The 57,671-nt window shown below is 37.8% G+C and carries 55 protein-coding genes and 2 other annotated features (1 of these 57 running past the window's edge); of the genes, 51 read left to right on the plus strand and 4 right to left on the minus strand.

Annotation, left to right across the window (positions count from 1 at the left end):
• Nucleotides 1–555: 555 nt before the first annotated feature.
• A complete protein-coding gene (locus ACFPYN_RS09755) occupies nucleotides 556–777 on the minus strand; it encodes a hypothetical protein (protein WP_377733846.1) in 222 nt (73 codons plus the stop codon).
• Between the two features lie 486 nt (nucleotides 778–1,263).
• On the opposite strand from ACFPYN_RS09755, the gene ACFPYN_RS09760 reads away from it, so the two are divergent.
• The 14 genes from ACFPYN_RS09760 (at nucleotide 1,264) to ACFPYN_RS09825 (ending at nucleotide 18,839) form a co-directional block, all read left to right on the plus strand.
• The gene (locus tag ACFPYN_RS09760) at nucleotides 1,264–1,680 is read left to right on the plus strand and encodes a phage holin family protein (RefSeq protein ID WP_377733847.1); all 417 of its coding nucleotides are present in this window, start codon (nucleotides 1,264–1,266) and stop codon (nucleotides 1,678–1,680) included.
• A gap of 718 nt (nucleotides 1,681–2,398) precedes the next feature.
• On the plus strand, nucleotides 2,399–3,634 hold the full coding sequence (locus tag ACFPYN_RS09765) for an ATP-binding protein (protein ID WP_377733849.1): 1,236 nt from the start codon (nucleotides 2,399–2,401) through the stop codon (nucleotides 3,632–3,634).
• Nucleotides 3,635–3,717: 83 nt separating this feature from the next.
• The gene (locus ACFPYN_RS09770) at nucleotides 3,718–4,719 is read left to right on the plus strand and encodes a hypothetical protein (RefSeq protein WP_377733850.1); all 1,002 of its coding nucleotides are present in this window, start codon (nucleotides 3,718–3,720) and stop codon (nucleotides 4,717–4,719) included.
• Nucleotides 4,720–4,820: 101 nt separating this feature from the next.
• The gene (gene tig, locus ACFPYN_RS09775; protein ID WP_377733851.1) at nucleotides 4,821–6,107 is read left to right on the plus strand and encodes a trigger factor; all 1,287 of its coding nucleotides are present in this window, start codon (nucleotides 4,821–4,823) and stop codon (nucleotides 6,105–6,107) included.
• 199 nt (nucleotides 6,108–6,306) lie between these two features.
• Nucleotides 6,307–7,575, plus strand: a complete 1,269-nt coding sequence (gene clpX / locus ACFPYN_RS09780) for an ATP-dependent protease ATP-binding subunit ClpX (RefSeq protein ID WP_377733853.1) — start codon at nucleotides 6,307–6,309, stop codon at nucleotides 7,573–7,575.
• Between the two features lie 128 nt (nucleotides 7,576–7,703).
• Nucleotides 7,704–10,034, plus strand: a complete 2,331-nt coding sequence (gene lon / locus ACFPYN_RS09785; RefSeq protein ID WP_377733855.1) for an endopeptidase La — start codon at nucleotides 7,704–7,706, stop codon at nucleotides 10,032–10,034.
• Nucleotides 10,031–10,621, plus strand: coding sequence for a ribosome biogenesis GTP-binding protein YihA/YsxC (gene yihA, locus ACFPYN_RS09790; protein ID WP_377733856.1), 591 nt, complete (start codon nucleotides 10,031–10,033; stop codon nucleotides 10,619–10,621). Before lon ends, yihA begins: the two co-directional genes overlap by 4 nt.
• A gap of 734 nt (nucleotides 10,622–11,355) precedes the next feature.
• Nucleotides 11,356–12,720: a glutamyl-tRNA reductase gene (gene hemA, locus ACFPYN_RS09795; RefSeq protein WP_377733857.1), complete on the plus strand. Its 1,365-nt coding sequence runs from the start codon at nucleotides 11,356–11,358 to the stop codon at nucleotides 12,718–12,720.
• A gap of 88 nt (nucleotides 12,721–12,808) precedes the next feature.
• Complete coding sequence (locus ACFPYN_RS09800) at nucleotides 12,809–13,639, plus strand: cytochrome C assembly family protein (RefSeq protein WP_377733858.1); 831 nt, start codon at nucleotides 12,809–12,811, stop codon at nucleotides 13,637–13,639.
• 36 nt (nucleotides 13,640–13,675) lie between these two features.
• On the plus strand, nucleotides 13,676–14,605 hold the full coding sequence (gene hemC, locus ACFPYN_RS09805; protein WP_377733861.1) for a hydroxymethylbilane synthase: 930 nt from the start codon (nucleotides 13,676–13,678) through the stop codon (nucleotides 14,603–14,605).
• Nucleotides 14,598–15,362 carry a uroporphyrinogen-III synthase gene (locus ACFPYN_RS09810; protein WP_377733862.1) on the plus strand — a complete coding sequence of 255 codons (765 nt, stop codon included), beginning with the start codon at nucleotides 14,598–14,600 and terminating at the stop codon, nucleotides 15,360–15,362. The genes hemC and ACFPYN_RS09810 overlap by 8 nt, the downstream gene beginning before the upstream one ends.
• The gene (gene hemB / locus ACFPYN_RS09815; protein ID WP_377733863.1) at nucleotides 15,359–16,339 is read left to right on the plus strand and encodes a porphobilinogen synthase; all 981 of its coding nucleotides are present in this window, start codon (nucleotides 15,359–15,361) and stop codon (nucleotides 16,337–16,339) included. Before ACFPYN_RS09810 ends, hemB begins: the two co-directional genes overlap by 4 nt.
• Nucleotides 16,339–17,628, plus strand: coding sequence for a glutamate-1-semialdehyde 2,1-aminomutase (hemL, locus tag ACFPYN_RS09820; RefSeq protein ID WP_377733864.1), 1,290 nt, complete (start codon nucleotides 16,339–16,341; stop codon nucleotides 17,626–17,628). Before hemB ends, hemL begins: the two co-directional genes overlap by 1 nt.
• A 170-nt stretch (nucleotides 17,629–17,798) precedes the next feature.
• Nucleotides 17,799–18,839, plus strand: a complete 1,041-nt coding sequence (locus ACFPYN_RS09825; RefSeq protein WP_377733865.1) for an AbrB family transcriptional regulator — start codon at nucleotides 17,799–17,801, stop codon at nucleotides 18,837–18,839.
• A 486-nt stretch (nucleotides 18,840–19,325) separates the two neighbouring features.
• On the opposite strand, the gene ACFPYN_RS09830 is transcribed toward ACFPYN_RS09825, so the two are convergent.
• Nucleotides 19,326–19,529, minus strand: a complete 204-nt coding sequence (locus tag ACFPYN_RS09830) for a hypothetical protein (RefSeq protein ID WP_377733866.1) — start codon at nucleotides 19,527–19,529, stop codon at nucleotides 19,326–19,328.
• A 606-nt stretch (nucleotides 19,530–20,135) separates the two neighbouring features.
• On the opposite strand from ACFPYN_RS09830, the gene ACFPYN_RS09835 reads away from it, so the two are divergent.
• The gene (locus ACFPYN_RS09835; protein WP_377733867.1) at nucleotides 20,136–20,699 is read left to right on the plus strand and encodes a hypothetical protein; all 564 of its coding nucleotides are present in this window, start codon (nucleotides 20,136–20,138) and stop codon (nucleotides 20,697–20,699) included.
• Here ACFPYN_RS09835 and ACFPYN_RS09840 read toward each other — a convergent pair.
• The gene (locus ACFPYN_RS09840) at nucleotides 20,692–20,883 is read right to left on the minus strand and encodes a hypothetical protein (protein ID WP_377733868.1); all 192 of its coding nucleotides are present in this window, start codon (nucleotides 20,881–20,883) and stop codon (nucleotides 20,692–20,694) included. The genes ACFPYN_RS09835 and ACFPYN_RS09840 overlap by 8 nt on opposite strands.
• Nucleotides 20,884–20,973: 90 nt before the next feature.
• Nucleotides 20,974–21,201, plus strand: a binding site (T-box leader).
• Between the two features lie 47 nt (nucleotides 21,202–21,248).
• Here ACFPYN_RS09840 and ACFPYN_RS09845 point away from each other — a divergent pair.
• From ACFPYN_RS09845 to ACFPYN_RS09980, 28 genes are all read left to right on the plus strand, one after another.
• Nucleotides 21,249–23,897, plus strand: coding sequence for a valine--tRNA ligase (locus tag ACFPYN_RS09845; RefSeq protein WP_377733869.1), 2,649 nt, complete (start codon nucleotides 21,249–21,251; stop codon nucleotides 23,895–23,897).
• A gap of 810 nt (nucleotides 23,898–24,707) precedes the next feature.
• Nucleotides 24,708–26,012 carry a bifunctional folylpolyglutamate synthase/dihydrofolate synthase gene (locus tag ACFPYN_RS09850; RefSeq protein WP_377733870.1) on the plus strand — a complete coding sequence of 435 codons (1,305 nt, stop codon included), beginning with the start codon at nucleotides 24,708–24,710 and terminating at the stop codon, nucleotides 26,010–26,012.
• 64 nt (nucleotides 26,013–26,076) lie between these two features.
• Nucleotides 26,077–27,333: a bifunctional folylpolyglutamate synthase/dihydrofolate synthase gene (locus ACFPYN_RS09855; protein ID WP_377733871.1), complete on the plus strand. Its 1,257-nt coding sequence runs from the start codon at nucleotides 26,077–26,079 to the stop codon at nucleotides 27,331–27,333.
• A 76-nt stretch (nucleotides 27,334–27,409) separates the two neighbouring features.
• Nucleotides 27,410–29,119, plus strand: a complete 1,710-nt coding sequence (locus tag ACFPYN_RS09860) for a diguanylate cyclase (protein ID WP_377733872.1) — start codon at nucleotides 27,410–27,412, stop codon at nucleotides 29,117–29,119.
• Nucleotides 29,120–29,269: 150 nt separating this feature from the next.
• A complete protein-coding gene (locus tag ACFPYN_RS09865; RefSeq protein WP_377733874.1) occupies nucleotides 29,270–30,544 on the plus strand; it encodes an O-antigen ligase family protein in 1,275 nt (424 codons plus the stop codon).
• A gap of 136 nt (nucleotides 30,545–30,680) precedes the next feature.
• The gene (locus tag ACFPYN_RS09870; protein ID WP_377733875.1) at nucleotides 30,681–31,181 is read left to right on the plus strand and encodes a type IV pilus modification PilV family protein; all 501 of its coding nucleotides are present in this window, start codon (nucleotides 30,681–30,683) and stop codon (nucleotides 31,179–31,181) included.
• A 13-nt stretch (nucleotides 31,182–31,194) separates the two neighbouring features.
• Nucleotides 31,195–31,767: a PilW family protein gene (locus ACFPYN_RS09875; RefSeq protein ID WP_377733877.1), complete on the plus strand. Its 573-nt coding sequence runs from the start codon at nucleotides 31,195–31,197 to the stop codon at nucleotides 31,765–31,767.
• Between the two features lie 55 nt (nucleotides 31,768–31,822).
• The gene (locus ACFPYN_RS09880) at nucleotides 31,823–33,292 is read left to right on the plus strand and encodes a hypothetical protein (protein ID WP_377733879.1); all 1,470 of its coding nucleotides are present in this window, start codon (nucleotides 31,823–31,825) and stop codon (nucleotides 33,290–33,292) included.
• 171 nt (nucleotides 33,293–33,463) lie between these two features.
• Nucleotides 33,464–34,876, plus strand: a complete 1,413-nt coding sequence (locus tag ACFPYN_RS09885; protein ID WP_377733880.1) for a hypothetical protein — start codon at nucleotides 33,464–33,466, stop codon at nucleotides 34,874–34,876.
• Between the two features lie 14 nt (nucleotides 34,877–34,890).
• Entirely contained in the window at nucleotides 34,891–35,316 is a 426-nt protein-coding gene (locus ACFPYN_RS09890; protein WP_377733881.1) for a hypothetical protein, read from the plus strand.
• Entirely contained in the window at nucleotides 35,317–36,795 is a 1,479-nt protein-coding gene (locus tag ACFPYN_RS09895; protein WP_377733883.1) for a hypothetical protein, read from the plus strand.
• Nucleotides 36,796–36,812: 17 nt separating this feature from the next.
• On the plus strand, nucleotides 36,813–38,462 hold the full coding sequence (locus tag ACFPYN_RS09900; protein WP_377733884.1) for a GspE/PulE family protein: 1,650 nt from the start codon (nucleotides 36,813–36,815) through the stop codon (nucleotides 38,460–38,462).
• 8 nt (nucleotides 38,463–38,470) lie between these two features.
• Nucleotides 38,471–39,511 (plus strand): type IV pilus twitching motility protein PilT, encoded by a 1,041-nt coding sequence (locus tag ACFPYN_RS09905; protein ID WP_377733885.1) that lies wholly within the window; start codon nucleotides 38,471–38,473, stop codon nucleotides 39,509–39,511.
• Entirely contained in the window at nucleotides 39,511–40,722 is a 1,212-nt protein-coding gene (locus ACFPYN_RS09910) for a type II secretion system F family protein (RefSeq protein ID WP_377733887.1), read from the plus strand. Before ACFPYN_RS09905 ends, ACFPYN_RS09910 begins: the two co-directional genes overlap by 1 nt.
• Before the next feature lie 325 nt (nucleotides 40,723–41,047).
• Nucleotides 41,048–41,506: a prepilin-type N-terminal cleavage/methylation domain-containing protein gene (locus tag ACFPYN_RS09915; RefSeq protein WP_377733888.1), complete on the plus strand. Its 459-nt coding sequence runs from the start codon at nucleotides 41,048–41,050 to the stop codon at nucleotides 41,504–41,506.
• Between the two features lie 21 nt (nucleotides 41,507–41,527).
• Nucleotides 41,528–42,481, plus strand: a complete 954-nt coding sequence (gene pilM / locus ACFPYN_RS09920; RefSeq protein WP_377733889.1) for a type IV pilus biogenesis protein PilM — start codon at nucleotides 41,528–41,530, stop codon at nucleotides 42,479–42,481.
• A 2-nt stretch (nucleotides 42,482–42,483) separates the two neighbouring features.
• Nucleotides 42,484–43,266: a hypothetical protein gene (locus ACFPYN_RS09925; RefSeq protein WP_377733890.1), complete on the plus strand. Its 783-nt coding sequence runs from the start codon at nucleotides 42,484–42,486 to the stop codon at nucleotides 43,264–43,266.
• Nucleotides 43,259–44,269 (plus strand): LysM peptidoglycan-binding domain-containing protein, encoded by a 1,011-nt coding sequence (locus ACFPYN_RS09930; protein ID WP_377733892.1) that lies wholly within the window; start codon nucleotides 43,259–43,261, stop codon nucleotides 44,267–44,269. The genes ACFPYN_RS09925 and ACFPYN_RS09930 overlap by 8 nt, the downstream gene beginning before the upstream one ends.
• A gap of 795 nt (nucleotides 44,270–45,064) precedes the next feature.
• On the plus strand, nucleotides 45,065–45,820 hold the full coding sequence (locus ACFPYN_RS09935; protein ID WP_377733895.1) for a prepilin peptidase: 756 nt from the start codon (nucleotides 45,065–45,067) through the stop codon (nucleotides 45,818–45,820).
• An 88-nt stretch (nucleotides 45,821–45,908) separates the two neighbouring features.
• Complete coding sequence (locus tag ACFPYN_RS09940) at nucleotides 45,909–46,544, plus strand: hypothetical protein (RefSeq protein WP_377733896.1); 636 nt, start codon at nucleotides 45,909–45,911, stop codon at nucleotides 46,542–46,544.
• 95 nt (nucleotides 46,545–46,639) lie between these two features.
• The gene (locus ACFPYN_RS09945) at nucleotides 46,640–47,251 is read left to right on the plus strand and encodes a Maf family protein (protein ID WP_377733897.1); all 612 of its coding nucleotides are present in this window, start codon (nucleotides 46,640–46,642) and stop codon (nucleotides 47,249–47,251) included.
• Nucleotides 47,241–47,939: a RadC family protein gene (gene radC, locus ACFPYN_RS09950; RefSeq protein WP_377733898.1), complete on the plus strand. Its 699-nt coding sequence runs from the start codon at nucleotides 47,241–47,243 to the stop codon at nucleotides 47,937–47,939. The genes ACFPYN_RS09945 and radC overlap by 11 nt, the downstream gene beginning before the upstream one ends.
• A 94-nt stretch (nucleotides 47,940–48,033) precedes the next feature.
• Complete coding sequence (locus ACFPYN_RS09955; RefSeq protein ID WP_377733899.1) at nucleotides 48,034–49,050, plus strand: rod shape-determining protein; 1,017 nt, start codon at nucleotides 48,034–48,036, stop codon at nucleotides 49,048–49,050.
• A 14-nt stretch (nucleotides 49,051–49,064) separates the two neighbouring features.
• Nucleotides 49,065–49,952 carry a rod shape-determining protein MreC gene (mreC, locus tag ACFPYN_RS09960; protein WP_377733900.1) on the plus strand — a complete coding sequence of 296 codons (888 nt, stop codon included), beginning with the start codon at nucleotides 49,065–49,067 and terminating at the stop codon, nucleotides 49,950–49,952.
• Nucleotides 49,949–50,473, plus strand: coding sequence for a rod shape-determining protein MreD (gene mreD / locus ACFPYN_RS09965; protein WP_377733901.1), 525 nt, complete (start codon nucleotides 49,949–49,951; stop codon nucleotides 50,471–50,473). The genes mreC and mreD overlap by 4 nt, the downstream gene beginning before the upstream one ends.
• 22 nt (nucleotides 50,474–50,495) lie before the next feature.
• Complete coding sequence (minC, locus tag ACFPYN_RS09970) at nucleotides 50,496–51,170, plus strand: septum site-determining protein MinC (RefSeq protein ID WP_377733903.1); 675 nt, start codon at nucleotides 50,496–50,498, stop codon at nucleotides 51,168–51,170.
• Between the two features lies 1 nt (nucleotide 51,171).
• Entirely contained in the window at nucleotides 51,172–51,969 is a 798-nt protein-coding gene (gene minD / locus ACFPYN_RS09975; protein ID WP_377733904.1) for a septum site-determining protein MinD, read from the plus strand.
• Between the two features lie 66 nt (nucleotides 51,970–52,035).
• Nucleotides 52,036–53,001, plus strand: a complete 966-nt coding sequence (locus tag ACFPYN_RS09980) for a nuclease-related domain-containing protein (RefSeq protein ID WP_377733906.1) — start codon at nucleotides 52,036–52,038, stop codon at nucleotides 52,999–53,001.
• A 54-nt stretch (nucleotides 53,002–53,055) separates the two neighbouring features.
• Here the strand turns inward: ACFPYN_RS09980 and ACFPYN_RS09985 are convergent, their stop codons facing one another.
• Nucleotides 53,056–53,277 carry a hypothetical protein gene (locus ACFPYN_RS09985; RefSeq protein ID WP_377733907.1) on the minus strand — a complete coding sequence of 74 codons (222 nt, stop codon included), beginning with the start codon at nucleotides 53,275–53,277 and terminating at the stop codon, nucleotides 53,056–53,058.
• Nucleotides 53,278–53,361: 84 nt separating this feature from the next.
• On the opposite strand from ACFPYN_RS09985, the gene ACFPYN_RS09990 reads away from it, so the two are divergent.
• From ACFPYN_RS09990 to ACFPYN_RS10025, 8 genes are all read left to right on the plus strand, one after another.
• The gene (locus ACFPYN_RS09990) at nucleotides 53,362–53,922 is read left to right on the plus strand and encodes a hypothetical protein (RefSeq protein ID WP_377733908.1); all 561 of its coding nucleotides are present in this window, start codon (nucleotides 53,362–53,364) and stop codon (nucleotides 53,920–53,922) included.
• Nucleotides 53,909–54,508 carry a metalloprotease gene (locus ACFPYN_RS09995; RefSeq protein WP_377733909.1) on the plus strand — a complete coding sequence of 200 codons (600 nt, stop codon included), beginning with the start codon at nucleotides 53,909–53,911 and terminating at the stop codon, nucleotides 54,506–54,508. Before ACFPYN_RS09990 ends, ACFPYN_RS09995 begins: the two co-directional genes overlap by 14 nt.
• A 39-nt stretch (nucleotides 54,509–54,547) precedes the next feature.
• Nucleotides 54,548–54,623 (plus strand) — a sequence feature (ribosomal protein L21 leader region).
• A 14-nt stretch (nucleotides 54,624–54,637) separates the two neighbouring features.
• Nucleotides 54,638–54,946, plus strand: coding sequence for a 50S ribosomal protein L21 (gene rplU / locus ACFPYN_RS10000; RefSeq protein WP_377733910.1), 309 nt, complete (start codon nucleotides 54,638–54,640; stop codon nucleotides 54,944–54,946).
• A 13-nt stretch (nucleotides 54,947–54,959) separates the two neighbouring features.
• A complete protein-coding gene (locus ACFPYN_RS10005; RefSeq protein ID WP_024534382.1) occupies nucleotides 54,960–55,295 on the plus strand; it encodes a ribosomal-processing cysteine protease Prp in 336 nt (111 codons plus the stop codon).
• 15 nt (nucleotides 55,296–55,310) lie between these two features.
• Entirely contained in the window at nucleotides 55,311–55,601 is a 291-nt protein-coding gene (gene rpmA, locus ACFPYN_RS10010) for a 50S ribosomal protein L27 (protein WP_024534383.1), read from the plus strand.
• 189 nt (nucleotides 55,602–55,790) lie between these two features.
• Nucleotides 55,791–56,321, plus strand: coding sequence for a Spo0B domain-containing protein (locus ACFPYN_RS10015; RefSeq protein WP_377733911.1), 531 nt, complete (start codon nucleotides 55,791–55,793; stop codon nucleotides 56,319–56,321).
• A gap of 3 nt (nucleotides 56,322–56,324) precedes the next feature.
• The gene (gene obgE, locus ACFPYN_RS10020; RefSeq protein WP_377733912.1) at nucleotides 56,325–57,614 is read left to right on the plus strand and encodes a GTPase ObgE; all 1,290 of its coding nucleotides are present in this window, start codon (nucleotides 56,325–56,327) and stop codon (nucleotides 57,612–57,614) included.
• Nucleotides 57,615–57,631: 17 nt separating this feature from the next.
• Nucleotides 57,632–57,671, plus strand: partial view of an ACT domain-containing protein gene (locus ACFPYN_RS10025; RefSeq protein WP_377733914.1) — the 5' portion only. 416 nt of this gene lie beyond the right edge of the window; only the first 40 of its 456 coding nucleotides appear in the window; its start codon is at nucleotides 57,632–57,634; its stop codon lies off the right edge, out of view.

A 57,671-nucleotide genomic window follows, 5' to 3' on the forward strand; every position in this document is an offset into this window, starting at 1 on the left:
ATCTTTTCTAACCAAACTTGTTCTTTTTCTTTTCTTTTCAAATAAAATCCCCCCAGAAAATCAAATCTGGGAGGAGTATCTCATGAATCTTCTTCTATTAGAATGTGTGCACTATTTGACGCTCACATTGAAACGAATAAGAGACCGTGGATTCTATACAAGAATTAGTAAAGTTTTCTCGTCTGAGCAAAGAGAATCTGATTAAGAAGTTTTTTTGATAACTAATATTTCAGTTAATTGAAACATTCGGTCGTGCATATTGGTAATATGCATTGTCATTTAAAGAAAATCCATCAGTAGTATGCGCTGATGGATTTTTTTCTTTTTAAATCGTTCTTACTCCTTTTATTCCGTGAGCTGTCATAGTTCTTAATGGAGTCGCATTCGACGGTATGATCGAGTCATAGCCTCCTTTGCGGACAGTCAGGTTATTCTCGACATATGGAACACAGCTTAGAACTCAATAAATATTGGAACTCAAAAAACCCTCCTAATCTAAATGATTAGGAGGGTTTTATTTGACGTAAAGAATTGAAGTATACGATTATATTGGCACTACTTTTTCGAAGTTCTTGGAGCTCTAGGTTCTTCACAACTTGAACATTTTTTCTGATTGCTAGCTTTAAATTTAGTTAAAGTTTTTTCGAAATTATTTCCACATGAACATTTAAACAGTAGTTTTTGTGAGAATCCTTGATACTCTGTTGAAAGTAATTTAGAATCTGAATTCTTCTTAACGTATTCACTAATATTTTCGATCGTCCATTTTTTATTCATATTAACACCTCCGATAATGATCCCGAATTTAATCCCAGAAGAAGTTTCGGATACCTTCCTTTCAATTAAGCTCAAGACGTCCTAATCTAACTGATTAGCCTATTATACCATCACTTTAGCTAGCCTGTTTTAATCTGAAAAAAGCATCATCTCTGTTGATGTGATGCTTTTTTAATATTCATTTTTTCAGAATCTCCTTCTATGATGAACTTCGAAAGCCATGGTGGTAACAAGGTAGGCGTCAGTCGAGCATTCGACTCCTTCTTTGACCGTAAAATGTTCCTTGGATCAGTACCAAACAATAGAGTCAATTATAGTATCCGAATCATATACTAACTTGAAGGACAATTTAGGGGGAAAGTGTGTAACCAACAGGGTTAGTTTATGTTTGAACTATCATTACACCTGTTAGTACTCTCTAGATGATTTTTTTAGGTTAAATACATTCTCCTAGTCCTTCAAAGAAGGGCTTTTTATTTTAAGGGGGTGTTTATCATAGAAAAAATCATTTTTGCTTTTTCAGTCTTAGGAACATGGTTCGTATTTTTAATTGGAGGATGGCAACTGTTACTAACTATTCTTGTGGTTTTTATGGTTATTGATATTGCTACTGGTATTATCAAGGCTCTTATTCAAAGAAAACTTAATTCGAAAATTGGTTATACAGGATTCTTGAAAAAAGCTGCCATCATGTTAGTTATTATTCTAGCCAATTGGTTAGATATGTTAACAATTTCAGATGTCCCTGTCTTTAAAACCATCGCCATTTATTTTTATATCGGTATGGAAGGATTATCAATCTTGGAAAACCTTAATCAAATAGGAGTTCCTATTCCAAAAGCGATCATTAAATATATTGACCAACTGGCGAAGGAAGAAAAACCAACTAAGAAAAAAGAGTGATTGCTAAGTTGTGCATAATCACTTGATGTGTTTAACATTTGCAAATGTTCATGACGGCTAAGTAGCTATTCTAAAGAACGTGAATTTGAGTATTCTGCTCAGTGAAGTTGCAGATTCAAGTTTTGGACCCGGTACAGAAAATGCTGATCGTTTTGCAAAAGGTCTGAAAAGTAAAGCGTATCCTGCAAATATAATTGAATGATGCTTATCAAGCCTCGCTTAAATTGAGTGGGGTTTTTGCATTCTAAAATAGTCATATTGATTCCAGAATTGAGTCGATTTCATAAATGCCTTTTGATAGATGATACACGAATATTTGAAGTGTGTTCCTTTAAAATTGTAAAGAATTTAGGTTATTTGATTGTAGTGGAGGTGGCGACTCCGGCGGGAATAGCATGAGCTGAAGACCCCGCAGACGAGCTTGCTCGTCGAGGAGGCTGATGCCATGCCCGCGGAAAGCGTCCACCCGTAACGGAAATCTACAGGATCTCTGTTTCTAGAATATTCGTGTTTACATCCGGTTTTATGAATTGTTAAATCGATTAGACAGCCCTTCAAATCTTGTGGAATGTGTATCTAATCGTCTTGTCACGTGACTCAATCATGAATTCACAATAATTTCAAAAGTCGCTTTACATAAAATATGACAAGAATCGACAAAAAGAAGTATAATTCAACATATTGCATGAAGCGTCGTAGGAGAGAGGGTGATATCCCGGTGTTGGAAGCATTGTTATTGAATATTTTATTTTTAATTTTTCCAGTTATTTTATTTGTTATATTTTTTGATAATCGTAGAAACTCGTATAACAACGGTTTTATCATTTTCTTCTCATCGATTTCGATGATTCTGTGTATGGTGTACCCCATTCATCTTGAAATAGGTTTTATATTTGATTTGCGATATATTCCTTTTATTATTGTGGCGTTATATGGCGGCTATAAAAACTTGCTACCGTTGTTCATCATATTAAATGTCTATCGATTTATTATTGGTGGAGATGGCGTCATACAATCCATGCTTTTTTCAACCACTATATTTTTGATACTTCCACTTCTGAATGCAAAGTTCCTTAAGTTTAATACGCAGAAACGACTTATTATTGGTGTCGCAGCTGCTATATTTACGATGGGCTTATATTTATTGACACTCAGCACGTTTTTTGATGAACTTACAAGTGAATTTTGGCAACTTGCTTTTTATTCAATTACAACTCATGTTTTTGTGATTATATTAAATATGTTAATGATCGAAAAAGTGATTGCGAATATTAAAAGCCGAGAAAGTTTTCTTCATATAGAACGAATGCATGTAATGAGTGAACTGTCTGCAAGTGTCTCTCATGAAATTAGAAATCCATTGACGGTTACGAATGGATTTTTGCAACTGTTAAAAGATTCTAAAACGATTTCTCCAGACGAGAAAATCTATATTGACTACTCATTGAAAGAACTAGAGCGTGCTGAAAAAATAGTCAGTGATTTTCTAGCGTACGGTAAACCTCAATCAGAAAATATGGTCTACTCCAACTTAAAAGAAGAGGTTGTCTATGTGAAAAACATATTGACTTCTTACGCAAAAATGAATCAAGTGGAGATAGATTGCCATTTCACCAATACGCTGAAAACTAAATATGACAAAAATCAGATGCAACAATGTTTGATTAACTTATTTAAAAATGCGATTGAAGCAATGAAAGATAGGGGCGGTACACTGTATATAGATGTCTCAGAACAAGAGGATAATATCGTTTTCTTAGTTCGAGATGAAGGCATTGGCATGACGAATGATGAAATTCTACAATTAGGAAAACCCTATTACTCCACGAAAAAAGAAGGAACCGGACTAGGTTTGCTTATGGTGTACGGAACAATAAGTAAATTAAAAGGGTCCATTGATGTAGATAGTAATAAGGGACAAGGAACGACTTTTACAATTACGATTCCTGTTTGAAAGCCTTAGAAAGGATGTGCTATCACGCGCATCCTTTTTCCATTTTGTGCTACTATATACTCAAGAGAAAGGCGGAATCCACATTGCGAAAAAAGTACGGAAAACTTCAAACTAAAGAAAACATCATTGTATTTCCGGGAATGGTGGACAGGCTGATATCTGAAGGACTTAAACATGCTGAAGATTTTCAATATGATTTAGCAGTGGATTCCATTAGACAAGCAATGACCTATAGAGAAGCTGATGAACAAACACTTGGAGTCTATGCGTATTCATTGTATGAGGTTCGTGAATTTAAAGAAGCTCGAATCATCTGTGAGGAATTGTTAAAGTTAGGTCCTACCTATTACTTCGAAACCATGGAATTGTATGTTACCATTTTGATGGAGCTGCGTCAGTTTGCTGAAGTCACAAAGATTGTTAACTCATTGCTCGAAGAGGGAAGCATTCCTCCCGAGAAAGAGGATAAGTTTCACCAATTGTTAAAATTAAACGAACGGGTCGCGAAACAAAAAGGTGAAGTGTTGGTAGAAGATGTACCGCACAATAATCAAATTGATGCTACTTTATTTCAATACGAAACGTTCTCACATTTTCCTGAAGATAAGCAGCAACAACTTTTAGTGGAATTAGAGGGCGAAGATTTAACGCTTATTGAAAACGAACTAGCTGCAATTATTGAAAACGGTTTAACTTCACCGATTACGAAATCATTTGCCTTATTATTAATGGTGCATCAAGGAATCGAACGAACTTTGACGGTAGAAAAGTTTGGCTACAAAGCTGACATTTCACCAAAAGATCTTCCTGATCCTGCAAAAACGTCAAAAGTAGAATCTGTATTAGGGTTAACTGAAGAGGAATTAATACAGAATCCGACCAAACTAGAAATGGTTCATGACTTAATCATCCGTCATTCGTTTGCGACCTATCCATTCGAATGGTTTACGTACGATGAACAAGAAGTTTCCACAACATACATAGATTATGTAGGATCAATGTTAGGGGAAGATGTCTCTTGCGAAGGGGATTTGTACAACTTAATCGTTATGATTGATAGGCAGTTCGAATTGAGAAACATGTAAATGAGTTGAAAGTATGGCTAGTTGTGCTATACTAGAATGGTTGTCAAAATCATAGATAAGAATGATTATAACAAGTGAATTTAATGATGGAGGTTGAATATATGTCAGTGAAATGGGAAAAACAAGAAGGTAACACAGGCGTTTTAACAGTGGAAGTGGAAGAAGTTAAAGTAAAAGACGGTTTAGACAAAGCTTTCAAAAAGGTTGTTAAAGAAATTAACGTACCAGGTTTCCGTAAAGGGAAAATGCCACGTAAAATGTTCGAACAACGTTTTGGTACTGAATCTTTATACCAAGATGCTTTAGACTTTATCTTACCTGATGCATACGCTGCAGCAGTTGAAGAAGCGGGAATTGATCCTGTTGATCGTCCTGAAATCGACATCGTAAAAATGGAGCAAGGTGAAAACTTGATTTTCACAGCTACAGTTACAGTTCGTCCTGAAGTAACTCTTGGAGACTACAAAGGTCTTGAAATTTCTAAACAAGATACAGACGTAACAGATGAAGAAATCGAAGCACAACTTAAAGAACAACAAACTCGTTTAGCTGAGTTAGTTGTAAAAGAAGAAGATGCAATCGTTGATGGCGACACAGCAATAATTGATTTCGAAGGATTCCTTGGAGAAGAAGCATTTGAAGGCGGAGCTGGTGAAGACCACTCACTTGAAATTGGTTCTGGTTCATTCATCCCAGGATTTGAAGAGCAATTAATCGGTTTAAAAACTGGTGAACAAAAAGACGTTACTGTAACTTTCCCTGAAGAATACCATGCAGCTGAACTTGCTGGTAAAGAAGCTACTTTCAAAGTAACTGTGAAAGAAGTAAAAGGAAAAGAACTTCCTGAATTAAATGATGAATTAGCGAAAGAAATCGATAGTGAAGTTGAAGGTATCGAAGCTCTTCGTACGAAATTAAAAGAAAAAACTGCTGAAGACAAGAAAACTGCTGCTGAAACGGCAGTTAAAGATGAGTTAGTTGAAAAAGCTGCAGACAATGCAACTATCGACATTCCTCAAGCTATGATCGATGCAGAAGTAGACCGTATGTTGAATGACTTCACTCAACGTTTGACTTCACAAGGCATGAATCTTGACCTTTACTACCAATTCTCAGGTCAAGATGAAAAAGCTCTTCGTACTCAAATGATTGAAGATGCTCAAAAGCGTGTGAAAGTTTCATTAACACTTGAAGCAATCTCTGAAGCTGAAGGCATTACTGCTACTGAAGAAGAAATCAACAGCGAAATCGAAAAAATGGCTGTTCAATTCAACATGACTGCTGAGCAAATCAGCACAGCTCTTGGTGGAACTGGCGCATTAGAGAACGATCTTCGTATGCAAAAAACAATTGATTTCTTAATCGAGAACGCTAAAATTTCAAAATAAGTTTTAGATAAGTTATACTTGGAAACAAGGCACGGACAATAAGCCCGTGTCTTGTTTTCTCTCATACATAGGTGACGATAGATGATTAATCCAAGAGGTACATAAGTGCTGAAAATGTAATTTAAGTTTTCATTAATCTTATTAGTTGATTCCACAATAAGTATCTTGTAAGATTGTGGATTGAATAGGGGTGAATATTTTGTTCAAGTTTAATGACGAAAAAGGGAATTTAAAGTGTTCCTTCTGTGGAAAATCCCAAGAGCAAGTTCGTAAACTGGTCGCAGGACCTGGTGTATATATTTGCGACGAATGTATAGAATTATGTACTGAAATCGTAGAAGAAGAACTCGGAACAGAAGAAGAAACTGAGTTTAAAGAAGTTCCAAAACCAAAAGAAATACTGTCAATCTTAGATGATTATGTAATTGGTCAAGAGCGAGCTAAAAAATCTCTTGCAGTAGCTGTTTACAATCATTACAAACGTATTAATTCAAATAGTAAAATTGATGATGTCGAATTGTCTAAGTCGAATATCGTGATTTTGGGACCAACTGGTAGTGGTAAAACATTACTTGCTCAAACACTTGCACGCATTTTGAATGTTCCATTTGCCATTGCAGATGCAACATCTCTAACAGAAGCTGGATATGTTGGGGAAGATGTAGAAAACATCCTTCTTAAATTAATCCAATCGGCTGATTATGATGTAGAAAAAGCTGAAAAAGGCATTATTTACATCGATGAAATCGATAAAGTAGCTCGTAAATCTGAGAATCCATCGATTACGCGTGATGTTTCAGGTGAAGGTGTACAACAAGCTCTTCTGAAAATTTTAGAAGGTACAGTTGCAAGCGTTCCTCCTCAAGGTGGACGTAAACATCCTCATCAAGAATTCATTCAAATCGACACAACGAACATTTTGTTCATTGTTGGTGGTGCATTTGATGGAATCGACCAAATTATTAAACGTCGTTTAGGACAAAAAGTGATTGGGTTTGGTTCAGATCCAAACAAAAAAGATTTGGAAGAATCTTCTTTATTATCACAATTGATTCCTGAAGATTTATTGAAATTCGGATTAATTCCGGAATTCATTGGCCGTTTACCAGTATTGGCAAGCTTAGAGCAGTTAAGTGAGAATGCTTTAGTTCAAATTTTAACTAAACCTAAAAATGCATTAGTGAAGCAATATCAAAAAATGATTGAATTGGATAATGTGAAATTAACATTTGAAGATGAAGCATTAGTTGAAATTGCGAAACTAGCAATTATTCGTAAAACAGGTGCACGTGGACTTCGTTCAATTATAGAATCGTTAATGTTAGAAGTCATGTATGAACTGCCTTCACGCGAAGATATTATTGAATGTGTAATTACTAAAGAAACAGTTACTGATTCTTCACATCCTAAATTAATATTAGAAGATGGTTCTGTTTTAAATCAAAACGATGAAAAAACTTCAGCATAAAAGAGTTAAGTTGGAAAAGCTGACTTCGAACGTGCGTATATATACGCGCAGCTCGGAAGTCAGCTTTTTCTTACATATGAATGATTTACAGATTAATCGGACAAAATTGGATTGAGGTGACTTTCCACATGACAAAGAAAAGTGAAGAAAAAATTGTTCCTTTATTACCTTTACGTGGTTTATTAGTATTCCCAACAATGGTTTTACATATCGATGTTGGCCGTGAACGTTCTGTTGCTGCTTTAGAGCAAGCTTTGTTATCAGATAACAGGGTCTTTTTGGCAACTCAAAAAGAAATGAATGTCGAACAACCTGAAGAAGATGATTTATATGCAGTCGGTACATTAGCTAACGTTAATCAAATGATTAAACTGCCAAATGGGACGATTCGAGTATTAGTTGAGGGCTTAGAACGTGCAACATGGTCTGGTTATACAGAAGGTGACAAGTACGCAACTGTCATTTCGACTCCTTCAAAAGACGAAGTCGAAAAAACGCCTGAACATGAAGCGCTTATGCGTTTGCTCCTTCAGTATTTTGAAAAGTACTCGAAAATCTCTAAAAAAGTAACAACAGAAACGTATGATACTGTTTCTGATATTGAAGAGCCAGGCCGCTTAGCGGATATGGTTGCTTCTTACTTACCTTTAAAGATGAGTGCTAAGCAAGAAGTGCTTGAAATTTTTGATGTGAAAACGCGCTTAGAATGGTTAATTAATCGCTTGCACAATGAACAAGAAGTGTTAGATATGGAAAAGAAAATATCTGCACGCGTAAAACAAGCGATGGAACGTACACAAAAAGAATTTTATTTGCGTGAACAAATGAAAGCTATCCAAACTGAGCTTGGCGATAGAGAAGGCAAGACGGGTGAAGTTTCTGATCTTCGCAAGAAAATTGACGAAGCAGGCATGCCAGAATCTACGTTGAAAGTTGCTTTAAAAGAGTTGGATCGTTATGAAAAATTGCCAGCTGCAGCAGCCGAAAGTGGAGTCATTCGTAACTATCTTGATTGGCTAGTTGCCCTTCCTTGGACAGATGCAACGGTAGATCGTATCGACATCAAACGTGCGGAAACGATTTTAAACCGCGATCATGATGGACTTGAATCAGTCAAAGAACGAGTACTTGAATTCTTAGCTGTGCGTCAATTGACAAACTCCCTTCGTGGACCCATTTTATGTTTAGCAGGACCTCCAGGTGTCGGTAAAACGTCACTGGCTCGTTCGATTGCAGAATCACTAGGTCGTCAATTTGTCCGTATTTCATTAGGTGGAGTTCGTGATGAATCTGAGATTCGCGGGCACCGTAGAACCTATGTCGGGGCTATGCCTGGGCGCCTTATTCAAGGTATGAAAAAAGCGGGGAAAATTAATCCTGTTATCTTACTTGATGAAATCGATAAAATGTCGAATGATTTCCGTGGAGATCCGTCTTCTGCAATGCTAGAGGTGTTGGATCCAGAACAAAACCATTCATTTAGCGATCACTACATCGAAGAAACATATAACTTATCCAATGTGCTATTTATTGCAACAGCAAATGATTTAAGCACCATTCCTGGACCACTTCGTGACCGAATGGAAATTATTTCGATTGCGGGTTATACCGAAATCGAGAAACAACTAATTGCAAAAAATCATTTATTGCCTAAGCAATTAAAAGAGCATGGTTTAACAAAATCAGTGTTGCAACTTCGTGATGATGCGATCAAAGATTTAATTCGCTATTACACGCGCGAAGCAGGCGTTCGTAGTTTGGAACGTCAAATTGCATCGATTTGTCGTAAAGTAGCAAAACAAGTTGTTTCAACTGGTAAAAAGCGCATTGTGGTAAAAGCTTCGAATTTAGAAGATCTAATTGGTAAACATAAATTCCGTTTTGGACAAGCTGAAACCGTTAATCAAATTGGGGTCTCTACAGGATTAGCTTATACTTCGGTTGGAGGAGATACACTTCAAATTGAAGTGTCCTTAACACCAGGTAAAGGGAAGTTAATTTTGACTGGTAAATTAGGCGATGTTATGAAAGAATCTGCACAAACAGCTCTTTCATTCGTTCGTTCGAAAACAGAAAGCCTAGGTCTTGATGCTAATTTCCATGAGCTCCATGATATTCATATTCACGTGCCTGAAGGCGCTGTCCCTAAAGATGGTCCTTCTGCAGGAATTGCGATTGCGACGGCTCTTGTGTCTGCTTTGTCGAAACGTCCAATTCGCCGTGAAGTAGGAATGACTGGTGAAATCACATTACGTGGTCGCGTGTTACCAATCGGCGGTCTTAAAGAGAAATCATTAGGTGCCCACCGAGCAGGATTAACAACGATTATTGTACCGAAAGACAATGAACGAGATATAGAAGATATACCCGAAAGCGTGCGTGATGACTTAACGTTTAAATTTGTCTCCCATGCGGACGAAGTGCTAGAAATAGCGCTAGAAGGAGGCAATGAGCAATGAAAGTTCATAACGTAGAATTAGTCATAAGTGCAGTACGCCAAGCGCAATATCCGGAAGATGGTTTTCCGGAGTTTGCTTTGGCTGGTCGATCTAATGTAGGAAAATCATCTTTTATTAATAAATTAATAGGCCGCAAGAGTATGGCTCGTATTTCTTCAAAGCCGGGGAAAACGCAAACACTAAACTTTTATAAAATTGAAGAAAAACTGTTTTTCGTTGACGTTCCAGGCTACGGCTATGCAAAAGTATCGAAAACTTCTCGAGAAGCGTGGAGTAAAATGATTGAAGAATACATTATGAATCGTGATTTATTGAAAGCTGTCATTCAAATCGTGGATTTAAGACACCCACCAAGTGATGACGACTGTGTGATGTACGATTTCTTAAAGTATCATCATATTCCATGTATCGTGATTGCAACCAAAGCGGACAAAATTCCAAAAGGTAAATGGGAAAAACATAAGAAAATGGTGCGTGATGAACTTGATATGGAAGCTCATGATACATTGATTCTTTTTTCTTCTGAAACCGGAATGGGCTTTGATGCTGCATGGGCAGAAATCGAACGTCGTATGACTCTTGAATAGAATGGATAAACTCTCTTAGAAGCAATTGGCTTTTTAGAGAGTTTTTTTGTGTGGATTTTTTCTCGTGAGGACGAAAATGTTTCGCGAGTGGACGGAAAGTTAGAGTGAATGGACAGAAAAGAAGAATCTGCATCTAGGATGCTTTTTCTACAATTCGACTGTCTTTCTAGAGAGGATTACTGTCTTCCTCCAGGCGAATGGACGGAAATGTTGATTGAGTGGACGGAAACTTCAAATGAATGGACGACAACGTTTCGCGAGTGGACAACAAGTCATCGTGAGTGGACGAAAAGACACTGCGAGTGGACGATGAAAAAATAGACATGCTTTTTCTACAATTCGACTGTCTTTCTAGGGAGGATTGCTGTCTTCCTCCAGGCGAATGGTCTGAAACATTATAAAGTTGGTCGGAAACCGAGATTAGTTGGTCGAAAACACACTTCAAATGGTCGGAAAACCAAAAACTATAAAAAAGCCATCATCCTCTTCATAACTATATCCCTTAGCAACAACCAAAACCCGACGTCCATCGACATAATTAACAGACAATTCTGCCTAAGTGCAAAACAATTGTGTCTAATTCAACGTTTTGGTACACTTACATTGGAATTATTATAAAGTAGCAACTTAATCAGCCTTGATTTCATAGCTTGTTCACATTTTGAACCTTGTTTTCGCAATGGTTATGCTATAATTAGAGGCATGAAATAGAACGTGAGAGGTGTCATGGAGCCATGCATACCATCGTAGTGGGTGTAAATTTTCGTACAGCGCCGGTAGAGATTCGCGAACGATTGTCTTTCGTAGAGTCTGATTTGCCGCAGGCGATGCGAGCATTGCAAGAGCAGAAAAGCATATTAGAAAATGTAATTGTCTCGACATGTAACCGGACCGAAATCTATGCGATTGTCGATCAGTTACATACTGGACGTTATTATATTAAGCAATTCCTTGCCAATTGGTTCAATTTATCAATGGAAGAGTTCTCGTCTTACTTATTCATTTATGAAAATGATGGAGCAAATGAGCATTTATTCCGTGTGACTGCAGGAATTGATTCAATGGTACTTGGAGAGACGCAAATTCTTGGACAAGTACGCAAAAGTTTCTTAGAAGGTCAAGAACGTGGAACAACTGGAACGGTGTTTAATCAATTGTTTAAACAGTCCATTACACTTGCTAAACGAGCACATTCAGAAACGGCTATCGGTGAAAACGCGGTTTCAGTTTCTTATGCAGCGGTTGAACTAGCGAAGAAAATTTTTGGTTCATTAAAGAATAAACATGTGGTCATTTTAGGTGCTGGGAAAATGGGCGAATTGGCGATAAAAAACCTTCACAGTAATGGTGCAGGCAAAATCACCGTTATCAATCGCACATTAGAAAAAGCGCAATTACTAGCAGATCAATTTAATGGTCAAGCTAAATCAATGCAAGAGCTACAATGTGCATTGCTAGAAGCTGACATTTTAATAAGTTCAACTGGTTCGACAGATTTCGTTATAGATTTCGAGTTAATGCAGTTTGTTGAGCGTATTCGTAAAGGCAAGCCATTGTTTATGGTCGACATTGCGGTTCCACGTGATTTAGATCCACGTATTGGGGACCTTCAAAGTGTATTCTTGTATGATATTGATGATTTACAAGGCATTGTTGAAGCGAATTTAGTTGAACGACAAATTGCAGCAAATGAAATCATGCTGATGATTGAGTTAGAATTGGTTCAGTTTAAAGACTGGCTTGGTACATTAGGTGTGGTGCCAGTTATTTCAGCTCTTCGTCAAAAAGCGCTGCAAATTCAAGAAGATACCATGGTTAGCATTGAAAACAAAATGCCTGAACTAACTGACCGTGAACGAAAAATATTGAATAAGCATACGAAATCCATTATTAATCAATTATTGAAGGAACCAATACTACAAGCAAAAGAACTTGCATCTTCTTCAAATTCGCAGGATCAACTGCAGTTATTCCAACAAATTTTTGGGATTGAAGAAGAAGTAAAACTAGAAAAAGAACGTCAATTGTTGGTTGTTAAACCACAAGTGGAAGTTGTCGAAGACGCACAACAAGCTGTTAATCCACGCTATTCATATTAATTCAAGTTAGGAGGCGTTTTCGTATCTGTATGGTAAACTATACATGCGAAAACGCTTTTTTTATGTCTGATGCGAAAAGGGGTAAGGTATGGCGGATTTGACCATGACAAGGCTGCACGAAGTAATGGTTATCCTCTACGGAATCAGTCTTGTATTTTACTTCATCGATTATTTAGATAAAGATTCAAAAGCTCACCGCATTGCATTTTGGCTACTCAGCACTGTGTGGCTCTTGCAGACGGTTTTTTTAGTCCTTTACATTGTCGAAACAAAGCGCTTTCCAATTTTGACGCTGTTTGAAGGCATTTATTTTTATGCGTGGCTAATGATTACATTATCCATCGTGCTTCACCTTACATATCGCGTCATGGTTCCTGTATTCTTCTTAAATGTTATAGGCTTTATATTTATTACCATTCACACATTTGCACCGGTCCAAATCGAAAGATCTCCAGTAGGGGAAACACTTCTTTCTGAGCTATTAATTATCCATATCACATTTGCCATTCTGTCATATGTGGCTTTCTCATTATCGTTTGTCTTTTCGACGCTTTATCTTATTTTGTTTCGTCTATTAAAGAAAAAGAAATGGACCAAACAGTTTGGTAAATTACCATCTCTTGATCAAACGGAAAAAGGGATGACGATTTCAATTGTCGCTGGTATTCCGTTTTTATTAGTAAGTTTGATTCTCGGGCTGCAATGGGCGTATGTATCGATTAATGAATTTTCATTGATTGATGTGAAAATTATTGGCTCATTTGTCTTATTATTTATTTATGGCTACTTATTTTATCGACGCCAAAAAGGCACACTGCAAGGAACCAGTTATGCATGGGGACATGTATATGCATTCTTGTTAGTATTAATCAATTTCTTTTTAGGCAGTCGTTTATCTGAATTTCATTTTTGGTATTAAAAATCTAACTACATCTAAAGCGGGGTATTATCTAATATGAGAAAAATTATTGTTGGATCAAGAAGAAGTAAATTAGCATTAACGCAAACGAACTGGTTTATTGATCAATTAAAACAAGCGGGAGCACCATTTGAATTTGAAGTGAAGGAAATCGTAACAAAAGGAGATCAAATCGTAGATGTTCAACTTTCAAAAGTTGGCGGTAAAGGTTTGTTCGTAAAAGAAATTGAACAAGCTTTATTCGACAAAGAAATTGACTTTGCAGTTCACAGTATGAAAGATATGCCTTCAGAGTTGCCAGAAGGCCTTGTCATTGGCTGTATTCCTCCACGTGAAGATGCACGTGACGCTTACATTTCAACGGGTCATGTGAAGTTTATGGAGCTTCCAGTAGCGGCGGTTGTTGGGACAAGTAGTTTACGACGTGCTGCTCAACTTCTTTTACTTCGTCCAGACATTGAAATTAAATGGATTCGTGGAAACGTGGATACGCGTTTAGCAAAACTTCAAACTGAAGAGTACGATGCGATTATTTTAGCTGCTGCGGGACTTAAACGTCTTGGCTGGAGTGACGAAGTGGTAACAGAATATTTGTCAGTAGAAGATTGTCTACCTGCAGTAGGTCAAGGCGCTTTAGCGATTGAATGCCGCGGAGAAGATGAAGAATTATTAGCGGAACTAGGAAAATTAACTCATTCAGACACATGGGATGCTGTTCATGCAGAGCGTGCATTTTTATATGCGATGGATGGAGGATGTCAAGTACCTATAGCTGGATTTGCTACGATTGAAAACGGACAAGTTGAGTTTACTGGACTTGTTGCTTCACCTGATGCAGAACAAGTATATAAACAATCTGCAACAAATGTAGAGCCTGAAACAGCTGGTAAAGAAGTAGCTAAGATTTTAAGCGCGCAAGGTGCTTATGATTTGATCCAACAAGTAAGAGCCGATTTAAATGTCTAAAAAGGGTGATTTGCGAGGACAAACCATTGTCTTTACAGGTCAACCGAAATCGAGCGAAGCTTTTTTAGAAGTTGAAAGACTGGGTGGGAAAGTGCAAGCTTTCCCACTCATTCGAACACAAGAACTTACCAATCAAGATGACATTTTTATAATAAAATTGCCTAGCTATGATTGGCTCATTTTTACAAGTCAAAATGCAGTGTCAGCATTTGAAGAAAAGCTGACGAGGGATCAGGTAGCTGTAGATAATCTGAAGTGTAAGATTGCTGCTGTCGGTAAAAATACAGCACGGGCTTTAGAAAAAATAGGGTTTCATGTGTCGTTTACACCAACTACGTATAGTGCAGATGAATTCGTTCAACAGTTTTCACACGTGTCAAATCAATCGGAACATTGTTTGTTTCTTAGAGGGTCACTTGCGAAAGCTACGATTAGAACTGGTCTGAGCCAACAAGTAGATGAATGGACGGTTTATGAAACACTTCCCGACGTGAAAAATGCGGTCCGCTTATCCACATATATAAAGGAACATCCAACTGTTTTCGTGGCATTTGCAAGTCCGTCTGCTGTTCATATATACGCAACTGAAATTGCACAGGAAATAGGTTGGAAGCACATTAAAATTGCAGCCATTGGTCATGTGACTGCAGCTGCATTACTAAATCATGGAGCGGCTGTTCATGTACAAGCAACTACGTATACATGGCTTGCACTCGTTCAAGAAATTGCTAATTGGAAGGATGATTTATACTCATGAAAGAACTTCAATTTAACAGACACCGTCGCTTACGAAATAGCGCAACATTGCGAGCGATGGTCCGCGAAACGAGATTACATACAGACGATTTAATTTATCCATTATTCGTTGCCGAAGGTAAAAATATTAAAAATCCTATTTCTTCAATGCCAGGAGTGTTCCAATTTTCTCTTGACCAATTAGGGGCTGAACTGGACGAAGTGGTATCACTCGGAATCCCGTCCATTATTTTATTCGGAATTCCGCTAGAAAAAGATGCTGAAGGCACACAAGCGTATCACGATCATGGCATCATTCAAGAAGCGATTCGCTTTGCGAAAGAACGTCATCCAGAATTAATCGTCATTGCAGATACATGTTTGTGTGAATACACAGACCATGGTCACTGTGGCATTATTGAAAATGGACAAGTTCTAAATGATCCAACACTTGATTTATTGGCACGCACAGCGATTGCACAAGCTAAAGCTGGCGCAGACATTATTGCCCCGTCGAATATGATGGATGGTTTTGTAGCAGCGATTCGTTACGGCTTAGATGAAGCAGGATTCTCACATTTACCCATCATGTCATATGCGGTCAAATACGCATCAGCATACTACGGTCCTTTCCGTGAAGCGGCAAACAGTGCACCTCAATTCGGCGACCGTAAAACGTACCAGATGGATTATGCCAACCGCAATGAAGCCATGCGTGAAGCAACATCAGACATCGAAGAAGGCGCTGATTTCCTAATTGTAAAACCTGCATTATCTTATTTAGATATTGTACGTGACGTGAAAAATAACTTTGATGTACCAATCGTGGCTTACAATGTAAGTGGAGAATATGCGATGGTAAAAGCGGCAGCTCAAAACGGCTGGGTAGATGAAGAAAAAATTGTACTTGAAACATTAACAAGCATGAAACGTGCAGGCGCAGATTTAATCATGACGTATCACGCGAAAGACGTGGCACGTTGGTTGGGGGCGAAATAATGGGACGTTCATATGAAAAGTCAAAACAAGCATTTAGTGAAGCAGTAAAATTAATGCCAGGTGGTGTCAATAGCCCGGTTCGTGCATTTAAATCAGTAGATATGGATCCTATTTTTATGGCAAGTGGAAAAGGCGCTACGATCACTGACGTTGATGGCAATGAATACATCGATTACGTGTTATCTTGGGGACCTTTGATTTTAGGTCACTCTCATCCAGACGTTGTAGCTGCTATTCAAAAAGTAGCAGAAACGGGTACGAGTTTTGGTGCTCCTACGCTGGTTGAAAATGACTTAGCAAAACTTGTGATGGAGCGCGTTCCTTCAATCGAAATGATCCGTATGGTTTCGTCAGGGACTGAAGCGACAATGAGTGCATTACGTGCAGCACGCGGTTTCACAGGACGAGATAAAATATTGAAATTTGAAGGTTGTTACCATGGACATGGCGATAGCTTATTAATAAAAGCGGGTTCAGGCGTCGCTACATTAGGATTACCGGATAGCCCAGGTGTTCCGGAATCGGTTGCGAAAAACACCATTACAGTAGCTTATAATGATTTAGACAGCGTTCGAGCTGCGTTTAAACAACATGGTGAAGACTTAGCTGCTGTTATCGTTGAACCAGTTGCAGGAAATATGGGCGTTGTTGGTCCTGAACCAGGTTTCTTAGAACTACTTCGTGAATTATCAACAGACAACGGAACGGTTCTGATTTTTGATGAAGTCATGACTGGTTTCCGTGTTGGCTACAATTGTGCACAAGGTCATTTTAACGTGATTCCAGATATGACGTGTCTTGGAAAAGTAATCGGCGGGGGACTTCCTGTTGGTGCCTACGGCGGGAAACTTGAAATTATGTCTCAAATCGCGCCAAGTGGTCCGATTTATCAAGCAGGCACATTGTCAGGTAATCCACTTGCCATGACTGCCGGACTTGAAACATTGTCTCGATTAACACCTGAAACATATGATCATTTCAATCGTCTTGCAGATCAATTAGAAACTGGCTTCCGTGATGCAGCATCTAAATACCATATCCCACATACAGTAAATCGTGCAGGATCAATGATTGGGTTCTTCTTTACAAATGATACGGTTACAAACTACGATATCGCGAAAACATCTGACCTAAAAATGTTCGCAAAATATTATCGTCTGATGGCAGAAGAAGGCATTTTCTTACCACCTTCACAATTTGAAGGTATGTTCTTATCTGCAGCTCATACATCTGAAGACATTGCAAAAACAGTAGCAGCATTCCACAAAGTGTTTGCTCAATTAGCTTAATTAACATGTCCTGGTACTCTCAAGAGTATCAGGGCTTTTTTGAAGAAATGACAGGCGAGCGGGGGACAAGATACATCCGTATTAGCGGGACGTTTCCCTCCCCGATTTAACACGAGTGCCTGGCACTTTTGGTGAGTGAAAGAGGTGAGTTTGAGTTGAGGAAGTCATGGATGATTGTACGGACATTTTTAATAGCTGCTACTGCGGGATTCATTTTTGATTGGATTGGTATCTTTTTGCCATGGCTACTCGGTCCAATGGTTTCATTATTACTTCTACGTCAATATACAAAAGTTGAATTTGAATGGCCAAAATTATTGCGTCAAATTGGGTTAATCTTTCTAGGTATACAAATTGGTTCATCCTTTACAAAAGCATCGATCGTACTCATGTGGAGTGATTTTCCGTTAATGGTTCTCATGACGCTATCCATTGTCGGTGTGGCATTACTTTTGAGTATGTTATTTATGAAAATGTCGGGGGAAACGATTGCTACTAGTGTATTAGGTTCACTGCCTGGGGGACTTTCTCAAATGGTGCTACTTAGCGAAGAAGTGAAGTCAGCAAATTCCACGGTCGTTACGTTAATGCAAACGTTTCGAATATTTGTCGTTGTAACGGTTGTTCCTTTTTTAACTGCGTGGATTCCTCAAGGTTCACATATAAATGATGTGTCTCTCGATGAGTTGTCTACGTTTAACTTAGTGCATTTTGTCATATTTGCAGTGTTGGGAATTGGTTTTTTTGTGGGGATGAAGAAAATCCATTTTCCGTTACCTGAACTCATGGCCCCTATTTTATCCATGGCCATCGTGCAGTTTGTTACGGATCATCCGGTTGTGGAAGTGCCTTCAATCGTATTGATTCTCTCTCAGATTTTTGTTGGTGCACATTTAGGCTTACAGCTTGAAAAAGTGCGTGATCAATTATCGATGAGACTGTTTGGTGCCATTGTGCTGACGAATTTGGCTCTCATTGCATTTTGTGCAGGATTGGCGTACATATTAACGTTCATTCATCCTATCAACACGTTTCTAGATTTCTTTATAAGTGCTGCACCTGGAGGCATAGCCGAAATGTCTATCACAGCTTTAGAAACTGGAGCGGATTTGTCGACGGTAACCAGTTTTCATCTATTCCGTATTTTCTTTATCTTGTTAATAGCGGGACCGGTGTTGACCTATGCATTGAAGAGATGGTTGAAAGCTTAGTAATTGACTTCAATAGGTTTCCAGTCCGCTTCAGGCGCTTTAACTGCTGCACCATAATCTATAGAACAAAGAGAGATGAGCTTGTGACTTCGTCACTGCGCTCACCTCTCTTTTTTTAGATCATCCTGCGACGGCTGTGCACCTTTCGCTCCCTTACAACCTGGACATACATAGTTAAAATCGTTTGGTTTACTAAAGAAGCGGTGCTCTCTTTAAATAGATGTTCGGTCGAAGATGGTATTTCGAACTCTTTCTGCTTCATTTATTTTCCGGGAAAATCCAATTCTCCAGTAATTACTTTAAAACATACTATCTATGGAATCACTCTACTTTAAACAGTAGCGTAGTGAAAACAAAACCAATCAAAAACACTTAGATAGGAGCCATTCCGCTAAAATGCTACAGGGCTCTTTTCTGTGAGCGAGGGGTTTCAATAAGACAACTAAGCAGTTAGAAGTCAAGTCCGGAAAACGAGCTGGTGCCATTTTACGCTTCGCTTAATTTCAATAGTTCACTTATAAATTCATCGCTGCCAGGCAAAAACATGAATAGTGAAACAATAATGAATAGAATCCCGAAAATAAACAGCAGAACTACTATCTTAACTGAACGAGACACGTCTTTTTTTAGTGCACCAACAATTAGAAAAAGAATGCCGATCAACAATATTAAAAAATACCAAAAACCCATCAAATCACCTCATTCTACACCACTCAAAATAATGTTCTCTAATACCTTCGTTCCGATTGCAAACTTCCATAACGTATTACAAATCTAATTACTCATCACATAATCAATTCATAGTGATTGAAACGTCTCCTATTACAGAAAGTTCCATTGAAATAGAAAGAAGAGGCTGTCTATAAAGTCCCTCTATTATAAAATAAGTGGAGAAAATGAGTCTTTTTTCTGTACCTCCATTTGAACATTCTAACAATGTATAATTGTCTGTTTTGTACATGATAAACTTAAGGTTGATTGGAATGGAAGACGGCGACTCCAGCGGGAATAGCATGAGCGGAAGACCCCGCAGACGAGCTTGCTCGTCGAGGAGGCTGATGCCATGCCCGCGGAAAGCGTCCGTTTGAAGTGGAAATCAACCTCTACTAAATATAAAAAAGGAACTGCCCTTAGTCATATTTCACGACTTTTAGGACAGCTCCTTCTCACTACTATTTATTGAAAGTCCGTGATGTGTAATTTATTTCAATAAAATATCAAATCATTATTTAGTAGCATAAAGGCTCGTTCACTCGCATAAAATCTTTCACATAGCACTGTGAAGGAGGACAAGAAGTGAATCAAGTTAATTGGCAACTTCAAGAAGTATTTTATTTTCCGGAAAGTTTTGGTGTACCAACTAGTGCGTCACGCATAGCGGTTAAACCGCAAGTCGAATTTCAACAGGTAAATGGTGTGTCTAGTTTATACGGCATTTACCATATCGCGGCGAATGTAGGATTTCAGCCAGGTGAATGTGAACATCACGGAACTTCTGAATGGATTTCAATTGAGGATTTAGACATCAACGGAGATAATGGATATTTTGAATATGCAGTTCCATTGTTTGTGGAATTGCCGCCTACGTATGTGCATGGCAATAGACAACCTGAAATTGAATTGTCAGACGTGAAGGCACATATTACAGATGAAAATGCCTTGAAAGTGGAATGGCAAGTGACGTGTTCGTATGAAAAACCACCAGAACGGGAATCCCCAACACTAGAAAGTAGTAGTTCTAGTAGTTCTTCACACGAATCGTCTAATTCAGAGGAGCGCCCAGTGTCCAAAGAAGACGCTGAATTACCATTTTTCTTACGTGGCTTAACAGATGCTTATTCTGTTTACGAAGTTAAATGATGTCTTTTTGAAACAAAACCAATATACCGATTAAAAGGCATAACAGTAAAAAATCGAATGTTGTCGGTATAAATATGCATCGGATTAATTCGAATACTGTAATCGGCAAAATGATATTCTTGCAATAAAATCGAGTTTTTCGAAGCCAAGGGGGAAGCAAGTAGGGGTTATATCCTCGTCTCATAATAAATCCTCCTTTCAAAAATACTTGACGGTAACATAAATCATTCGATACAATACTTATCAATAGTATTAAATGATAAATTAATTAAATATCGATGCATTGATTGGGAAGAGTAAAATGTTGTTGTTTTCATTAGAGAGGAAACGCTTGCTGAAAGTTTCCGTAAACACACATTTGAATGTCGCCCAGGAGCAGTTTCTGTGAAAATAGGAAGTAGCAGAAATCGGTTAAAAGCCGTTATATAAACTTGAGCGCGTGATGATTTTTTTGTCATCTGCGAATAAAGGTGGTACCGCGAACAACTCCTTCGTCCTTTTTGTGACGATAGGAGTTTTTTTGTATTCAAAAATTAGGAGGAACATATGATGACTGAACAACAAAACACACAACTGCCAACGAAATATGATCCTAAGTCCATTGAACAAGGACGCTACGAATGGTGGCTAAAAGGGAAGTTTTTCGAGGCGCAACCTGAAAGCGACAAAGAACCGTATACCATCGTTATTCCACCACCAAACGTAACTGGTAAATTGCATTTAGGGCACGCATGGGACACAACTTTGCAAGATATTTTAATTCGCATGAAACGCATGCAAGGCTATGATGCTTTGTGGTTACCAGGAATGGACCATGCAGGTATTGCCACTCAAGCTAAGGTAGAAGAGAAACTTCGCTCTGAAGGCAAAACACGTTACGATTTAGGTCGTGATGAGTTTGTTAAAGAGACGTGGAAGTGGAAAGATGAATATGCTGGTCATATTCGTACACAATGGTCAAAACTTGGTTTAGGTCTTGATTATTCACGTGAACGTTTCACACTCGATGAAGGTTTATCTAATGCCGTAAAAGAAGTGTTCGTAAAACTTTATAATAAGGGCCTCATTTATCGTGGGGAACGTATTATTAACTGGGATCCGGCAACGAAAACAGCATTATCGGATATTGAAGTTATCCATCAAGACGTACAGGGTGCTTTCTATCATATGCGTTACCCACTAACAGATGGCACTGGATTTATAGAAGTGGCGACAACGCGACCAGAAACTATGCTTGGTGATACAGCAGTAGCGGTTCATCCAGAAGACGATCGCTACAAACACTTAATCGGTAAAACGGTTACGTTACCAATTGTAGGACGTGAAATTAAAATCGTAGCAGATGATTATGTGGAAATGGATTTTGGAAGTGGTGCTGTAAAAATTACTCCAGCTCATGACCCTAATGACTTTGAAATCGGTAATCGTCATAACTTAGAACGCGTATTAGTTATGAATGAAGACGGTACGATGAATAAATTAGCAGGGAAATATGAAGGTATGGACCGTTTTGATTGCCGTAAGCAAATTGTTGCGGATCTTCAGCAAGCTGACGTTCTTTACAAAATCGAAGAGCATTCGCATTCAGTAGGTCACTCAGAACGCAGTGGAGCAGTTGTAGAACCATATCTGTCAACACAATGGTTCGTTAACATGCAGCCACTTGCTGAACAAGCGATTAAATTACAAAAGAGTGAAGATAAAGTTCAATTCGTACCAGACCGTTTTGAAAACACCTATTTACGCTGGATGGAAAACGTTCACGACTGGTGTATTTCTCGTCAGTTATGGTGGGGCCATCGAATTCCGGCTTGGTATCATATCGAAACAGGTGAAATTTATGTTGGTCATGAAGCACCTGCGGACGTTGAAAACTGGAAGCAAGATGAAGATGTATTAGATACATGGTTCTCTTCAGCACTATGGCCGTTTTCAACGATGGGTTGGCCTGACGAAGCGAATGAAGAATTCAAACGCTACTACCCGACTAATGCATTAGTAACAGGTTATGACATTATATTCTTCTGGGTTTCTCGTATGATTTTCCAAGGAATCGAATTTACTGATCAACGTCCATTTGACGATGTATTAATTCATGGATTAGTAAGAGCTGAAGACGGACGCAAAATGTCTAAGTCTTTAGGTAACGGAATTGACCCAATGGATGTTATTGACCAATACGGGGCCGATGCACTTCGTTACTTCTTATCAACTGGTTCTTCACCTGGTCAAGATTTACGTTTCTCGATTGAAAAAGTAGAGTCCGTTTGGAACTTTGCGAATAAAATTTGGAACGCTTCACGTTTTGCCATGATGAATATGGAAGGCATGAAGTTTGAAGATATTGATTTAAGCGGAGAAAAATCTGTTGCTGATGCATGGATTCTCACTCGTTTAAATGAAACCATTGATCAAGTAACGAAACAAGCGGAGAAATATGAGTTCGGCGAAGTAGGTCGCGCCCTTTATAACTTCATCTGGGATGACTTCTGTGACTGGTACATCGAAATGGCGAAACTTCCATTACACAGTGAAGACGAAGACGCGAAGAAAATGACGCGTTCTGTATTAGCGTATGTATTAGACAATACTATGCGTTTACTACATCCATTCATGCCATTCATCACTGAAGAGATTTGGCAGAACCTACCTCACGAAGGTGAATCGATTACAATAGCGGCATGGCCGACTGTAAACGAATCATTAACGGATAGCAAAAAAGCATCAAACATGAAGTTGCTGTCAGATATAATTCGCTCGGTACGAACGATTCGTGCTGAAGTACAAACACCAATGAGCAAAAAAGTACCATTATATATTTCGGCAAAAGATGCAGAAACTCTAGCAGTACTTGAAGAAAACGCGAAGTACTTAGAGAAATTCTGTAATCCAGAACCATTAGTATTAGGTCAAGGAATCGAAGCACCAGGTCAATGCATGTCAAGTGTAGTATCGGGTGCAGAACTATTCCTACCATTAGAAGGCTTAATCGACATCGCAGCTGAAACAGTGCGCTTAGAAAAAGAGCTTGAGAAATGGGCAAAAGAAGTTAAACTCGTTACAGGTAAACTGTCAAACGAACGCTTCGTTTCAAAAGCACCAGAAGCAGTAGTTGCAGAAGAGCGTGCGAAACAAGCAGATTATATCGAAAAACACGCAATCGTAGAAAAACGCTTAGCTGAATTGAAAACTTTATAATTTGATTGGAGGGTGTCCCGATATGTTGGGATACCCTTTTTTCAATAGAAGTCCCTCCCCGCAGAAAAGGCTGCGGAGCGGAGCGAGTAGCCCAATTAAAGATTTTTACTCACTGTTATAACTCCAAAATCTGATACCATTAAACTGAGCGGAGGCTCAGTCTGACTTTTTGACGTTGACGTCTGAAAAAATGGAGTCGACGTCTGAAAAAAGACGCTTCACGTCTGAAAAATCGCGGTTGACGTCTGAAAACCTAAGTTAAGGAAAAATCCGCGATATTTTCAAGCTTTAAAGAAATTGAAACCCCCACCCAAATTGTTTCAATGAGGTTTCACGTTGTAATTTAAATTTCATAGAAAATAATCCACCAAAAAAATGTGAGCATTGTTGTTTTTGAAACAATAAAATGTCATATATATTTCATATAGTAACTGAGTCAATTTCAAAAATGCCTTTTCATGAGTGATACACAATTAATTGAAAGTGTATTCCTTTGAATTGGTTAAGAATTTAGGTTATTTGATTGGAGTGGAGGGTGGTGACCCCAACGGGAATAGCATGAGCTGAAGACCCCGCAAGGCGAGCTTGCTCGTCGAGGAGACTGAGGCCATGCCCGCGGAAAGCGTCCACCCGTAACGGAAATCAATCACATCAATTTAGATCCAAACAGTTCCAAAGGTATGGTTGTTATGGTGGAAAAATATTCTTTAGTAACTAGAAATAATTTCATATCTTTTCCGCGAATGAACGTGATAGAATAAAGTGAATTCTCGGAAAATCTGGGAATATTCAGTTTGAGGAGTGACCTATGTGTTTACATCAGTCGATAAAGTAATTGAATTCATATATTCTATGGATCAGAAAACGGAACGCAATGGTCGATTAAGTCGTATCAAAGCTATCTTGGCTGTCCTAGGAAATCCGCATGAAGACTTCCGTTCTATCCATATCGCAGGGTCAAACGGCAAAGGATCTACATTGAACGCGTTAAAAGAAATTTTAATAGCGGATGGCCTCCAAGTAGGAAGTTTTATTTCACCTCACCTTGAAAAAGTAAATGAACGTATCATGATGAATGATGTAATGATAACTGATGATCAATTTATCCAATATATGAACGATATCTATCCGCTTTTGGAAGTCGGAGAAGTGGGCGAAGGGTCTAACTTTTTTGAAATATTGACCGTTATCGCCTTTATGTATTACCGCGATATGAAAGTTGACATTGCATTAATCGAAACAGGCATCGGTGGTAAATTCGATTCAACGAATGTGATCACGCCCTTGTTATCGATTTTAACTTCAATCTCACTAGACCATACGCAAATTTTGGGCGACACCATTGAACTTATTGCAATTGAAAAAGCGGGAATCATAAAACCATTGGTACCTGTTATCAGTGCGGTAAAAGCAAATGATGCGGTAGCTGTAATCGAGAATAAAGCGACATTGGAACAAGCACCTATCTATCAATTATATAAAGATTTTATTATAGAAAATGTTACCCAAGAAGAAAACCAACAACGTTTTTCTTATCGATTTACCGACGATTCTCTAGCTGATTTACACTTGAAGATGAAGGGTCATCATCAAATTGAAAATGCATCTCTGGCCATTTCAGCAGCACTGTTGTTGAACAGGTACTATGATTACACCATTACCGAAGCTAGCATACGCCAAGGATTACTGACTTCAAGTTGGGCAGCACGTTTTGAAGAAGTATTGCCAAATGTAATTATTGACGGGGCACATAACCCAGCAGGTATGGAAGTTCTTCTTCAAACCATTCATCAACGCTACGCGACCAAAAATATTCATGTCGTCTTTACGGCACTTCAAGACAAAGACATCACATCAGTTCTTCATATGCTAGATGAAATTGCAACAAGCATTACAGTGACAGAAATTCATGTGAAAAATGCAGCGGTCGCTAAAGATATATTCCAAGCAACAAACCATCCACAAAAACAATTAATCCTAAACTGGCAAGATGCACTGGAGCAAACTTTAGAGAAATTAGACGAATCAAGTATGGTTCTCGTCACGGGCTCACTGTACTTCATGTCACTCGCCCGTCCTTATTTAATAAAAAAAGCACAAGCAAAAGTACTTTAATAATTGACCCTACCTGTTGTTTAAGGTGGGGTCACTTTGTCGTTTGACGAAAGGAGATACACTAATGATTCCAAAATTTAATGAATACAAACAACGTTTTCAAATGGAAAGTAAAAATACAATCGAACCTGGCCTTGATGCAATAACTAATGCATTACAAAAAGTAGGGAACCCTCACTTGAACCTCCAAATTATTCATGTGGCCGGCACCAATGGCAAAGGATCAACCATTAGCATGATGAACGCCATGCTTCAAGAACATGGCGTCAAGACGGCATGCTTTTATTCGCCTTGTTTTATGGATGTGCATGATCAAATTCAATTAAATGGACACTATATTTCCTCGCAACAATTAGATGAAGTTTTTAAACAGGCGAAAGAAGCGGGACTAAGTGGCTTGCTCACTGATTTTGAATTGTTAACGGTCCTAGCATTTATGGCGTTTGAGCAATTCCAACCTCAAATCGTTTTGCTAGAAACCGGAATGGGGGGCAGGTTTGATAGCACGAATGTCATTACACCAATAATTTCTGTCATTCCAAGCATTGCATTAGAACATGAGCAATTTTTAGGAAACTCGATTGAAGAAGTGGCTTTTCACAAAGCAGGGATTATTAAACAAGGAATCCCTGTCATCATCGGAGTGTTAGAAGGAGATGCTGAAGAAGTCTTAGTAAAGGAAGCGCTAGAACTTCAATCACCTCTATGGAAGATTAATAAAGATTTTTCATTCATAAACGGAAACTATGATAATTATGAAGGGCAACATATTTCGAATCTTACTGTTCCACTTTTAGGTCAACACCAATTAAACAATGCTGCATTGGCAATTCGAACCGTTTTGTATGTAATGGACAAGCTTCACATTAACATTAATGAAGATTTAATTCGTAATGGATTAAGTAAAACATTTATTCCAGGTCGTTTTGAAAAGATTACAGACACATTGTATTTTGATGGAGCACATAACCCGGCAAGTGCTAGAGCGCTCGTAGATACAGTGAAGGAATTTTTCCCGAATACACCCATTCATTTTTACGTTGGAATGATAAAAGGCAAGGATGTTGAAAAGATTTTACGGATTTTTGAAGAAATTTCTTCAAATTTCACATTTGTAGATTTCGAAGATAATCGCTCCATGTCGTCTTCGGCTTTGTCGAAAATTAGTGAATCACACTTCGTTTATATGACTAAAGAACCACTAGAATCTATTGAAAAAAATCTTTCTAAAACACACACGACAATAGTAACGGGTTCCTTGTATCTCTTGTCAGAAATGCGTTTAAAAGCGCTCGAAATGTTTGGGAATCACCAGATTTAAAAGATGACAAAACTTTCTAAATTTGATACGATGTATTTTGTAATAGATACATGGAACCATATTGGAAGGGGTGCTTATGGACATTTCGAAACGTACACAAGGATTGATTTGGGTCATTTGGGCTCTATTTGTTCCAATTGGTATTTATCTTCTTTATCAGTTCTATGCACCAGATCAAGAAATTAATTGGCCGGTTTTATTGGGATATTCCGTACTCGCCATATTGACAACTTATTTCCCATTTAAAATAGCTGGTACCACCATCTTTTTAATACAGTGGATCAATTTAGCCATATTTTTGAAATATGGTGTATTTGTAGAAGTACTGGTCATGCAACTCTCAATTATTCCACTCGTGATGAAATTGAAAATCGGATTTAGTGATTTCTATCGTGCGATATTTAACTCATTTATGTTCTTTATGGTTTCTGTCATTAGTGGTGTCTTGGTCCTACTAATGGGCTATCAAGTTGGATCCATCGAATTAAAAGACATCATCTTCTTCGGATTTATCTATCAAGTCATCAATATTTTTACTAACCATGTAATCTTATATTCTTATCTTAGATTAACAAAACAAGAAAACGAAGGATTTTTCGGAAGAGATACGATTTGGGATTACGCTGGAATAATCGTGACTTTTCCTTTCGGAATAACTCTATATTTGCTCAATGAATATGTGGGAACAATCGCATTCTTTCTTTTAGGCGTTCCGTTTTTACTAGTTACATTCCTTGTTCGTTTATATAGCAATTCCGAGCGAATTAATGAAGATTTAAATCAAGCAACTGAAATTGGCCATGAACTAGCAGATCGACTCACTGGTGATGAAATTATTGAATTGTTTCTAACTAAACTAAGTAAAATGTTACCTGTCGACTATTCCTATATCGTAGATATTAAAGAAGGCGATATGGTTTTCTTAAAAGCGATGGAAAATGATGTGGATATTGAAATTGACCACTCTCATGAAGAATTATTAAAAAGTATTGCAGGCATTGTTTACAAAACAGACAAATCCATTTTGTTCAATAAACAATCTGAATGGTTGCAGTTAAGTGCTGGGTTTCTTCCAAATAATGCAGAAAGCATAATTTCCGTGCCAATCAGTCGAAATCAGAAAATGGAAGGCATATTGGTTATTGCCTCTAGAAAAAAATATGCATTTGAAACGTACCAGCTGCAAATTGTTAGTCTATTATGTTCCTACTTCGCCGTATCACTTGAAAAAGCTCGTTTTGTACAAGAAACTGTTTCAAAAAGCGAACGCTGTGCGTTAACAAAGCTTTATAATTATCGTTACTTAGAACAACAACTTGAAATCAATATGAATGATCTGCTAAATGGAGAACTTCGCCAATTATCCTTACTCATGTTGGACATAGATCATTTTAAAGCCATCAATGACACCTATGGACATCAAAGTGGAAATGACATCTTATTTAGTCTAGCTAGATTATTAGAAGTAGAACTAGAAGACTGTGGCATTCTGGCAAGATACGGAGGAGAAGAATTTGTCGTCATTCTACCAAACTACTCCAAAGAACAATCATTCAAATTAGCAGAAGAGTTACGAACGAAAATCGAATCCACATCATTTGAAATTCGCACAGAACTTGAAGACAAGCCGCAACTAATCCAAGTGAAAATCACAACCAGCATAGGCATATCAACAGCACCAGAAGACTGTGACGAAGCCATGGCCCTAATCCGAAACGCAGATCGCGCGCTTTATATAGGAGCGAAGAGAGAAGGTAGGAATCGGGTTGCGGAGTATGTGAAATAAGAAAACTGCAGAGGCAAATAGTCTCTGTATTTTTTTGCGCAAATATATCAAAAGAACGATATAATTCATTTAGAGAGAAATTATTATACATATGCAGGGGGAATTACCATCAAGAAACAAATTTCAGCTCAGGACCTTATTATATGGTTCATGATTTTATTTCCATTCATTATAGATCCATGGAATGAAGACTTTTCATTTTCATTAATTAAATCGACATTTCTAATTGCGTTCATGGGAATTATTTGGATTCTCGTATTAAGAGGAAAGTTGCTACAGCCAAAAATAGTTGATGAGAAAGTGAAGATTGAATACATACTAATTGTTTTTATCTTATTACTTACGCTTTCCACAATCTTTTCAGCTGATATTTATACTTCAGTAGTAGGTGCGTGGACAAGGCACGAAGGTTATTTAACATGGCTAGGATATTTAAGCGTGTTTTACTTCTTCTATCGTGTAATAAATTATAATGATTTTTCACTTGAAAAGTTAATGAAGAATCTCTTTGTAGTATCTGCAGTCATTTCAATTTATGGCATTCTTCAGCATTTTGATTACGATTTGATCTCATTGATTGTTCCTTGGGAAAGTCCTACTAGCAGTATTGCCTTTTTTGATAACCCGAATTTTTACGGAACATACTTAGTTTTGACAATGGGCATTGGTATGGGTCTTTACTTAATTGCAAGTGAAAAAAAACCACTGCTTTTCTATGGAATTGTACTGACATTAATGACATCTGTATTACTTTATACGAACACACGAAGTGCGTGGATTGGTTTGGCAATTGTTGCGTTATTTTACACGTTTACAATCGTAAAGCAATATAAGCTATGGAAAAACTGGATTTTCCTTCTTGTAGCGATGGGGATCATGGCAGTTGGAATTAATGCAAGTGAAGAAAATAGATATTTAGGGAAAATTTTTATCACACTAGAAGAATCAGGAGACTTACTAGATGAAGGACTAACTGGTCACGAAGGATCTTCTCGATTAATTATTTGGCAAAAAGATTTAACCATCCTTGACGATTATTTCTGGATTGGCTCAGGAGTAGACACACATTCCATTGTATTCCCAGCTACACCTGATGAGCTTGAGGAGTATTTTAACAACAGAACGATAATGGTTGATAAAGCACATAACGAATATTTACAAATAGCAGTGACGATAGGAATTCCGGCACTTTTGGTTTATTTATTGTTTTTATTCATGGTTTATCGCAGAGCAGTTCAAGCATTAAAAGTAGCAACTAAACAACAAAAATATATTCTCTTTACCTTAATGGCGGTCATTACAGGGTATCTAATTCAAGCGATCTTTAACATCAGCGTCGTTAGTGTTGCGCCTATACTGTGGATGTTCTTGGGTATAGTTTTTGGATATTCCACTCACATAAAACATCAATTCACAACAAAATAAAATAAAAATTATTGAAAGAGTCGAATTATTGGCTCTTTTTTTATTTGTATATGAGATACTTATAAAAATAGATTACATGACAAAAAAGTAAGTTCGAAGGATAATAGAATCAACTAAAGTGAAATGAGTCGATATTATGGGGAAAACTTATAAAAAAATAAATTGTGATGGTCTCACTTTGATTGAAGTTCTAGCTGCACTGGTCATTTTAGGAATTGTATTTATTGGAATTATGTCCGTTTTTCCTCAGATGTCCGTTTTTAATGGAAAGACGGGATCAAAACTAGACACAATGAATTTAGCAAGACAAGAAATGTCAGCATTTACGGAAAATAATATTCCATATGCTAATGGTTTTCCAATCGGAAATGATGGTTTAAAACTATTTATTGAGGATAAGTTAGAAATTCTTTTTCCTGCGGAGACTATATCAGAAGTTGAACCTTTAGACGATGATTTTATAGATTATAAATTAGATAAAGAAGGTACTATATATCATTATCAAATATTAAAAATTCCAGATATCGGAAGTGGTACTTTAGCAGAAATTTCTCTTTATAGGGTCATATTGAGTGTGAGGTCTGAATCTAATACGCCTGTAAGTAAAACATATGGCTATTTGGAAATCAAAAATTAGGATGATGGTTAAAATGAAATACATGAATAATCAAAAAGGCTTAAGTCTAGTTGAATTAATGGCTGCTTTAGCTTTAGTCTCTATCGTAGCTGTACTAATAATGACGACATTAACCCTTGGGATTAAAAAGTCAGTTGCGGAGAATGATAAAGTGAGGGTTCAACAGGAAGCTAATATTCTCGTTGCAAAACTACTAAATAATCACCGAGAAGGAGACTTATACTGTTTAATTATTATCGGTGAAGAATTAATTTTAGGTGGAACTAAAATGGAGGCACCTAACTCCAATAATCAGGTATGTGATTTTCCAGTGGTTAATTCAAGTTATATAAACAATCTCTATGATTCTACGATATTTAATATCACTTCTGAAATTATTGGAAACCAAGGTCCAGATTTAATAGAGGAAAGCCCGGTAGATTTAACAACGTTACCGATTAGTTTGATAAATCCAACGAGTAATCAAAAGCCTATTGATCCTGCACAACAGGATTTAGAGCTCTCAATAAAAATATCATATAAATCAGATGATAAAAAAAGTAATTATATAATAAATACTACTCTAATTAGATATAAGACAAATTGATTTTCATTCAGTGAAAAAATGGAATTGAATAAAATTTGGAGATAGGGGTGTTAGGATGACCCATATTAAAAACAATCAAGGTTATGCATTGTTACTAGTGCTTTTGATGATTGTCCTGTTTATAAGTGTTGCTGCCGTTTTTGTTAACACCTCAATTAGTCATTCGAAACAAGAGATTGTATTAGATAAAAGTAATCAATCCTTAGTACTTGCTGAAATGGGTATTCAACATTTAGAAACATTATTTAATCAGAAATACAATGTGCTAAGAAACGATATATACAAGCAAGTGCAAGATGAAATTCAACTAGTAAAACTAGAATGTCAAATAGATAGTCCTCCAGCAAAATGTTATGACCAAAATTATATTAACGAAAAAATTATAGACGCTAAAGAAAGCTCGCTAAACCTATTTAAAAGTGGATTAATACAAATCATCAACGAATTGAAGTTAGTAACTAATTCTCCGGATTTATCAAGTAGTTATAAAGTGAATGAAATAACCGTAACACCAAATATAAATACATTGGACTTTTCAACAGAATTTTTAGAAATAAAAGCCTATGTTTTCGGAGAAATTGACAACAGTAGTGGAGAAAAAGTAGAAAAACAGTTGATTACTACATTTAATGTAAAACTAGTTAGCTTTTTTGATGATAGTGATCCCATAACATTACTTTCTCGTCCGTTAACTCAGTTAGAGATTGAAACAGAGTTATTAAGCCCTCCTGTGACTAGCATTTCTTGTGATGTCATTCACGCATATAAAGATACTATGTCACCTCCATACAATTGTAATTTAGAAGAAGGATCAGACTTTAAACTTGAGTCATTAATTACTGTTTGGAAAAATGCTGGAATGGATTTGTCTGAGATAAATGTAGTGGTTGAAAACTGGGTAGAATCAATATGTACAAGCAATTGTAACTCTATTGATCTTGAAGGAGTATCCATTTTTTCAGCTGAACAAGAAATTAATCTTAGAAATAATATGAATGGTTTTGCGGATGGGGAAGTTTATTTTAATGGAGTATTTACAATCGGAAATAACTTAAACAATCTTAATAAAAATGAAGATGGTAACCTAATCATGGTGTTTAGAGGATTAAATACAGATAATAATATTCAAAATATGACCAATACAACGATGGTGATTTTAGGACAGTCACCAATTCTAGAAGAAAACTTCAAATGGGGTTCGAATTTTTCATTGGATGCAGGTTCAAAAATGTGTATTAATGCAGATATGATACATCCAAACTCACTTGCAAAAATTGTATCTAGTGTATCTTTTGGAACTGATACAGAATTCCATTATTTCACTGAAAATCAATCTTTGGTTTTAAATCCAGTAAAAAGACCGTCTAATACTGGAGACTTTGTTACTAGTCGTTCAGCAGATTTCTTGAATTTCTTAAATGAATGTGGAATAGATGTAGATGACTTACCAGAGGTATTAATTAGCTATCCAAGAGATGTGAATATTGAGCCAGAAGTGAATGTAGATGTGATTTATAATCCTTAATGGTGACTGTTTTATTAAAACGAATTATTAACGAATCTAATTAATATTGGATTCGTTTTTATTTTATTAAAAAACACAATAATGCATGACATTTTTCCTAATATATATGATAATAAAGTAATTGCAGGAATAAATAATAGATAAAATGACTTAATAAGGAGAGATAATATTTTGGAGAAATATATTAATCAACGAGGATATGCTCTTTTAATTGTCTTATTAACTATTATAATATTCTTAAGTATATCGGCTGTCTTTATAACTTCCTCATTGAATCATGTTAAGCAAGAATTAACTGTTGATCAAAAAAATCAATCTTATGTAGCTGCTGAAATGGGAGTGAAGTTAATATCTTCTGCAGTTAAAAATCAAATTGAGAATAAATTGATGGAAATTGAAAATACTGTTTTGACTGAAAAAAAGCGTTTAGAACTGTGTAATACTTTCACCACTGAGAATTCTAACTGCAAAACTCCTGCAGAAGAAAAGGCATATCTTAACAATTTAAAAATAGATCAACTGTCCATGTATAGTAATTTTATTACAAACTTATCTAATACATCCTTAACAACTTACAGTAAGGAAAATAATGACATAAAATTATCTAGTGATGTCACTTATTATTTGTCATCTATGACACTTAAAACGATTCCACAAAACAAGAAACAATTTGAAATCTTAGTTCAAGGTGTTTCCAATGATAATGAGTCTTCCATAAAAGCAACTATTGAATTTAATGAATTACTCGACATTTTTGATATAACTAATTCACAAAAATACATATATGGTTTAAGTAATTCTGTAACATTTAATGATGTATTTCCAGAAACGCCTAACATAACGTGTTCAGCTTTGTTGACTAACAACCTATCGATATTAACAAAACCCTATAATTGTAAATTAGAAACAAATCAATCTCTTTCAAACTTAAAAGATTTAATTTCCTCCCAGTACAATATAAAAGATTTCAATATATTTATTCCGGCAGGAATATCTTTCAACTGTGATAATACATGTAGAGGCAAGGATTTTATTGGACTAAATTTATTTGTAGGCAATGGAGATTTATTTTCGAAAAATTTGAATAATTTAGTGAATGCTAATTTATATGTTAATGGTAATATTGATGCTCAAGTAGCAAATAATCTTGGAAGTTCAAATGGTCGATTGGTCTTGGTTTCACAGGGATTATCAGTGAAATCATCAAATGGCGTAGCTAATACTTCCATTGTTCTTTTGGGGAAAGTAGATAAAACAGCTCAATTTAGCATAACTGGTAATAATGATAAGTTTAATCTAGAAGGCTCTTCTAAATTCTGTATTAATACTGACAATTTTAGTGCTAATTCATTGGACGAAGTAAGAAAAATTGCTGGAAATGGAAAAATAATATATTACACTTCTAATTCAGAATTTGTTTTTAGTGGATTTAATAGTAGTCTAATCATACAAAAATCAACTAATCTAAAAAAATTTTTAGATATTTGTGAAGTTGACAGTTATGCAGTTGGAAATGGAATTGATATTCCTACAATTAACCCGGATTTACCATTACCAGTAATTGCTGACGTAAAATATCAATAGAAAAGAGATGAAACATGATTAAATATCTTATACTCCTATTGCTTGCACTTATTGTGTTTCCAATAGTCATATTATTCGTAAAAAAGATAGAGTTAAAGACAAAATTGATGTTTTTAGTGGGTGGTCTTTTAATCGCTCTTTTAGGTTTACTAGTACAATCGACACTTAGTTTATACTACGCACTATTAATCATGATTGGATTAACTTTCGCAGGTGCAGTTATTTTTACAAAACAGTTCGAAACGCAAAAATTAGCTGAAGAAGAAGCACATATTTATGTCCCTAAAAATATTAAAGAGGCGGTTGAGAAACCTACTCAATCCTATGTTGAACCAAAACCAACTAGTAAAGCTCAAGTTGAACTTGAGCTTGCGCCGACAACTGTAACCGAAGTCAAAAATGATGACTGGTTAAAACCATCCAAGAAGGAGGACCAATAAATGAATAATAAATTATTTGGGACTACTTTTGCAGCCCTTCTTGGCTCTTCAGTTTTATTCTTTGGTGTTACACAAGCAGGTACATTTGTAATTGATGATGTGATTTTTGCCTCTAAAGAGTTTGGTGATCAAACCTATATAGGGCCATTTGATGTTTCGAACTTACCGGAAGAAGAAGCGGCAATTACTATTCAAACAGGGGTTAAAGGTTGGTATGATCAAGCGCAAGTGGAAATAAAATTGCAGGACGCAATTGTTCCATTTCCTCTAGAAGTGATCGAATTTAACACGGATGGTACATTAACTTCCGCACAAGACGGTGCAAAAAACGAACTCCAATTTGACGTTACGGAAGAATCAGTTGGCACGTTTTTAAATCAACAATTTGCACCATTTGTCTTTAGTGATGCGGAAATAGCAAGCGCAACTGAGGTCATTCGTATTCAGTTAGCTTCAGGAAGAAATAATCAAACAATTGATATCTCGAGTGCTTTATTTGCGAGCACGACTACTGAAGCCACGGTTACCGATGTAACCTTTGATGCCATCGAAACTTCGGTAGGTATTCAAAATCTACTTTTGGCTTTAGATGGATATGAACTAAATCCGTTGACAACATTCTCATTGTTGAAATTTATTGAAACTGCTGATGTAGGAATTGTGACTGAGCAAGATTTAACAACAGTTGCATCGATTCTTTACGCGTCTGTCCTTCAAACGAATTTTGGTGTAGATGAGCGGAGTATTGGGCCAACTGTTCCTACGTCAGTTCCACTAGGTTTCGAAGCAACAATTAATAGGGAACTTGGAGTTGATTTTGTTTTCACGAATCCAAACTCAACTACGTTCACGCTAAACCTGAGTAATGTTGGTACTAGTTTAAAAGCGTCACTAACTGGTTTGCCACTAATTTATTCTTACCAAACGACAATTACCAATAAAGAAGAATTTTTACCAAAAACAATTAAGCAGTTTAGTTCATTTGTTGAACAAAATTCGATTAACATTAAAACTCCAGGTGCGAATGGAGTACAAGTTGCCGTTATAAAAACGATTTTATCAGGTGATGATGTGTTGGAAACTATTAATATATCAAAAGATTTCTATCCACCCGTTCATAAAGTAGAAGTTCATCCTTTGACAGTTATAGCCCCTGCTGAAGGTACTGGAGATGGAACAACGACAGATGGCACAGGGACTCCAACTGACGGAACTACAGGTTCTACAGATGGAACAGGAACTTCAACAGATGGCACAACTGGAAGCACAGATGGATCTGGCACATCAACAGACGGGTCAACGGATCAACCTTCTGCAGATACCGGAAACGGGACATCAGGCAGTGGTGATGGAACTACAGGTAGTGGGACGTCAACAGGAGGTTCAGGATCAGGAACTAATTCGGGAAATGAAAATAATAACGACGATACAGAGCCGGAATACGATAAAGGTGGAAATGTAATACCACCAAGTAAGTAGGTATAGGGGGAAGCAACTTGATTCGAAAAAGACTGGGTGATTTACTAGTTGAAAGTGGGCTAATTACAGAAGATCAACTAACTACTGTGTTGCAAAAAAAATCACGAGACGAAATGCTTGGCGATGCACTTTTGCAACAAGGAATTATTACGGAACAACAGTTACTGGAAGTACTCGAAATCCAACTTGGAATCCCTCAAGTTCAATTATTTCATTATCCTTTTGACGCGAAAATTTTCAGCTTAATTCCTAAGGATTTAGCGAAACGTAGTTTAATTGTTCCTTTAAAAATTGACGGAGATAAACTATATGTTGCGATGAAAGACCCAATGGATTTCATCACGATAGATGATTTGCGTTTAATTACTGGTTTTCAAATCATTCCTGCGATTGCATCAAAAGAAGATATTTTAAAAACAATTAATAAATATTACGAAGACGAATCGTTTGATGATTTCTTAGTTGATCAAGCCGTTTCTGCTGAGAAACAAGAAGAACTATTAGATGTGGATGCTCCAGTTGTACGGATTGTTAATCAGATAATGTCTGCAGCAGTTACGCAAAAAGCTAGTGACATACATTTTGATCCTCAAGAAACACGTTTGTTGGTTCGATTTCGAATTGATGGAGTTTTACATGATGAGCGAACGCTTCCTAAGTTAATGCAAGGAATGGTCACGGCTCGTATTAAGATTTTGGCGAAGCTAGATATTACTGAACATCGGATTCCTCAAGATGGAAGAATTAAAACAAATGTTGATTTTCGACCAATCGATTTGCGTGTCTCCACACTCCCAACAGTTTATGGCGAAAAAATCGTAATGCGTATTTTGGATTTATCGAATAATTTAACAGACATTTCGAAACTTGGTTTTTCTGAAAAGAATTTTGAGCGTTTGATGAAAGAGATTGCAAAACCTAACGGAATCGTCTTGATTTCCGGTCCTACTGGGTCTGGTAAATCATCCACTTTATATGCAGCACTAAGCCATTTAAATGATGAAGAAGTGAATATTATTACGGTTGAAGATCCGGTAGAGTATCAACTTGAAGGAATAAACCAAATTCAAGTGAATTCAAATGTCGGATTAACATTTGCGGCTGGACTTCGCTCTATACTGCGTCAAGATCCGGACATTGTTATGGTCGGGGAGATTCGGGATAAAGAAACGGTTGAAATCGCGATTCGCGCTTCACTAACGGGTCACTTAGTATTAAGTACCATTCATACCAATGATTCGATTGCTTCTGTTACGCGTTTAATGGACATGGGGGTTGAACCATTTTTAGTTACAAGTTCTATTAATGCGGTTGTCGCACAACGTTTAGTTCGGAGAGTTTGTCGTGACTGCAGTGAAAAACAGGAACCAACTGTTCGTGAAATTGACATTTTCCAAAAGCGTGGAATGGATATACAAGCGATTACTAGAGGTAAAGGTTGCCCTTCTTGCGGGATGACAGGCTACAGAGGACGTATGGCAATACATGAAGTTCTTGTAATAGACGATAAAATTAAAAGTGTGATAAACCGTGGCGGAACAGCAGCTGATATAAGAGAAATTGCTCAAGCTAATGACACGATATTCTTAATAGATGACGGATTAGAGAAAGTAAGAGAAGGCAAAACGACGACAGAAGAAATTCTGCGTGTTGCCCTCCAAGATTAGGTGGAAATATGAGAGAATCAGTCGATCAATTACTAACCAATGCTTTTCACCAAAAAGCATCAGATATTCATATTACTGTCGGTGTACCTCCAATCTTTCGTGTTCAAGGTGACTTGGTAAAGATTGGTTCTACGCCTATCACGGCAGATATGTCCAGAGAAATGGCACGATCGATTACACCGGATAAACTATGGGACACATTTTTAGAATTAGGCGAGCTAGATTACTCACATGTGGTAGAAAATGTTGCCCGTTATCGTGTTAATGCTTTTCATCAAAAAGGGAAGATCTCTATCGCATTCCGTACGATCCCACAAATTATTCCAACGGTTGAGCAGTTACAAATGCCGAATACGTTGAAGAAATTAGCAGAAACAAAACAAGGATTAATTTTAGTGACAGGTCCTACCGGTTCAGGAAAATCAACTACTCTAGCAGCCATGATTAAACATATGAATACGGATTTGAATTTGCATATCATAACGCTGGAAGATCCTATTGAATATATGCATGATCATGGCACGAGTATTATCGATCAACGCGAAGTTGGCTTTGATACGAAATCCTTTACGAGTGGTCTACGTGCAGCATTAAGACAAGATCCAGATGTCATTCTCGTTGGGGAAATGCGTGACTTAGAAACTATCGGGATTGCCATAACTGCGGCAGAAACGGGTCACTTAGTATTAGGTACATTACATACTTCTAGTGCTGCTTCAACCATTGAACGTATTATTGACGTGTTTTCACCAGAACAGCAAGCACAAGTGAGAACTCAACTTGGTGGTGTATTAAAAGCTGTAATTAGTCAACGTTTGATTAAAACTGTTGATGGAAAAGGTCGTCGTGCTGCAACAGAAATATTAATTAGTAACTCAGCTATTGCGAACTTAATTCGAACAGCAAAAGTTCATCAAATTCCAAACGTCATCATGACCAATCGCGCACTAGGGATGCATATGATGGCGACGTCAGTTAAAGAATTGGTCGAGTCCGGCCAAATTTCACAAGAAATGGCTCAGCCATATCTTGAAGGAGAAGAGCATTAATGGCACGTTTCCAATATGTAGGTCGTGACCGTAAAGCCGTGCGAAAAGGAATTGTACAAGCTGCGAATCAAAGAGAAGCAGTTATGAAACTGCGTGATGATGGCATTCGCATTACTGAAATTAAGCAAATGGCCGCAACAACACTTCAAAAAGATATCGCTTTTGGTAATCCAGTAAAGCGTGAACAATTTATTATGTTTTTACGTCAATTTGCGACACTTATGCGAGCTGGCGTAACGATTGTTGATTCATGTGTAATCCTTTCCCAACAAGTTGAATCTAAAGCATTGCGTCGTGCACTTATCGAAATTTCAGATGATTTAAAAAGCGGTAATGCATTATCAGAATCTGTGAAAAAATTCCCGAGAATCTTTGAACCGCTTGTTGTGAATCTTCTGCAAGCTGGTGAATTAACAGGATCGATTGATGATTCATTAGATACATTAGCCTTACATTTTGAGAAAGCTCATGCCACAAGACAAAAAGTAGTTTCGGCCATGACTTATCCATTAATAGTCGCGATTTTAGCAGTGGGTGTTGTTATATTCTTACTGACTTCAATTGTTCCAATGTTTGTAGAGATGTTCAGTAGTTTTGGTGGCACGCTGCCGTTACTTACTAGATTCGTAATGGGTGCCAGTGATTTTGTGCAGGGATATTGGTATGTTTTAATTGCTGTTGCCGGTCTATTTGCTGGAGGCTTATGGTTACTAAGAAGAGATGCGAAGGGTAGATATTTACTTGATACTTTCCTGTTGAAAATGCCTTTGTTTGGTAATATTCTAAAAAAAGCTGCTCTTGCACGTATGACACGAACATTAAGCTCGTTATTTTCAAGTTCAGTCCCTATATTAACTGCGCTGACAATGGTTGAACGTGTGGTTGACAATGAAGTAATCGGAAAAGTAATTCTCCAATCTCGTGATGGATTAGAAAGAGGAGAATCGATGACTGGACCTATGAAAGATCATTGGGCATTTCCGCCTTTAATACCTCATATGATTGCCATTGGTGAAGAGACAGGAGCTCTAGATCATATGTTAGAGCGAGTAGCAGAGTTCTATGAAAAAGAAGTCGATGCAGAGACTGATAAACTAAAGGCGATGATAGAGCCATTAATGATTGTTTTCTTAGCAGGGCTTGTAGGAACCATTGTTATGGCGATTATGTTACCTATGTTTGGAATGTTTGAAAATATGGATAATATGTAGAGGATTTAGCACTCTATTGTGACAGATTAAGATACAGTAATTTATTATATTTTAATAATGACAACATATTATTATTAAAATACAAGTCAAATTATAATTCATAAATATATAATTATAAGAAGGACTTAATATTTATTTACTTCACTGACAAATTACCCGTAATAAACCTATTTAGTAGGCATTGAGATGTGCATAGTAGGTGAATTATACTTAAATTAAAATGAGTACAAAGTCTATTTATCTATATATTTCGACATATAAACGTGTTATTATACAGATGTACTCATTAGTACCAATTTTTAGAGAAAAAAGGGAGGCTTACAGAATGAGAAAATTCATTCAACAAAAGTTAAAAGAACAAAAAGGCTTAACATTAATCGAGCTTTTAGCTGTAATCGTAATCTTGGCGATTATTGCAGCAATTGCTATTCCAGCGATTGGGAATATTATTAATAATAGCCGAGTTGGAGCCGTAAAGTCTGATTATATTAATGCAATTGCAGCATCAGAATTATATTTGTTAGATAATCCTAATGATATTTCTGTTAGTTTAGAGAATTTGCAAGGGACCCCTGATGTATCTACAGATTCTGGTGAAGTATACTTAGATGATTCTGGTTCACTTGGTGCTTTTGCCTATAAAGTAGAAGATAAAACTGTTACTGGAAATGGAACAGTTGGGAATGTAACTATAACTACTGAAAATGCTACAAAAGAAGATATTAGTTCATTGCAAAATAGTGCTGATGCTACTTCTGCAGGTACAGTAAAATTAGCGAGATAAAATTTAATCGGAGCTGATCCTATGAAATTCACACCATCGTTCTTAAATAAACGCACACGCGTGGCGACGGTTACAATTGAAGAAGATGCGATCCGAATGGTAGAAGTGAAGTCAACGTCTCCTTTGCATGTGATTTGTGCAGAGGAGCGTTCTTTGCCTTCTGGCATTATCACGGATGGCAAAATTGTGGACGCGGATACGTTGGTGTCGATTTTAGGCGAGGTAGTGGATGAGTGGAAACTTTCCCGCAAAGCTGTTCGCTTTTTAGCACCTGACGAATATGTGATTATCCGCAAACTAACTTATCCTCCTGATGTTCGACGAGATGAGTTGAAAGGCCACTTCTTCATTGAAATTGGTTCGACACTTTATTTACCGTTCGAAGACCCCGTTTTTGATGTGGTTCCTTATACTGCATCAACAGAAACAAAAGAAGCTATATTAATCGCTTCGAAAGAAAGCATTTTGAATACATATGAAGACGTCTTTGAAGACGTGAAAATGAAACCGATTGTTGCTGATATTGGTCCACTAGCGTTGTATCGATTGGCTTTTTCGCAACATGAATTTTCAGGTGAGGAACACATTTTATTATTAGATGTCAAAAACGATAGTTATATCGTTTCAATTTTCCATCAACATTTCCCGTTATTTATGCGACCAGTGGAAGTTGCTGAGCCAGATGAATCGAATTACTTTAGTGGTTCACAAACAACTAAAATGGATTCACTTATTTCAGAAATTGAAAAACTCATTAATTTCTATCGCTACAATATGAATCAAGGAAATGAAGGCATCACTCATGTGTTATTAAATGGTGAGTTAGATGGATGGGAAGACTTATTGAAGACACTCGAATTACGTTTTGAAGTCAAAACTTCAACTGTTATTCGTGAAACAATTTATTTAGAAGATGGAAAAGCGATTCCTGTTCGTTTTAACCGAGCGCTCGGACTAGCCCTGAAAGAGGTGTGATGATGTTAGTAGATATAAATTTACTTGGCGATAAGGAACGGGACCGTCCTGCCTTTGTCGTTGCAGCCATATCACTTATTCTTTTAGGACTCGTTACGGGACTCGTTTTTTATTTCCTTGGTAATACATATAGCAACAAACAGCAAGTTCTTGCAGCACAAAGCGTAGAAGTCGTTGGACAACAAGCGGCCATACAAGAGCAAATGGTTACAACAGCAGCATTAAGTGATACACAGAAATTGCAAAAAACTGTCGAGTGGGCTGAAACTTATCAGTACGATACACTCCCTTTGATTCGTAAATTGACTGCGTTATTACCGGAACGTGGGTACTTCTTAAGCTTTTCATTTTCAACGCCAAACCAAGTAACCATCACGACCCAATTTGATACATCTCGTGATACGGCGTTTTACTTAACTCAACTTAAAGCGTCCGAAATGATCACGGATGTTGTGTTATCTTCAGTTTCTTATCAACCTTTAGCTGAGGAGGCTGTCGAAGAAACGGATGGAGTGGTTACAGAAGTTGAGCCTGTGGAAGAAATCATGCCACGATATTTAGCTTCTTACGCAGTGACGTTTTTAGATACACGTATGCCAGCAGATGGTACAGCTGTTCCAGTTGATCCAAACGTTCCACCTGTTGAAGGAGAAACGCCAACTGAAAGTGAAACACCTGCAGAGGAAACACCAGAAGAACAACCGGAAGAGCAACCAGCTGAAACACCTACTACCGAACCACAAGCTCCTGCAGACGATGCACAAGGAGATGATGCAAATGAGTAACTTAACGAGAAAGCAAAAGGAAATTGGACTTATCGTATTATCAAGTTTATTTTGTTTAATTATGATTGCCTATGCGTATTTCACATTCTATGTGCCGAAGAAAGAAAGTTTAGCAGTTGCTGAAACAACACTCACAACTGATAGACAAGTGTTGTTTGCATTAGAACAACAGCTGGCTGATCAACCAGATATTCCGGTCGTCAGTTCACTCGAGTTGCAAAAGAAAGTACCGATCGATCCATTGACGGAGTTAATCATTTTGCAAATTGAAAAAGCTGAAGTCGTGTCGAATTCTCTTGTTCAATCAATCGGATTCTCAGAAGGACCCTTTGTTATTGAAGCACCTCCAGAAGGGGTTGAAACACTACAACAGCTTCTTGTCAGTTTATCTATTGAAACATCATCGTATGCTACTTTAGAAGATTTCATTGATGAGATTGAGAAATTAGATCGCATATTAATTGTAGATAATATCTCATTCAGTTCACCAGGAGAAGTCACAACGGAGGAATTAGAACCTGCGAAGTTACAACTGTCATTGTCTTTCACAGCGTTCTATCGACCTGATTTACTCGAACTTCTTGATGAGGGACCTAAAGTAGACACTCCTGCACCCGCAGACAAGTCTAATCCACTCCCTTCAAATGAAGTCATTGATGACGGAGAAGTAGTTGCTACAGAAGCTGATGCAACAACGATTACTGAAACTATAGAAGCACAAGAGACTGATAGTGAATCAGTTGATGAAGTATCGAGCGAAGCCAATTCGGTTACACAAGCTCCTTCTTCTACAAAACCAGTGACAAAAGTAGCAACTGCACAATCCACAAAAGGTGCAGCCGAAACAAAAAATCAAACATACAAAGTTAAACTAGGAGACACTCTTTACTCGATTTCAATGAAACACTATGGAACTCGATTAGGTGAAGAGAAAATCAAAGTAGCCAATGACTTACCTTCGAATAACGTAATGGTCAATGAAACATTAATCATTCCATATTAAACACACAAAAACTGGAGAGCGCACCATTTCTCCAGTTTTTGTTTCATTACTTATTAATTGGCTATAGCTAAAGAGCTTTGAATTTATAAAACGCCGAAACCAATATAGTATAATCGAGCCTTTGCTTGTGAGAGGGAATCAACACTCTTCTCGTGGGTGAACAGGCAAGCCTCCTCAATAGTGTTTGGTTCATGATAAGTTTAAAGATGATATTGAATAACAGTCGAAACACCATCATGTCTCAAAAGCATGAAACGATATGAACTTATACATGTTCAATCAATCTAAATCTACGACTAATGTAAAATGTTCATATACATATGAGTATGTAAAATTTAATAGTTTTATCAAAATGCTGTATTAACATCTGTTGACGATTTGAATAACAGAAGGAAAAGTACATTTACACCTAGCATGCCGCAATGGCTGTCTAAAAGCCCCTAATATAAAGTAAGTGGAGTAAAAAGTCTTTTTTTCTCTACTTACATTTGAACATTTATACCACTTATAATTGTCTTATTGCACATAACGAACTTAAGGTTGATTGGAGTGGAAGACGGCGACTCCGGCGGGATTAGCGTGAGCTGAAGACCCCGCAGGCGAGCTTGCTCGTCGAGGAGGCTGAGGCCATGCCCCGTGGAAAGCGTCCGTCTGCAACGGAAATCAACCTTTGGTAACAGTGAATATACGATGAATAACAATAACCTAAAACAAAGTTTAGTTAATGAAAATATTGAAATCAGTAGAGAAAAACACAAATTGTGACATGTGTTTTTCTAAGAATGAGAGGCATTTATGGAAATCCTTTATACCATATTATTTTTTATCTACGGACTTATATTCGGTTCATTTTTTAATGTAGTAGGGTTACGCGTTCCGAAAAATGAATCAATCGTAACCCCACCATCCCATTGTACGATTTGTGATCGTCGATTGACATTTAAAGATTTGGTGCCTGTGTTTTCATTCGTATTTTTAAAAGGGAAATGCCGTGGTTGTGGCACGAAGATTAATTGGATTTATCCAGTGATGGAACTTACTACAGCTGTGTTATTCGCATTTGCTTATTGGAAAATCGGATTTTCGCTTGAACTCATCGTAGCGATATTATTTATTTCCATGCTGGTGATTATCACAGTATCTGATTTCGCATATATGTTAATCCCAGACAAAGTTTTATTATTCTTTGGTGCATTATTAATTATTGCGCGTGTCTTTTCACCACTTGATCCGTGGTGGGATAGCATTATTGGTGCTGTCGGAGGGTTCGGACTTTTGTTGTTAATTGCCATATTGTCGAAAGGTGGCATGGGCGGTGGAGACATCAAGTTGTTCGCAGTGATCGGGCTTGTGTTAGGGATTATCCCAACGCTATTAACACTGTTCTTAGCCGCGTTTATTGGTGCCATCGTAGGTGTAATTCATTTGCGTCGATCCAAGCAAGGTCGAAAAACGCCAGTGCCTTTTGGACCGTCCATCGCACTCGCTGCCATCATTGTCTATTTTTATGGAACACAAATGCTCGACTGGTATACGAATTTGTTAGTTTAACTCGAAAACTTTTTTGGACAAGCCGACACCGGTCTTGTCTTTTTTTATTGCCCAAATGTTAGCGTTAAAAGAAAAACGGGGTGATGAAATGCGTTTTACTAAATCGTTTTCAAAGTTTTCCTATACTCTAGCAATTTTACATGGCTTTTTTATTGGCGCCGTGTCGATCGGTATATTTGCGATTTTAATTCAATGGCAAGACATTTCAGCAGATAAACCAGAAACTTCAGATGCCGCTTCAAAAACACCAGAAAAAATTACAGTGGATGCCCCAGCTGATGCCGTAACACCGACACAGTTTTTTGCAAAACAACATGGGATGTTTACGACTGCAGAAGGTGCCACCGCTCTCTTGCAATCAAGTCCAGCTATGAAGTCTGCGGCAATTATTATAACGGACAGTAAGTATTATGTATGGTCAGCTGCGAGTGTCGTAGAAAGCGAAGTGAAAATTGTAGGCAGCACCGATTCCTTTTCTAAGCCGTTTCGGATTAATTCATCTGCATGCACTGAACAAGCGATGAAAAATTTGCCTGTTTATCTTGCAAATCCAGACCCCGCAAAATTTAATTTTGAGAGTACCGGAAATAAAGAAGCAATACCAAAGGATTGGACACCGAATATTGCAGCTATATCAACACTTTCAAAAGATTTTAACGTCATTCGAGTGCAACTTTTATCGCATTATTTTGCTCAAAACGACTGCCTCAAAATTGAGTTTTGACGGTAGTTTAATTGGCAAAATTAAATTATTGCCCTTTTGACACATTTTTCAACGGAGAAATAGTTCTGTATGATGTCAAAAAGGAGCTGATTTCAATGGAATTTAAAACAACTAAACCGCTAATTTTAGCATCTGCCTCACCGAGAAGAAAAGAACTACTATCATTACTAGGTGCACCATTTGAAGTGAAAACTATGGAAGTGGACGAACACTCGGTATTTGGTTCCTCGCCAGCCGAGTTAGTTTGTAATATTGCCATGGAGAAGGGTTTACATGTCGCTGAACGTAATCAGGACGCCATTGTCATTAGTGCAGATACAATGGTATTTATCGATGACGAGCCATTAGGTAAACCGGATAACGCAGAGATGGCGAAAGACCATTTACGCAGATTGTCGGGTCGGACACATACCGTTATTACGGGTGTTGCGATTTATTTCGATGATGTTTGTAGTATGTTTTTTGAGAAAACAAAAGTTACTTTTTTCGCACTGTCTGAGGAATGGATCAGTAATTATGTAGCTAGTGGAGATTGTTTTGACAAGGCAGGAGCTTATGGCATCCAAACGGTAGGTGCCTTAATGGTTGAACATGTAAATGGCGACTACAATAATGTCGTTGGCTTACCGATTGCGGGGCTTTATCGAGAACTGAAACATTTAGAACTGATTGAACACGTGACAGCTGGAACGCGCTATGATAACTGAAGTCAAACCAACACTGATGATCCGTGATGTTCCAGCCGCCGATCGCCCACGTGAAAGGTTAATGAATCAAGGTGCTACAGCTTTGTCGAATCAAGAGTTGATTGCCATTTTATTACGAACGGGTACGAAACAAGAATCTGTGCTTCATTTGGCCAATCGCGTGTTAGTTTTTTTTGAACAACTGCACGAATTGAAAAATGCGACGATTGAAGAAATCATGTCTGTTAAAGGTATTGGGGAAGCGAAGGCAGTTCAATTGCTTGCGGCAGTGGAACTCGGACGTCGTTTAGCGCAACAACAAACAGATGGGAAATTTACTGTGCGTTCCCCCAAAGATGCGGCTACATATTTAATGGCGGATATGACATCTTTAAAGCAAGAAAATTTTGTTGTGTTATTTATGAACGTGAAAAATCAAGTGTTACACAAACAAACGATCTTTATTGGTAGTTTAAATGCAAGTATTGTACACCCTCGAGAAATATTCAGAGAAGCAGTGAAACGCTCTGCTGCTTCGATAATTTGTGCGCATAACCATCCGTCCGGGAACCCGTCTCCGTCACCTGAAGACATTGAGGTAACGAAGAGAATTCAAGAAGCTGGGCAAATCATGGGCATCGAATTACTGGACCATGTGATTATCGGAGATCACCAATTTATTAGTTTGAAAGAAAAGGGTTACATGTGACACTGTGATTTTCTCTTTTTATCCGTTATAATCAAAGTTATGGTTTAAACTAAGCTAAGATTAAGTGGCTAAGGATAGAAAGGAAGAAAATAACGTGTTTGGATTCGGAGCAAAAGATGTCGGGATTGACCTTGGCACAGCAAATACTTTGGTATTTATTAAAGGAAAAGGGATCGTTTTACGCGAACCTTCAGTAGTAGCTAAAAATACAAATAATGGTGATATCGTAGCAGTAGGAAACGATGCTAGAAATATGATTGGTCGTACTCCAGGTTCAATCGTTGCCATTCGCCCAATGAAAGATGGCGTTATTGCAGATTTTGATATTACGACAGCAATGATTCAGTATTATTTAAAAGAAGCATTGAAATCGTCAGGTGGTACATGGAAAAAGCCTAACGTTATGATTTGCGTACCTTACGGAATTACGTCTGTTGAGCGTCGTGCAGTAATTGATGCAGCACGTCAAGCTGGCGCAAGAGATGCTGTAACGATTGAAGAGCCATTTGCAGCAGCAATCGGTTCGAACTTACCAGTATGGGAACCTACAGGTAGTATGGTAGTTGATATTGGTGGCGGTACAACTGAAGTTGCCGTTATCTCACTTGGCGGTATTGTCACAAGCGAATCTGTGCGTGTCGGCGGAGATGCTATGGATCTTGCGATTACTAGTTATATTCGTAAAATGTACAACTTAACGATTGGTGAACGTACAGCCGAAGCTATTAAAATAGAAATCGGTTCTGCTAAAGTCATTGAGAATATTGAGAAGATGGAAATTCGCGGTCGCGACTTAGTGACGGGTCTTCCAAAAACTCTTGAAATTTCTTCAGAAGAAATTGCAGAAGCATTGAAAGAATCTGTGTCAGCCATTATTGATGGAGTGAAGAAAACATTAGAACAAACGCCTCCTGAATTATCTGCAGATGTAATGGAACGTGGAATCGTCTTAACTGGCGGTGGCGCATTACTGAAGAACTTAGACAAAGTAATTAGTGATGAGACAAGCATGCCTGTCTTCATTGCAGAAAATCCATTAGACTGCGTTGCAATTGGTACGGGAATGGCGCTAGATCATATGAACATGATTCGCCAAAATTCTAAACACTAAGGAGGACCGTTCTAATGCCACAATTTTTTTCGAATAAGCGATTAATTTTGCTTCTTGTCGGGGTGATTTTTCTTGTGGCATTGATCAGCTTCTCTCTCAAAGATCGTGATAATGCGTCGTTACCTGAACAAATCATTAAAGATGTCGTTGGTTTTGGGCAATCTATTTTCTCGAAACCAACGCAGTACATAACAGGTGTTTTCGATAATGTTGATTCTTTGTTAAACACATATGAAGAAAACAAACGTTTAAAAGGTCGTCTAGAAGAATTTGCGAAATTGCAAGCTGACGTCAACGATTTAGCATCTGAGAACACGAGATTAAGAGAAGTCGTAGACAAGCAAGAAGATCTGCGAGAATACGAACCGATTCAGGCAACTGTAATCGCTAGGAATCCTGATCAGTGGGAAGAAAAAGTAATACTTGATAAAGGAGAAGTTCACGGGGTCGAGAAGAACATGGCGATCATGACAGCACAAGGGTTGATAGGGAAAGTTATCCTTACAACACCTTTTACTTCAACTGTAGAACTACTATCGACAAAAAATCCAAACTATCGTGTATCTGCGATGGTCACTGGTGAAAAAGAAGTATTCGGCTTAATAGAAGGATACGATGATGAGCGAAACGAACTTATTCTAAAACGAATTGATTCTAATATTGAAATCAAAAAAGGTCAGAAAATCATGTCATCTGGACTAGGTGGGATTTTCCCTAAAGGTATTTTAATCGGGGAAATTACTGAAGTTTCGACAGACGATTTCGGCTTAACTAAAATGGCTTATGTAAAACCAGCAGCTGATTTTGCCCTACTTGACCATGTAATGATTGCGAAACGCGTCTTGACAACAGTCGATGGGACAGATGGTGAGAATACTGTGTCTGATGAGGATGAATCATGAAGCGATTTATCATTCCAGCCATTGCCGTTGTATTGTTTTATCTTGAACCAGTTTTCGGCTTATTTTCTCCCCTCGACATAGGTGGGGAGTATCGGTTTTTAATCCCTCGATTTCTCATCATGTATTTGATATTCATTTCCATCTACTATAGTCGCAACCGCGCGATGGCGTATGCATTACTTTTTGGGCTCTTGTATGATGTGTTTTTCATTGATATTATTGGTTTATATTCTTTTTTATATCCATTAATATGTTTACTTGCTAGTTTCATTGTGAGATTCATTCACCAGAACTTACTTGTGACAACAATCGTGTCACTTGTACTCGTCGCTGGTCTTGAATTCGCGTTATACCAATTCTTTTCATTGATCGGCTTGACTGACATTTCGCTACAAGCTTTTGTAAGCGATCGTCTCATTCCGACGATGATTGCAAATTCAATTTTCTTAGTGGTGCTCGGCTGGGCATTTAAATATGTAATCAATGCACGATTGTTGCAACGATTAAATCAGCCAAATTGATTCTACGCGTGAGGTGACGCATTTGACGACGAAAAAGCAGCTAGTCTACATAAAAGGCACCAAAGATGGTCTAGTGCTTCGGCTTGATGATCAAAGCGCATATGCCGAACTGGTGGAAGAACTAAAGCTAAAAGTTTCGGGCGAAGGCATCGATGGACAAGCAGAGGTATTATTACAACTTGGAAATCGCTTATGTTCAGAAGAACAAATAAAAGAACTGATCGCTAGTGTACATACGTCTCCGCATTTACGTGTGTCAAAAGTGCAAAGCGATGTAATTTCTATAGAAGAAAGCAATCGCCGAATTTTAGAGCGTCAATCGGAAACATATGTCGGCATCGTACGTTCGGGACAAGTTGTCAAGGCTGAAGGCGATTTAGTGGTCGTTGGAGATGTAAACCCTAACGGTAAAATTGTCGCAGGGGGCAACATTTTTGTTCTAGGACGCTTAAAGGGTAGCGCACATGCTGGAGCGAATGGCAATAAAGAAGCGGTCATCGCCGCATCTTGGTTAGAAGCAACGCATATTAAGATTCACGAAACACTCGAAACAATGACGGATGAATTGACGATTCTTTCTGAACAACCGGAAATGGAATGTGCCTATTTGCATGCAAATGGCTTCATTGCAATCGATCGCTTACAAGAACTGCGTCTATTGAGACCGCAATTATCTACATTTAAAGGAGGAAGCTAATGTGGGAGAAGCTATCGTAATTACTTCAGGTAAGGGAGGCGTTGGCAAAACAACGACAACGGCCAACCTTGGGACTGCATTGGCACTTCAAGGCAAGAGAGTTTGTTTAATTGATACGGATATCGGCTTACGTAACTTGGACGTTGTACTTGGATTAGAAAACCGTATTATTTATGATTTGGTTGACGTAATCGAAGGGCGATGTAAAGTTCACCAAGCTTTAGTAAAAGATAAACGTTTTGACGACAAATTATATCTACTTCCAGCAGCACAAACGACAGACAAAAATGCCATTAATCCGGAACAAATGAAAGAGCTTGTAACGGAATTAAAACGCGACTATGACTATGTCGTGATCGACTGTCCTGCAGGGATTGAACAAGGCTACAAAAACGCAGTAGCAGGTGCAGACCGCGCAATCGTCGTTACCACTCCTGAAATATCAGCAGTGCGTGATGCCGATCGTATCATTGGTTTGCTTGAACAAGAAGATATCGCTCCACCAAAATTAATTATCAACCGTATTCGTCAACATTTAATGAAATCGGGCGATGCTTTAGATGTTAATGAAATTACTACACATCTTTCCATTGATTTACTTGGTATCATCATGGATGACGAAAGCGTGATTACATCTTCTAACAAAGGTGAGCCGGTTGTCATGGACCCAACAAACCGTGCAGCACAAGGCTACCGCAATATCGCACGTCGTATTTTAGGCGAATCAGTACCATTAATGTCTATGGATTTACCACGCAAAAACATATTCTCAAAAATTAGAGCCGTTTTCGCAAAATAAATTAGCTAAATCCTCCACTTATGATCGAAGTGGAGGATTTTTTTAGGAGTGAGTAGACTGAATAATTTGAAAACATTCGAGCTGCATGTGTTAAGAATGTGCGTGATGCATTCACGTGTCATGGATAAAAGAATAGTTAACGAAGATTATCGGGCGACGAAAGCAGGATTCGCTGGCGAGGATAAAGTGAATCGGTTTCTGGAAGAAGTTGTCCTGACGCCAAAGGTTGAAATTTATCGGAATATCGTTTTAGACCATGCCCAAATGGATATTATTGTGGTGACTCCGAAGTTGATCTGCATATTAGAAGTGAAAAATATGCGAGGTGAATTTTATTTTGATGCTACTTCGAAACAATTTTATCGAGTAATTGACGGGGGCAAGAAGGAAGGTATGAGGAATCCAGAACTTCAATTGCAGCGAGCGGTACGAGTTTTGCAGAGAAAACTAAATCTAAGAGGAGTAGAGATTTCTGTACAGGGCTTAATTGTATTTGCCAGTCGAGCTGGGATTGTCATGCAACCACCAACGCTTTTCCGGTCAGTTCCTATCGACGCCATGTGCGGTGCGCTCGAAGAGTTGGAAGCAAAGAGTAATGAGCTGTTAACAAACGACGATTTGAAAAAAATAAGGCATATTCTGAAACGTGGATCTTATGCGGTTCAGGACGACAGCTTAATGGTGCGCTTGGGGATTTACCGAAATGGGATCCGTCCAGGTGTAAAATGTGGGAAGTGTTTTGAAGTGGGAATGAAGAGAGTATATTCTACATGGGTGTGCGGTTATTGTGGATGTCATGACAAGGATGCACATATTGCAACATTGCAAGAATACCAACTTCTATTTGGCAGCGAAACTACAAGTCGTGATGTGAAGTGGTGGTTGGGGATTGATGATAAAGATTTAACATCAAGAATATTAAAGAGTTGCATAGAGAAATATAATGGTAATAATAAAAATAGGGTCTATACATTGAAATTTGAACCATGGCGATTGGATGCATTTTTAGCGTATGAAATGAAGAAGCGATAGCGGAAAGAGTTTTCTGCTAAAAATCACTTTCTAATAATAGTGAATATGAAAATCTTAATTTGGCAGCCTTTCGCTCATGCGAAAGGCTGCGTTTTTGTTGGGGAGAATCGAGTGGGAATTAGGAGGAAATTGGATAGTTGCGACAATAACGGAAGAAGTTGCGAGGATATGATCAAAAGTTGCGACAATAACAAGAAAAGTTGCGACGAAATCGCCAATAGTTGCGACAATCCCACCCGATTTCACCTCAAAACCCCATATCTCGAAGTAATCCAAATAACCATCACCTCAAAATCCATATATCCATAGAAATATATAAAACCACGTCTGCATATACTACCCGAAAAGGGGGGCTGCGGCATGAAATCTGCACAAAAATGGATCTTTGCATGTATATTCACCGTCGGCATCATTGCAATCATTCAAATCCAAGAGCAAAAAGGTGAAACTTCACAACTTCGCACACTATTTACCCAAGGGAAGGATATTCAAATGGTTCGCGAATTTGTACTAGCGAAATTACCAAGAGATTATCAACCTGAACTCATTCCTGTGGCAGCGACTCCCAAAGATCCTATGATACCGACGATGGCGACGTACGAGTCTATGCAGCCTTATGAGCAAGGCGTTCTCGTTTCATACAATACACCGATTCAAGTTACTGCGAGAGAAGATGGCATCATTCTGTTTACTGGACATACGCGTCATACGGGGAAAACGATGACGGTTCTTTATGATGGTGGAGATATTGTGACCTATGGATTTGTGGAAAACTTTTCTAACTTGCCTTATACAGCGGTTGCAGCCAATGACTTAATCGCGGAAGTGAAACCGGGATCAATGTTTGTGAAAATAGAACGCGGTGGTATAACTTTGGAGCCGTCTGCGGTTACAGAATGGATGACGGATGTACTTTACTAAGATTCGCATGCACCCCATTATGATCCCGATTATTATTTACTTGATTGCTACGGCGCAACTTGCGCATTACAGCATTATTATTTGTTCATTACTCATTCATGAATTTGGCCATATTGCGGCAGCTAAATGGACGGGCCATAAAATGACTAGTTGTACGATCCTTCCTTATGGTGGAGTCATTAAAATTAAAAATCTTTATCTTGCTCCGCCTCATCATCAGTGGCTCATTGCAATTGCTGGGCCACTAGCAACGGCAATCCTCTATTTAATTGCGCAATTTTTTGATTTTCCAGGACAAGCTTTTTTTAATAAAGTTCAGTTGACGATACTTGCGTTAAATTTAATTCCCATTTTGCCTTTAGATGGTGGACAAGCATTGAAGGCTATCCTTCCGAAATATCATCAAAACACCCATTTAGCACTGTCTATCTGTGTTTCAACCATGCTTATTTTAGTTACATATGATCAACTGCATCTTGCATTTATTTTTACGTTTATCGCATTCCAAAATATTCGTACGTGGCAATATCGAAAGTATGATGAAGTTTTCAATAAAATTGTGACTAAGCAGTTGACGCTACCCTAGCATTATGGTAAAGTTTTAATGTTATTGTTTGTAGCACCCGTGCTACTACAACCGCTCTGAAGAGGTTAAAGCATCTGAAAAGATCACCTCATTTAAGGCGAGTCTGAGTCTAAGAGGAGGTGCAGTAAAATGTACGCAATTATTGAAACTGGTGGTAAGCAAATCAAAGTTGAAAAAGGTCAAGAGATCTACATCGAAAAATTAGGTGTTGATGCTGAAGACGTTTTCACATTTGACAAAGTATTATTCGTAGGTGGAGACAATGTGAAAGTTGGAGTTCCTTTCGTTGAAGGAGCAACAGTTAAAGCTACAGTCGTGAAAAACGGCAAAGCAAAAAAAATCACTGTTTTCAAATATAAAGCCAAAAAGAACTATCATCGTAAATTAGGTCATCGTCAGCCTTACACGAAACTTGTTATTGATTCGATCAATTTATAAGATGGTGTAACAGATGATTAAAGTAACGATCGATAAAAATCAATCCAATGACATTCTTTCTTTTGAAATGAAAGGCCATGCAGATTTTGCTGAACATGGAAAAGATTTAGTATGCGCAGCCGCAACAGCTGTTTCTTTTGGAGCAGTTAATGCAATCGCTGAACTTACGAAGGTTATTCCAGATGTGAAGCAAGGACAAGACGGCGGATTTCTCAAAGTCTCGTTTTCGCAGGACTTAGTTCCAAAAACGAATGAACAGGTACAATTAATTGTACAAGCGATGATTGTTTCTTTACAAACGATTGAAAAAGACTATGGACAGTATATAAAAATAACCTTCAAAAAGTAGGGGGTGAAATAAATGATGTTAAGATTAGATCTTCAGTTTTTCGCTTCGAAAAAGGGAGTAGGTTCGACTCGTAACGGACGTGACTCACAATCAAAACGCCTTGGCGCTAAACGCGCTGATGGTCAACACGTATCAGGTGGTTCGATTTTATACCGTCAACGCGGTACTAAAATTTATCCAGGTGAAAACGTAGGCCGTGGTGGAGATGACACACTTTTTGCGAAAGTTGACGGAATTGTACGCTTTGAGCGTTATGGCCGCGACAAGAAAAAAGTTAGTGTATATCCTGTAGCTCAAGAAGCTTAATTCAAACAGCCAAAGGACTGCATAACTGCAGTCCTTTTTCTTTTTTCAAAAAATAATAGAAAAGCACTTGAATGACAATATTCTGTGTATAGTTCGAGTGGCGCATTGAGCTTTTCTAATTTGCAACAAAATCGCTTCATTTCTTGGTATACTTAGGAAATGAGATTAGCATAATGGAGAGTGTGACATATGGCCGACAAAGCGTTTTCAGTAAATGAGGCATTGCGATTTGCCAAACATGATTTTTTAAATCAGTTGCAGCTTATTAAAATGAATATTGATCTTGCACGACTGGATGATGCGAAAGCGGTAATTGATCACTATACCAATGAAGTTAAAGCATTATATGAATTATCGAAGCTAAGTTTACCGCTCACTTCTGAGTGGTTACAAACCGTAAATTGGCGTTTTGCCGGTTTTCAAGTGAACATATCAAGTGATATTGAGACTACCTGTAAACCACATTTAGATGAACCGATTCGTGAAGTGCTTGAACAAGCTATAAAAATATTGCACAAAGAATTAAGTCCTTTTACAGAACAACTATTGCACATTCATATTGTGTGCAACCAGTCTGATTTCAAACTAACGTTTGATGCAAAAGGTGAATGGGAACCATTAAGGCATGACATTAATTACGAACCACAAGTAACACTGACCCATGAATGCAAAACGACCAAGAATTGGCGTTTTCATATAGAAGAAAGCAAGGAGGGATAGTCTATGTTTGTAGATCACGTAAAGATATCCATTAAAGGCGGAGACGGCGGAGACGGTATGGTAGCGTTTCGTCGCGAAAAGTATGTTCCAAACGGTGGACCCGCAGGCGGAGATGGCGGCCGTGGAGGAAACGTAATTTTTGAAGTAGAAGAAGGATTACGTACACTAATGGACTTCCGTTACAAACGATTTTTTAAAGCGGACCGTGGAGATCACGGACAAAGTAAAAACATGCACGGTCGCGGTGCAGATGATTTAATCATTAAAGTTCCACCAGGTACAGTTGTTATGACTGAAGAAGACGGACCGGTATTAGCCGATTTAGTTGAACATGGTCAACAAGCGATTATTGCTAAAGGTGGTCGTGGAGGACGTGGAAACTCACGTTTTACAACGCCTCAAAATCCAGCACCTGAACTTTCTGAAAAAGGCGAACCTGGCCAAGAAATCGAAATTGTTTTAGAGTTGAAGGTATTAGCTGATGTTGGTTTAGTTGGATTCCCAAGTGTTGGGAAATCTACATTATTATCAGTTGTTTCTGCAGCAAAACCTAAAATTGCGGCATATCATTTCACTACGATTGTTCCTAACTTAGGAATGGTTGAAACGACAGATCACCGTAGCTTTGCCATGGCCGATTTGCCAGGTCTTATTGAAGGCGCAAGCCAAGGTATTGGTCTAGGTCACCAATTCTTACGTCATATCGAACGTACACGAGTAATTGTGCATGTTATTGATATGTCTGGTATTGAAGGACGCGATCCATTTGAGGATTATGTGACAATTAACGATGAACTTCGTCAATACAACTTGCGTTTAACTGAGCGTCCACAATTAGTAGTTGCCAATAAAATGGACATGCCGGATTCAGAAGAAAACTTAGCCGAATTCCGTAAGAAATTACCGGAAGATGTAAAGGTATTCCCGATTTCAGCACTTTCACGTAAAGGCTTAAACGAACTATTATTCGCTATTGCCGATCTTTTAGAAGTAACAGAAGATTTCTTACTTCACGAAATGGATGAAGAAGAATCTGATAAAACGGTTCTTTACAAGCACACATCTGAACGTGAAGGATTCGACGTTACACGTGATGATGATGGAGCATTTGTATTAACTGGATTCTCACTGGAACGCTTATTCAAAATGACCGACTTCTCTCGTGAAGATTCAATTCGTCGTTTCGCTCGTCAAATGCGTGGAATGGGTGTTGATGAAGCCCTTCGCGAAAAAGGCGCAGAAAATGGCGATATTGTAAGACTTCTTGAATTCGAATTTGAATTTATGGATTAGAAAGTGAGGATGGATAAATGAAAGACGTATCTGAACAACGATATTTTTTAGTTCGCG

The organism is Paenisporosarcina macmurdoensis (assembly GCF_042658845.1).
GTDB lineage: Bacteria > Bacillota > Bacilli > Bacillales_A > Planococcaceae > Paenisporosarcina > Paenisporosarcina macmurdoensis.

What these genes read in the sequence shown, in the direction of transcription:
- ACFPYN_RS09755 (WP_377733846.1), bottom strand. Translation starts at nt 777, where the DNA reads ATGAATAAAAAATGGACGATCGAAAATATTAGTGAATACGTTAAGAAG.
- tig (WP_377733851.1), top strand. Translation starts at nt 4,821, where the DNA reads ATGTCAGTGAAATGGGAAAAACAAGAAGGTAACACAGGCGTTTTAACA.
- lon (WP_377733855.1), top strand. Translation starts at nt 7,704, where the DNA reads ATGACAAAGAAAAGTGAAGAAAAAATTGTTCCTTTATTACCTTTACGT.
- yihA (WP_377733856.1), top strand. Translation starts at nt 10,031, where the DNA reads ATGAAAGTTCATAACGTAGAATTAGTCATAAGTGCAGTACGCCAAGCG.
- hemA (WP_377733857.1), top strand. Translation starts at nt 11,356, where the DNA reads ATGCATACCATCGTAGTGGGTGTAAATTTTCGTACAGCGCCGGTAGAG.
- ACFPYN_RS09800 (WP_377733858.1), top strand. Translation starts at nt 12,809, where the DNA reads ATGGCGGATTTGACCATGACAAGGCTGCACGAAGTAATGGTTATCCTC.
- hemC (WP_377733861.1), top strand. Translation starts at nt 13,676, where the DNA reads ATGAGAAAAATTATTGTTGGATCAAGAAGAAGTAAATTAGCATTAACG.
- ACFPYN_RS09810 (WP_377733862.1), top strand. Translation starts at nt 14,598, where the DNA reads ATGTCTAAAAAGGGTGATTTGCGAGGACAAACCATTGTCTTTACAGGT.
- hemB (WP_377733863.1), top strand. Translation starts at nt 15,359, where the DNA reads ATGAAAGAACTTCAATTTAACAGACACCGTCGCTTACGAAATAGCGCA.
- hemL (WP_377733864.1), top strand. Translation starts at nt 16,339, where the DNA reads ATGGGACGTTCATATGAAAAGTCAAAACAAGCATTTAGTGAAGCAGTA.
- ACFPYN_RS09825 (WP_377733865.1), top strand. Translation starts at nt 17,799, where the DNA reads ATGATTGTACGGACATTTTTAATAGCTGCTACTGCGGGATTCATTTTT.
- ACFPYN_RS09830 (WP_377733866.1), bottom strand. Translation starts at nt 19,529, where the DNA reads ATGGGTTTTTGGTATTTTTTAATATTGTTGATCGGCATTCTTTTTCTA.
- ACFPYN_RS09840 (WP_377733868.1), bottom strand. Translation starts at nt 20,883, where the DNA reads ATGAGACGAGGATATAACCCCTACTTGCTTCCCCCTTGGCTTCGAAAA.
- ACFPYN_RS09845 (WP_377733869.1), top strand. Translation starts at nt 21,249, where the DNA reads ATGACTGAACAACAAAACACACAACTGCCAACGAAATATGATCCTAAG.
- ACFPYN_RS09855 (WP_377733871.1), top strand. Translation starts at nt 26,077, where the DNA reads ATGATTCCAAAATTTAATGAATACAAACAACGTTTTCAAATGGAAAGT.
- ACFPYN_RS09860 (WP_377733872.1), top strand. Translation starts at nt 27,410, where the DNA reads ATGGACATTTCGAAACGTACACAAGGATTGATTTGGGTCATTTGGGCT.
- ACFPYN_RS09865 (WP_377733874.1), top strand. Translation starts at nt 29,270, where the DNA reads ATGATTTTATTTCCATTCATTATAGATCCATGGAATGAAGACTTTTCA.
- ACFPYN_RS09870 (WP_377733875.1), top strand. Translation starts at nt 30,681, where the DNA reads ATGGGGAAAACTTATAAAAAAATAAATTGTGATGGTCTCACTTTGATT.
- ACFPYN_RS09875 (WP_377733877.1), top strand. Translation starts at nt 31,195, where the DNA reads ATGAAATACATGAATAATCAAAAAGGCTTAAGTCTAGTTGAATTAATG.
- ACFPYN_RS09880 (WP_377733879.1), top strand. Translation starts at nt 31,823, where the DNA reads ATGACCCATATTAAAAACAATCAAGGTTATGCATTGTTACTAGTGCTT.
- ACFPYN_RS09890 (WP_377733881.1), top strand. Translation starts at nt 34,891, where the DNA reads ATGATTAAATATCTTATACTCCTATTGCTTGCACTTATTGTGTTTCCA.
- ACFPYN_RS09895 (WP_377733883.1), top strand. Translation starts at nt 35,317, where the DNA reads ATGAATAATAAATTATTTGGGACTACTTTTGCAGCCCTTCTTGGCTCT.
- ACFPYN_RS09905 (WP_377733885.1), top strand. Translation starts at nt 38,471, where the DNA reads ATGAGAGAATCAGTCGATCAATTACTAACCAATGCTTTTCACCAAAAA.
- ACFPYN_RS09910 (WP_377733887.1), top strand. Translation starts at nt 39,511, where the DNA reads ATGGCACGTTTCCAATATGTAGGTCGTGACCGTAAAGCCGTGCGAAAA.
- ACFPYN_RS09915 (WP_377733888.1), top strand. Translation starts at nt 41,048, where the DNA reads ATGAGAAAATTCATTCAACAAAAGTTAAAAGAACAAAAAGGCTTAACA.
- pilM (WP_377733889.1), top strand. Translation starts at nt 41,528, where the DNA reads ATGAAATTCACACCATCGTTCTTAAATAAACGCACACGCGTGGCGACG.
- ACFPYN_RS09925 (WP_377733890.1), top strand. Translation starts at nt 42,484, where the DNA reads ATGTTAGTAGATATAAATTTACTTGGCGATAAGGAACGGGACCGTCCT.
- ACFPYN_RS09930 (WP_377733892.1), top strand. Translation starts at nt 43,259, where the DNA reads ATGAGTAACTTAACGAGAAAGCAAAAGGAAATTGGACTTATCGTATTA.
- ACFPYN_RS09935 (WP_377733895.1), top strand. Translation starts at nt 45,065, where the DNA reads ATGGAAATCCTTTATACCATATTATTTTTTATCTACGGACTTATATTC.
- ACFPYN_RS09940 (WP_377733896.1), top strand. Translation starts at nt 45,909, where the DNA reads ATGCGTTTTACTAAATCGTTTTCAAAGTTTTCCTATACTCTAGCAATT.
- ACFPYN_RS09945 (WP_377733897.1), top strand. Translation starts at nt 46,640, where the DNA reads ATGGAATTTAAAACAACTAAACCGCTAATTTTAGCATCTGCCTCACCG.
- radC (WP_377733898.1), top strand. Translation starts at nt 47,241, where the DNA reads ATGATAACTGAAGTCAAACCAACACTGATGATCCGTGATGTTCCAGCC.
- mreC (WP_377733900.1), top strand. Translation starts at nt 49,065, where the DNA reads ATGCCACAATTTTTTTCGAATAAGCGATTAATTTTGCTTCTTGTCGGG.
- mreD (WP_377733901.1), top strand. Translation starts at nt 49,949, where the DNA reads ATGAAGCGATTTATCATTCCAGCCATTGCCGTTGTATTGTTTTATCTT.
- ACFPYN_RS09990 (WP_377733908.1), top strand. Translation starts at nt 53,362, where the DNA reads ATGAAATCTGCACAAAAATGGATCTTTGCATGTATATTCACCGTCGGC.
- ACFPYN_RS09995 (WP_377733909.1), top strand. Translation starts at nt 53,909, where the DNA reads ATGTACTTTACTAAGATTCGCATGCACCCCATTATGATCCCGATTATT.
- rplU (WP_377733910.1), top strand. Translation starts at nt 54,638, where the DNA reads ATGTACGCAATTATTGAAACTGGTGGTAAGCAAATCAAAGTTGAAAAA.
- ACFPYN_RS10005 (WP_024534382.1), top strand. Translation starts at nt 54,960, where the DNA reads ATGATTAAAGTAACGATCGATAAAAATCAATCCAATGACATTCTTTCT.
- rpmA (WP_024534383.1), top strand. Translation starts at nt 55,311, where the DNA reads ATGTTAAGATTAGATCTTCAGTTTTTCGCTTCGAAAAAGGGAGTAGGT.
- ACFPYN_RS10015 (WP_377733911.1), top strand. Translation starts at nt 55,791, where the DNA reads ATGGCCGACAAAGCGTTTTCAGTAAATGAGGCATTGCGATTTGCCAAA.
- obgE (WP_377733912.1), top strand. Translation starts at nt 56,325, where the DNA reads ATGTTTGTAGATCACGTAAAGATATCCATTAAAGGCGGAGACGGCGGA.